This is a genomic window from Methylococcus sp. ANG, assembly GCF_040730495.1.
GTDB lineage: Bacteria > Pseudomonadota > Gammaproteobacteria > Methylococcales > Methylococcaceae > Methylococcus.
The window spans coordinates 3,998,553-4,056,223 of sequence record NZ_CP160399.1 but is presented as its reverse complement, the minus strand read 5'-3'; the positions used below and the strand labels follow the sequence as shown (position 1 = coordinate 4,056,223).

Sequence of the window (57,671 nt, the reverse complement as noted above, 5' to 3'; positions counted from 1 at the left end):
CGTACTTGTGCTCGCGGAGCTTTTCGGAATAGTACGCCACGTCCCAGGCCTGCAGCTCGTCGAGGCCGTGGTTCTCGCGCGCGAATGCCTTCAACTCCTCCAGGTCGCGCCGGGCCACGGCGAGAGCCTTCCCGGCCAGATCGTTCAGGAAACCCAGCACCTGTTCGGGACTCTCCGCCATCTTGGTGGCCAGGGACAGCTCGGCGTAGTTGGCGAATCCCAGGAGCCTGGCCTCTTCGTGGCGCAGGGCCAGGATCTTCTCCATCACTTCGCCGTTGTCCCAGCGCCCGCCGTGCGGCCCGGTTTCCGACGCGCGGGTCGCGTAGGCTCGGTAGAACTCCTCCCGAAGCGCCCGGTCGTCGGCATAGGTCATGATCGCGATATAGGACGGAAAGGCGAGGCCGAACACCCAGCCGGTCTTGCCTTCGGCTTCCGCGGCCTGGCGGGCCACCGCCAGGTCGGTTTCCGGCAATCCCCCCAGCAGCGCCTCGTCGTCGATATGCCGCGTCCAGCCCTTGGTGGCATCGAGCACGTTGTCGGAAAACCGGCTGCCCAGGCGCGACAATTCCTGGGCGATTTCCTTGAAACGCGCCTTCTGTTCCCCTTCCAGGGCCACACCGGACAGGCGGAAGTCGCGCAGGGCGTTGTCGAGAACCTTGCGTTGGGCGGTGTCCAGCCGGGCATATTCCACGCCTTCGGCGATTTCGCGGAAAGCGGCGTACAGCGCCGCATTCTGGCCCATCTCGGTGGCATATTCGCTCAAGAGCGGCAGACTGGCGTTATAGGCCTCCCGCAACGCCTCGCTGTTCATCACGGCGTTCAGATGCCCCACCGGCGACCAGGCCTTGTTCAGACGGTCGTCGAGATCGTCCAAGGGCTCCACCAGGCCGGACCAGGTGAACGGCCCGCCGCGTTGGAGCAAGGCCTCCACCGCGGCCCGGTTTTCGGCCAGGATTTGTTGAACCGCCGGCAACACGTGGCTCGCTTCGATGCGCGAGAACGGCGGCAGCTCGTAGTCTTCCAGCAAAGGGTTGGTCATCGCGTTACCTCGAATCCGGTTTGAATCCCGCAAACCGCACGGAAGGCGGCCTGGCTTGCCGCCGGAAACCGCTGACGGGTTTGTCGAAAGGAGGGAGAATAGAGTTGTTTCCGATGATAACCGCATGATTACAAAGAAATTTTTAGATTCCAAAGGCCAGCGCCAAGCCCGAAAAAGCTATCTATGAATAGACTGAGTCGGTTTCTAATGCGATGCATCAAGCAATGAAAGGTCTTCATTCCTCCAATGGAGTGTTCGACGGAGATGCGAGTTCGCGCTTGCTTTTTGTTCTCGCGCCTTTGTTGATCTGCCAACGCGGGATGAGGATTGTTCTTGGAGGCTCTGGGTTTCTTATGAGGCAGGTGAATTCTGGCTTTATTCCCATAATCGGAAGCGGCCCCCAAGAACCCCAAATCCAACCAGACATCGGCACCGTCAAACCATGATAAGGCAGGATCGAACCATCGCTTCATCAGCGCATAATCATGAACACTGCCGGCCACGATACTTCCAACGAACAAAATTTGCCGTGCCAGGGTCGAAATGACTAGGGTTTTAACCGTATGGCGTTTTTTTTACCGCTATAGTGGGCTTTCTGCTGATCGTCATCCTGCGGCCTGACGCAACTGCATTCCACCCCGTCAATGATGATATCTCCATGTTTTTCAATCAGCTTCATCATCTCTCCCGGGGTCGTCAGCTCCCGCTCGGGCAGCAGATCAAGTTTCGCCAGGCTGCGCCGTAACACGGGCAGAAGTTGCGCCACATGGCGATGCGCGTGTCCCGAGCTGAAGCCAAAATGAAAGCCCAGGACATCGAAGGTACAGTAGGTCTTGAGGTAATGCAAAATGAAGAACAGCTTCTTATCTATCCGATCGAGATAGCCCACATGGCCACCTTTGGGTACCCGTTTTATTTCGCCTTGCTGAACGCGTTCTTGCTGAATCTCCGCATGAGCCTCCTCAAAGATAGGGCAAAGCTTGGCGAATTGCGCCTTACTCATTCCGATCAGGGCTCTGACGGTACGCTCACTGGTTTCTTCCATGAACTTTTCAAAAATCATTGGCTGACATCATTCGATTGTTGTTAATTGTTTTATACCACAACAAATCCATTTATTTCAACGGAAGCAACTCTAATATACAGGAAACTGGAACAGACCCTCACCCCCGGCCCCACTGTTTCCAGGCGGGCCAAGCCCGGCCAAATCCGCTCCCGGCGGATTTGGCCCAGAGGGGGAGACAGGCGGGTTTAGAGCAGGGGCACGATCAGGAGGGCGACGATGTTGATGATCTTGATCATCGGATTCACGGCGGGGCCCGCGGTATCCTTGTAAGGATCGCCGACGGTGTCGCCGGTGACCGCCGCCTTGTGCGCTTCCGATCCCTTGCCGCCGAAGTTGCCGTCCTCGATGTACTTCTTGGCGTTGTCCCAGGCGCCGCCGCCGGTCGTCATCGAGATGGCGACGAACAAGCCGGTGACGATGGTGCCGATCAGCACGCCGCCCAGCGCCTCCTTGCCGAGCAGCAGCCCCACGACGACGGGGATCGCCACCGGCAACAATGAGGGCAGGATCATCTCCCTGATCGCCGCCTGGGTCAGCATGTCGACAGCGCGGGAATAATCGGGCTTAGCGGTGTAATCCATGATGCCCGGGATTTCCCGGAACTGCCGGCGCACTTCGTTGACGATGCCGCCGGCGGCCCGTCCCACGGCCTCCATGGCCAGCGCGCCGAACAGGTAGGGCACCATCCCGCCGATGAACAGGCCGATGATGACCATGTGGTTCGACAGGTCGAAATTGACGTTGCCGCCCAGGTTATGCGTGTAGTCGGCGAACAGCACCAGCGCGGCCAGCCCCGCCGAGCCGATCGCATAGCCCTTGGTCACGGCCTTGGTGGTGTTGCCCACGGCATCCAGCGGGTCGGTGATGGCGCGGACCGAATCCGGCAGTTCCGCCATCTCGGCGATGCCGCCGGCGTTGTCGGTGATCGGACCGTAGGCATCCAGCGCGACGATCATCCCGGTCAGCGACAGCATCGAGGTGGCCGCCACCGCGATGCCGTAAAGCCCCGCCAGCTCATAGGCGCCCCAGATGCTGGCGCACACCGCCAGCACCGGCGCCGCCGTCGATTTCATCGACACCCCGAGGCCGGCGATGATGTTGGTGCCGTGGCCGGTGGTGGAGGCTTCGGCGATGTGGCGCACAGGAGCGAATTCCGTCGCGGTGTAATACTCGGTGATCACCACCATCAGCCCGGTCAGGCCCAGCCCGATCAAGGCGGCGAAGAACAGGCCGAACCAGGACACGTCGGTACCGCCGAGACTGACGCCGCCGCCGAACATGAAGCCGGTGATCGGCAGGAACGCCGCGGCCGCCAGGCCGCCCGACACGATCACGCCCTTGTACAGCCCGCTCATGATCTTCTTGCCCGGCGTGATCCGGACGAAGAAGGTCCCGATGATCGAGGCGACGATGGAAATGCCGCCCAGCACCAGGGGGTACACGATGGCCGCCTCGCTGCCCCCGGTCAGGAGCCCTCCCAGCAGCATGGTGGCGACGATGGTCACCGCATAGGTTTCGAACAGGTCGGCCGCCATGCCCGCGCAGTCGCCGACGTTATCGCCCACGTTGTCGGCGATCACGGCCGGATTGCGCGGATCGTCCTCGGGAATCCCCGCCTCCACCTTACCGACCAGGTCGGCGCCCACGTCGGCGCCCTTGGTGAAGATGCCGCCGCCCAACCGGGCGAAGATCGAGATCAGCGAGCCGCCGAACGCCAGCCCCACCAGGGCATGGAGCGGATCGTCGGCGCCGGCCGATTTGAGGAGGGTATAGTAGCCGGCGACCCCGAGCAGCCCCAGACCCACCACCAGCATTCCCGTGATGGCGCCGCCGCGGAACGCCATGGAAAAAGCCTCATCCATGCCGGTCATGGCCGCCTGCGCGGTCCGGGAATTGGCGCGCACCGAGATGTTCATGCCGATGTAGCCCGCGGCACCGGAAAGGGCGGCGCCGATCACGAAGCCGAAGGCGATCGACCACCCCAGGAAGGCACCGATGACGAAGAACAGCAGCCCGCCGACGATAGCGATGGTGCGGTACTGGCGATTGAGATAAGCCTGGGCGCCCTGCTGGATCGCCGTGGCGATGTCCACCATCCGCTCGTTGCCGGCGGGCTGGGCATTGATCCAGCCGATGGAAAGGATGCCGTAGAGCAGCGCGGACAGCGCAGCGGTAAAAGCAAATGCCGTTCCCCAGTCGACCAGCAGGCCGATCGCGATGAATTCCGCAAGCCCGGCCAAGGCGATGACCTTGGTCCGGGGATTACGCATCAGACAACACAGCCCCTCCCGGGCGCAGGACAGAACCGAGCAAGCCATAGCGATACTCCTCGAACGTTGTTGTTGGTGTAACGGAATTAAGGAGGAACTCAGACGCTGAACGACGCGGCCAGTTTTTTGGGGACGGCGACATTCCGCAATGTCACATAGTCCGGCAATCCTCCGGCATAGGGAGGGTAATCCTCGCCCTCGATCAGCGGCTGCAGGTACCGGCGGCACTCTTCGGTGATGCCGAAGCCGTCCGCGCTGATGAATTCGAGGGGCATTTTCTTTTCGACGTTGGCCACTTCCGCCAGATTGGCGGCGGTGATTTCCCAACGGTAAGGCGAATCCGAGGTGCGCACGATGGCCGGCATCACGGCATTGAGCCCTTTCAGGGCCATTTCGACGCCGGCCTTCCCTAAGGCGTATGCCTGTTCGACATCCGTGCGCGAAGCGATGTGGCGGGCGGCGCGCTGCAGGTAATCGGCGACGGCCCAGTGGTACTTGTAGCCCAGGCGCTCCTTGATCAGGCCGGCGACGACCGGCGCCACCCCGCCGAGCTGGGCATGCCCGAACACGTCCCGGCTGCCGGATTCGGCGACGAACCTGCCGTCGGCGTCCTTGATGCCCTCCGACACCACGATCGAACAATGGCCCCTCGTCCGGACCTTTTCGTCCACCGCCCGGAGAAACCGCTCCGGGTCGAACACCTGTTCGGGAAACAGGATGACCAGCGGCAGCTCATGCCTCTCGTCGCTCGCAAGCCCGCCGGCGGCGGCGATCCAGCCGGCGTGGCGACCCATGACCTCGAGCACGAAGATGCAGGTGGAAGTGGCGGCCATGGAACGCACGTCGAAAGTCGCCTCGCGCACCGATACGGCGATGTACTTGGCGACCGAACCGAACCCCGGACAGCAGTCGGTGATCGGCAGGTCGTTGTCCACCGTTTTCGGGATATGCACGGCCTGCAACGGATAGCCCAGCTTTTCGGAGAGCTGGGAGACCTTCAGGCAGGTATCGGCGGAATCCCCACCGCCGTTGTAGAAGAAATAGCCGATGTCGTGGGCGCGGAAGACCTCGATCAGCCTTTCGTACTGGGCCCGGTTCTCCTCCAGCCCCTTGAGCTTGTAGCGGCAGGAACCGAAAGCCCCGGAGGGTGTGTGGCGCAGTGCGGCTATGGCTTCGGCACTTTCCTGGCCGGTATCGATCAGGTCCTCGGTGAGTGCGCCGACGATGCCGTTGCGCCCGGCGTAGACGGTGCCGATACGGTCGGGAAACAGCCTGGCGGTTTCCAGCACTCCGCAGGCCGATGCGTTGATAACGGCGGTCACACCGCCGGACTGGGCGTAAAAAGCATTCCGCGCCACCATGAACCGCCTCCCCTTCAGTATTGTTGGCTGGCGCCTAACTTAGAACAAACGCCCCCTCCGTTACAACAAGTTTCGGCCCGCCAGCTTCGCCCGCATGCGATCAAAAACAGTTGAATCGAACCCACGACCCCGCTACGCTAACGACCGGGGCATACCAGCCTCTTGCCGATAATCATGCTCGAATCCTCAACCTATCCCAACCGTCGGTTTTACCGGACGGCTGACTGACGGACTGCCTCGTGTCCGACGAATATCCCAGTTCATGCCCATGGCATGAACTTTTTCCGACTCCCGAGCCTCCCAGCCACTTCGCACTTCTCCCACCGGTCTTCCGGGGATCGCGAACATCCGTGCTCCACCCAGGCGCCCCGTCCCGCCTTGCTCTGAAGTCTCTGCCGTTTTTCCACTACCCGCTCCCGATAAAGTGATCCAGATCGGATTGGTCCTATTCCTCATCTTCGTCAACGGCCTGTTCGCCATGTCCGAATTGGCCATCGTCTCCGCCCGGCGGTCCCGGCTGCAGCAACGGGCCGGCAAAGGCGGTGCCGGCGAACTGCGCGCCCTCGAACTGGCGGCGCAGCCCTCGCGGTTCCTTTCCACGGTGCAGGTCGGCATCACCACGATCGGGGTGCTGAACGGCGCGCTGGGCGAGGCTTCGGTGTCCAGCCAGATCGAGCCGCTCTTGCTGACGATGCCGGAACTGGCGCCCTACGCCCATGAGATCAGCCTGACCATCACCGTTTTCGCGATCACCTATCTGTCTCTGATCATCGGCGAACTGGTGCCCAAGCGCCTGGCTCTGCTCCACGCCGAATCCATCGCGGCCGCCGTGGCGCGGCCCATGCATTACCTGTCCCTGATCGCCCTCCCCCTGGTCAAGTTCCTGAGCATTTCCACCGACATCGTGCTGCGGATCGTGGGCGCCCGCCCGGTTCGCCAGCCTTCGGTCACCGAGGAAGAGATCAAGCTGCTGCTGCAGCAAGGCATCCTGGAAGGCGTGTTCGAGGAGGTCGAGCAGGAGCTGGTGGAAAACATCCTGCGGCTGGACAGCCGCAAAGTGGGCGCGATCATGACGCCGCGCAAGGACGTGGTCTACCTGGACGTCACCAAGTCCTACGAGGCGAACCGCGGCATCCTCACCGACCACCCGCACTGGATCATCCCGCTGTGCCGGGGCGGCGTGGACAACGTCCTCGGCTTCGTGAAAACCAAGGACGTGCTGAACCGCCTGCTAGCCGGCGAAAAGCCCGAGCTGGCGGAACTGGTGACCCGCGCGCTGTTCGTCCCCAACTCGCTCTCGCTCATGCAGCTGCTGGAGCATTTCAAGCGGTCGCATTTGCAGACGGCGCTGGTGGTGGACGAGTACGGCGAACTGACCGGCCTGGTGACGCTGACCGACGTCCTGGAAGCGATCGTCGGCGCCATCGCCTCCGAAACCGCCGAGGAAGAACCCCAGGTCTCGCAGCGCGAAGACGGCTCCTGGCTGGTCGACGGCATGCTCGACATCGACCGCTTCAAACAGCTTTTCGACCTCGACGCCCTGCCGGAGGAGGAGAGCGGCAATTTCCACACCATGGCCGGTTTCGTCATGCTGAGGCTGGGTAACGTGCCGAAGGTGACCGACAGCTTCGAATTCCAGGATCTGCGGTTCGAGGTCGTCGACATGGACCGCAACCGGGTCGACAAGATCCTGGTCACACGGCTTACGCCGGCGGCCGGATGATCCGGTCCGGGCCGCGCTTCAGGCGGCCGGCGTACCGCCGTGGAACACAAGCTGGGACAGGAACTCGTCGCCCTGTTCGATGCACTCGATGCGGGTGATACCCGCGTTGGCCACCTTGATGTGGAACAGATTGGCGAGCGGCACGTCGAGCACGTGCGCGATCACCATACGGATGGTGCCGGCATGACAGACGACCAGGATGTGCTTGCCGAGGTGCCGCTCCAGCATCTCCTTCCAGGCCGAGATGACGCGGCTGCGGAAATCCCCCAGACCTTCGGCGTTTTCCGGACGGTGGTTCAGAGGATCGCGATAAAAGCGTTGGAGCACACCGGGGTCGTATTCGGTGGTGATTTCTTCCCGGGTCTTGCCCTGCCACGCGCCGAAACCGAGTTCCTTGAAGCGCGGCTCGATTTCCAGCGGACGGTCATGGCGTTCGCTGAAAGCCTCCGCAAAAGCCTGGCAGCGCAGCAGCGGTGAGGTGACGATCACGTCCCACGGGCAATGCCGGCCGACCGCCCGCCACATCTGCTCCCAGCCCACGGCGCTCAAGGGGTCGTCGATCTGCCCGCGGTAGCGGCTGCCGCCGGCGGGCTCGCCGTGGCGCATCAGATCGACCAGGGTATTGCAGCTTTCGCCGGCCATCAGCTCTCCTGCAGGGCGGCCAGGCGAACCCGCGCATCGGCCACGGCCCGTCTCACGCGGTCCGGCGCGGTGCCGCCCAGGTGCGAACGCGCCGCCACCGAACCCTCCAGCGTCAGCACCTCGTAAACGTCCGGTCCGATGGCGGCGGACAGGGATTGAAGCTCCTCCAGCGAGATATCCGCCAGGTCGCGGCCGGTGTCCAGACCCAGGCGGACCGCCTTGCCCACGATCTCATGGGCGTCGCGGAAAGGCGTCCCGCGCCGGACCAGGTAGTCGGCCAGGTCGGTGGCGGTCGCATAGCCCTTTCGGGCCGAGGCATACATGGCGGGCCGGTTCGGCCGCACGTGCGGCATCATGTCGGCGAAGGCACGGAGACAGCCGGACAGGGTGTCGACCGTATCGAATAGCGGCTCCTTGTCCTCCTGGTTGTCCTTGTTGTAGGCGAGCGGCTGACTCTTCATCAGGGTCAGCAGCGCGAACAAGTGGCCGAATACCCGCGCGCTCTTGCCGCGGATGAGTTCGGGCACGTCGGGGTTCTTCTTCTGCGGCATGATCGAGGAGCCGGTGCAGAAAGCATCGGGCAGTTCGACGAACCCGAACTGGGCCGAGGTCCACAGGATCAGCTCCTCCGAAAACCGTGAGAGATGCATCAGCACCAGACTGGCGCAGGCGGCGAACTCGATGGCGAAATCGCGATCGCTGACGGCGTCCAGCGAATTCGCCGCCGGCCCGGAGAAGTCGAGCAGCGCCGCCGTGTAATCGCGGTCCAGCGGGAAACTGGAGCCGGCCAGGGCCGCGGCGCCCAGCGGCATGACGTTGACCCGTTTGCGGCAATCGCGCAGCCGGTCGTAATCGCGCGACAGCATTTCGTACCATGCCATCATGTGATGGCCGAAAGTGACCGGCTGCGCCACCTGGAGATGAGTGAAACCCGGCATGATGGTGCCGGCCTCGCGCTCGGCCAGATCCACCAGCGCGGTCTGCAGCCGCAGGATCAGTCCGCAGATGCGGTCGATCTCGGCGCGCAGGTACAGGCGCACGTCGGTGGCGACCTGGTCGTTGCGGGAACGCCCGGTATGCAGCTTCTTTCCGGCCTCGCCGATCCGCTGGGTCAGGCGGGCCTCGATGTTCATGTGCACGTCCTCGAGGCGCACCGACCAGGGGAATTCCCCGGCCTCGATTTCCGCGCCGATGGCTTCGAGGCCGCCGACGATCGCCCGAAGTTCCTCGCCGGTCAGAAGCCCCAGCCGCTCCAGCATCGTGGCATGCGCGATCGAGCCCCGGATGTCGTGGGACGCCAGTCGCTTGTCGAAATCCACCGAGCCGGTGAAGGCCTCGACGAAGGCGTCCGTCGCCTCCTCGAACCGCCCTCCCCAGGGTTTTTGCTGGATACTCATTACGTCTTTCCGCTGCGAGGATCAAAGCGGCTCATTATAAACCCAACGCTGCCGGAGCTTCGCCCATCCCCGCTGCTTGTAGTAGCATTTATATTATGAGCGGCAGTCACGAGCCCGCGCGACACCATAATAAGGAAACCATGCCACAATCGACCGACCTTCCCGCCTGGCGGACTCTTTCCGAACACTTCAAGACCATCGCCCCCCGCCACATGCGCGACATGTTCGCCGACGATCCAAGGCGTTTCGACGCTTTTTCCGTCCGGCTGGGCGATCTGCTGTTCGATTACTCGAAGAACCGGATCACCCGGGAAACCGTCGATGCGCTGGTTCGGCTCGCCGAGGAGGCCGGCCTGCGTGAAAAGATCGAGGCCATGTTCGGAGGCGAACGGATCAACGTCACGGAGAACCGCGCGGTGCTTCATGTCGCCCTGCGTAACCGCTCCAGCCGTCCGATTCTCGTCGACGGCAAGGACGTCATGCCCGCGGTCAACCGCGTTCTCGAGCGCATGCGCCGCTTCTCGCAGGCCGTGCGCACGGGAGAATGGCGCGGCGCGACCGGCAAGGCCATCACCGATGTGGTCAACATCGGCATCGGGGGGTCCGACCTCGGCCCCAAGACGGTGGTCAAAGCCTTGCTGCCTTACGCGGACCCACGACTGCGCGCGCACTTCGTCTCCAACATCGACGAAGCCGACCTGATCGAGATCCTGCGGCCGCTGAACCCGGAGACCACGCTGTTCGTCGTCGCCTCCAAGACTTTCACGACCCAGGAGACCATGACCAATGGCCGCTCGGCCCGCGCCTGGTTCCTGGAGCGCATTCCGGAGGAAACCGCCATCGCCCGCCACTTCGTCGCCATTTCGACCAACCGGAACAAGGTCGCCGAGTTCGGCATCGATCCCCGCAACATGTTCGAATTCTGGGACTGGGTGGGCGGACGCTATTCGCTGTGGTCGGCCATCGGCCTGCCGATCGCGCTGAGCATCGGCATGGACCGCTTCGAGGAAATGCTCGAAGGCGCCCATTTCGTCGACGAGCATTTCCGCACCGCCCCCTTCGAACGCAACATCCCGGTGCTGATGGGCCTCCTGGGCATCTGGTACATCAATTTCTTCGGCGCCCAGAGCCACGCCGTGCTGCCGTACGACCAATACCTCGAAGACTTGCCGGCCTATTTGCAACAGGCCGACATGGAAAGCAACGGCAAGACCGTCGACGTGGAAGGCCGGCCGGTGGCCTACCCCACCGGTCCCGTCATCTTCGGCCAGCCCGGCACCAACGGCCAGCACGCTTTCTACCAGTTGCTCCATCAGGGCAGCATGCTGGTTCCCTGCGACTTCCTCGCGGCCGCGGAAAGCCATCACCCCCTGGCCGAGCACCACGATATCCTGATCTCCAATTTCCTGGCCCAGACCGAAGCGCTGATGCGCGGACGCACCACGGACCAGGCGCGGCAAGAGATCGCCTCGGAAAATCTGACCGCCGAGCGCATCGAAGCGCTGGCGGCCGCCAAGACTTTCCCCGGCAACAAACCGACCAATAGCTTCCTGTATCGGCGCCTCGACCCCCATACCCTCGGCATGCTGATCGCCTTGTACGAACACAAGATATTCACCCAGGGCGTGATCTGGTACATCAACTCCTTCGACCAGATGGGCGTGGAACTCGGCAAGCAGCTGGCGAAGACCATTCTGGCCGAGCTTCCCGGCGATGCCCCGGTCGCTTCGCATGACGCTTCCACCAACGGCCTGATCCGGTACTTCAAGTCGCTGCGTTGAAGAATTTTTCCGGATGGTCGAGGACGCCGGCAGCATGGACAGTGAAAAGTCCGACGAAGGCCCCGCCGCCGTTCGCCTGATCGTCGTTTCGTGGGATGAGCCGGATTCGGCAAAAGCGTTTCTCAAGGCGCTTCCCCCAAACTGCGGCGCCGCGTGCTTCCTCCCCGCTCTGCCGGAAGAGGCCCTGGCCAAACTGGCGCAGACGCCTGTGCCCCTGGCGGTCAAGATCGCCGAAACCGGCGCCCCCGTTCTGCCGTCACACGCGTACCTCCCGCCTTCCGGGAAATATCTGTCCATCGACAACGGACGGATGAGGCTGGACAGTCCGGCTGCGTCCGGCCATCCGGTCGACCATTTCCTGCGATCTCTCCCACCCGGTCGCCACGGCCAGACGGCCGTCGTATTCCGCGCCGGCGCCTCAGGCCAGGAACGCGCGCTCGCAGGCGTCGTCGAACGCGCCGGCGGCCTGGTATTCGCGGTGCCACCGTTCGAACCCGGCACGGAAAACGCGGATTTCGCGCCGGAGGCCATCGCGTGGACCATCGGAAACTGGGTGCGCGGCGAGGCGAGGACCGGCTCCGGGACCCTGGAGGCGATCCTCGACCTGGTTCGCAGCCATGCCGGGGCCGATCTCCGCGCCTATAAGAACCTGTCTTGAAAAACAAAACGTAGTAAAGTCAATGGTCCCTGGACCTGACGAGCGAAGCCATTGAGTTATCCGAGTGATTTGAAAGAGCACGAATGGGCGCGGATAGAGCGCTACTTTCAGCCCAATGATCGGCGAGGCAGCGGGTGTAAGCATTCGCGAAAACGCATCGTCGATGCCATTCTGTACTTGGTGAAAACGGGTGCCCAGTGGCGGCAGTTGCCCAACGACTTTCCTCCGTGGAAAACGGTGTACGACCATTTCAGCCGCTGGAACAAAAACGGCGTTTGGGAACGCGCGCTGGACGACTTGAATCGGCAACGGCGAAAAAAAACGGCAGAGCGCCCTGTCCCCGCTACGGCATCATTGATTCGCAAAGCGTCAAAACCCAGTACGACAGCGAAGAGCGTGGCATCGACGGCGGCAAAAAAGTGAAAGGCCGCAAACGCCATATCGTGGTCGATGTCTTGGGCAATCTGTTGCACGTCCAGGTTCATGCCGCCAACCTTCACGATACGGTGGGGGCTTGCGAGGTGCTGCGTCGAGCCGCGGAAAAGCATCCCGGTCTACAGGCCTTTTCCGGCGACGCCGGGTATCGCGGCACCGCCGTTCGGTTTGTCGACGAGACCTTGGGGTTGACGCTGCATATTTCCGAGAAGATCAAAGATGGCTTCGCAGTCCTGCCCAAGCGCTGGGTGGTCGAGCGCACCTTCGCTTGGCTCGGGTCGTTCCGCCGACTCGCCAAGGATGTCGAAATCCTCACCGCCACTGCCGAAAACATGATTCGCATCGCCATGCTCAAGCTGACTCTTGCTAAATGTGCTTAAACTTTTACCAGACAGGTTCTAAGCCCCCGCCGCTGCTGCGCCGCATCGAACGCCGCATGGGCATCGCCCGCATCGAGGAGATGGGCGACTACCTGAAACTGCTCGAGACCGACGTGAACGAACTCGACCGCCTGGCCGAAGATCTGCTGATCGGGGTCACCGCCTTCTTTCGCGACGCCGAGGCCTTCGCTTTGGTGGAAACCGCCGTTGTCCCGGCAATTTGCGACGGAGCCGACCGGCCGGTCCGCTGCTGGATCGCCGGCTGCTCCACCGGCGAGGAAGCCTATTCGATCGCCATCCTTCTGACGGAAGGATTCGAGCGTATCGAGCGGCCAACGCGCCTGCAGATCTTCGCGACCGACGTCGACGCCGAGGCACTGGAAATCGCCCGTCACGGCCTCTATTCCGAAGCGGCGCTGGCGGGCGTTTCCGAAACGCGGCTCAAGCGTTACTTCGTCCGGGAGGGGACGGGATACCGCATCGCCAAACAGATAAGGGAATCCATCGTCTTCGCGCCCCACAACCTGATCAGCGACCCGCCGTTTTCCAAGCTCGACCTGGTGGTATGCCGTAACGTCCTGATCTACCTGAACCCGAAGACCCAGGAAAAGCTGCTCGAAATCTTCCACTTCATTCTCAATCCCGGCGGCCACCTGTTCCTGGGCAGTTCGGAAAGCCTCGGCGACGCCGCCCACCTGTTCGACGAGATTTCGAAACCCTGGCGGATATTCCGGCGCAACGACGCGGCCGTGGCCGTACGGCCGAGCCTGCCGCTGTTTGCTCCGGCCACCACGGCCCGGATCGCGGAAGGAAGGATTCTGACCGCGGACCCGGACGGCCATGAAATCCAGGAAAGGCTGTACCGCGGACTGCTCGATCGCCACGCCCCCACCCTGATCGTGGCGAACGAAAGGCATGAAGTCGTCTACATCAGCGGAAACACTCAATCCTACCTGGAGCTGCCGCCCGGCGAACCCACCCTCGACCTGTTCAAGCTCGTCAAGCCCCCATTGCGCGCCATGCTGCGCTCTTCGCTGGACCTTTGCCTGCGGGAGGGCAGAAAGGTCGCCACCGTGGCGGCGGGGGGCGGCCCCGCTTCCCCGATGCCGGAAGCGGTCCGTCTCACCGTCACGCCGATCGCCGATGGCCAGGTCTCCGACCTGTTTCTGATCGGGCTGGAAGCGGAAGCGCTGGCCGGTCCGGTCTCGACGGCGGCAGCCAAGAGCGGAGACGACGACTGGCTGCTGCAGCAGCTCGAGCGGGAACTCGCGGCGACCCGGGAGGACCTCCGGCGCACCATCGAGAAAACCCGCCATACCAACGATGAACTGCGGGCTTCGAACGAAGAAATCATGGCCATGAACGAGGAGCTCCAGTCGGCCAACGAAGAGCTGGAAAGCTCGCGGGAAGAACTGCAATCGCTCAATGCCGAACTCACCGCCACCAACGCCATGCTTGACGCCAAGGTCGGCGAACTGGAAGCCACCAGCAACGACCTCAACAATCTCCTGATCGGTACCGACCTGGCGACCCTGTTCCTCGACCGCAACCTCAACATCCGCCGCTATACTCCCGCCTGCAACCGGCTGATGCACCTCATCCCCAGCGACATCGGCCGGCCTTTCGCCGACATCGTCCACCACTTCCAAGACGGCGAACTGTTCGGCGACGCGGCCGGCGTGCTCAGGGGCGACGGCCCCAAGAGCCGGGAGATTCTCGACCACCAGGGCGCCTGGTATCTTCGCAAGATCCTGCCCTACCGGTCGCGGGACAACTGCTGCGTGGAAGGACTGGTGATCACCTTCGGCGAAGTGACGTCGCTGAAACAGGCGGAGCAGGAACTGATCGCGCAAGCGGCGGAACTTCGCCAGCAGGCCGAGCTGCTGAAACACGCCCATGTCCTGGCGCGCGATCTGGACGACCGCATCGTCTTCTGGAATGCCTACGCCGAAAAGTTCTACGGCTGGAGCAAGGATGAAGCGCTCGGCCGTACCTCCCACGAATTGCTGAACAGCCGCTTCCCCCTGCCCTTGGCCACGATACGCCAGCAGATACTCGCGGACGGTCATTGGAAAGGCGAACTCACCCATGTCGACCGGCAAGGCAGGGAAAGAGCCGTGGCCACCCACTGGGAGCTTTACCGGGATGCCGAAGGCACGCCTCGCGCCATCGTCGAAGTCAACAACGACATCACCGAACGCAACAGCTTCGAGGCCCAATTGCTGCAAAGCCGCCACTACCTCGATTATCTGGCATATTACGATCCCCTGACCCAGTTGCCGAACCGGCTCCGCTTCCAGCAGCGGCTGGAACAGGCCGTCGCCCAGGCGCTGTCGGGCGGCAAGCGGCTGGGGCTCCTGTTCCTCGACGTCGACCGCTTCAAACTCATCAACGACAGCCTGGGCCACGACGTGGGCGACAGCCTCCTGTTGGAGGTCAGCCGGCGCCTTGAAGAGCGGCTGGGGCCCCTGGACACCCTGGCGCGCATCGGCGGCGACGAATTCGCCGTCCTGATGGAAGACCTCGACGACATCGGCTATGCCTCGCGCTTCGCCCTGGCGGCCATCGAGACCGTCAAGACACCGGTAGTACTGGACCGCCACGAGCTGTTCGTCAGTCTCAGCGGTGGGATCAGCCTGTTTCCCGAAGACTCCCGCGACGCCGACGGGCTGCTCCGCAGCGCCGACGCCGCCATGTTCCTGGCCAAGGAGAAAGGCCGTGGCAACTACGAATTCTTTACCCCGGATCTCAACCGCAGGGCAAACCGGCTACTGTCGATCGAAACCCGTTTGCGGAAAGCCTTGGAGAATGGCGAGCTGGAGCTCGCCTTCCAGCCCCAGATGAACCTGCAAAGCGGCGCCATCACCGGCGCCGAAGCGCTGGCGCGCTGGAACAGCCAGGAACTCGGCCGGGTGCCCGCGGACGAATTCATCCAGGTGGCCGAGGACAGCGGCCTGATCGTCCCGCTGGGCGAATGGGCCATCCGAACGGCCTGCCGCAAGATCGCCGAATGGCAGCGGTCCGGCCTGACACCGGTCCGCATCGCGGTGAACATCTCCGCCCGCCAGTTCGGCGAACCGAATTTCGTCCGGCTGATCGCGGATTCTCTCGCTGAAACCGGCGTGGATCCGGCCCTCCTGGAACTCGAATTGACCGAGCGGCTGCTCCTGCAGGACGTGGATACGGTCGTCAGGACACTGCTGGAACTCAAGCGCACCGGCGTCCATTTCTCCATGGACGATTTCGGCACCGGCTACTCTTCGTTGAGCTACCTGCGCCGGCTGCCCCTGAGCCATCTCAAGGTGGCGCGGGAATTCGTCCCCTGGGGCGCCGACGACTGCAACAACCTGTCGATTTCCCGAGCCATCGTCTCCCTGGCCAAGAGCCTGGAACTGACCTGCACCGTCGAAGGCATAGAAACCCAGGCGCAATTGGATTGCTTCAAGACCCTGGGCTGCGACCAGGCGCAGGGCTATCTGATCAGCCCGCCGTTGCCGCCCGGAGAGTTCGAAGATTTTCTGCGCCGCCCCCTGCCGTTCGAACTTTAACCGGCGACAGACCGGCGCGGCGGCTTTGCTATACTTCCTTTCCCTCGCCCCCATCCCGGATATTCCCTCACCCACCCATGGCGGAACACATCCTGTTCCTCACCGGCAAGCTGGCTGAAAAGCAGTTGCACCGGATTCTCGAGGAAATGGCGCCGGAGTTCGAGTACACGGTGCACCAGCTCGGCCTCAGCGTGGCCGCGCTGATGACTGCGGACATGATCCGCCGGCGGCTGAAGGATACCTATGGCGCCGACCGCATCCTGGTGCCGGGCCGCTGCCGCGGCGACCTGGAGACCCTGTCCCAGGACCTGGGACTGCCGGTGGAACGGGGGCCGGAGGAATTGCGCGACCTGCCGGAATTTTTCGGCCGGGCGGCGAGGAAGCCGGACCTCAGCCACTACGATCTTAGAATCTTCGCCGAAATCGTCGACGCCCCCAACCTGGACGTCGACGGCATCCTCCGCCAAGCCGCCGACTACCGCAACCACGGCGCGGACGTGATCGACATCGGCTGCCTGCCCGCCACGCCGTTTCCCCATCTCGAAGCAGCGATCGCCGCTCTCAAGGAGGGGGGATTCCAGGTCAGCGTGGATTCGCTGGAAACCGCCGATCTGGTGCGGGGCGGCGGAGCCGGCGCCGATTATCTGCTCAGCCTCCACGAAGACTCGCTGTGGGTCGCCGACCAGGTGGCCTCCACCCCCGTCCTGATCCCCGCCCGGCATGGCGATCTGGATTCGCTCGACCGCGCCGTCGCCGGCATGCGGACGCGCGGCAAACCGTTCCTGGTCGATCCCATCCTCGACCCCATCCATTTCGGCTTCGCCGATTCCCTGGTGCGCTACCACGAAACCCGCCGCCGCCACCCGGATGTCGAGATCATGATGGGCGTCGGCAACCTCACCGAACTGACCCACGCCGACACCGCCGGCATCAACGCCATGCTGCTCGGCGTGTGCTCGGAGCTGGGCATACGCGCCATCCTGGCGACCCAGGTCAGCAAACATGCGCGGCGGGCCGTGGCCGAAGCCGATCTGGCGCGGCGGATCATGCACGCCGCCCGGGAACTCGACGCGCTGCCCAAGCACATGGGGGACGGCCTGATGGCCCTGCACGAACGCGCCCCCTTCCCATACTCGGAAGCGGAGATCCGGGAGCTGGCCCAAGCCATCCGCGACCCCAGCTACCGGATACAGATCAGCGCCGAGGGCGTCCACATCTTCAACCGGGACGGCTTCCACAGCGCCACCGATCCGTTCCAGCTCTATCCCTCGCTGGGCGTGGAACACGACGGCGGACACGCCTTCTATCTCGGGGTGGAACTGGCCCGCGCCCAGATCGCCTGGCAGCTCGGCAAACGCTATGCCCAGGACGAAGCTCTGGATTGGGGCTGCGCCGTCGATCCGCAGGACTCGAAGAGCAGCGAAGCTGACTCCGCGGCCGACCCGCACACCTACAAACCGGCCGGCACCACGCTGGCCAAACCTACCGGTGATTGAACCATGATCCGCGAAACCCTGGTGACCACGGCCGCCGCCGGAGAGGCCGCGCACATCGCCCCCATGGGCATCCACGTGCTGGACACCGACTCGAAGAGCAGCGAAGCTGACTCGAAGAGCAGCGAAGCTGACTCGAAGAGCAGCGGAGCTGACTACCTCATCATGCCGTTCCGGCCCTCCCGGACCCTGGACAACGTCCTGGCTTCCGGCTGCGCCGTGGTCAATTACAGCGACGACGTCCGCATCTTCGCCGGCTGCCTGACCGGCCGCCTCGACTGGCCGCTGGTTCCGGCCGAGCGCGTTGCCGGCTGGCGTCTGGACGGTGTCCTGGCGCATGCCGAGCTCGAACTGAGCCGGGTGGAGGACGATCCGGAACGGCCGCGCCTTTACTTCCGCGTGGTGCACGAGGCCAACCACGCGCCGTTCCGCGGCTTCAACCGCGCCCAGTTCGCCGTGCTGGAAGCCGCCATCCTCGTCAGCCGCCTGCACTTCCTGCCCTGGAGCAAGATCGAGCGGGAGCTGGATTATCTGCGCATCGGACTGGACAAGGCCGCCGGCCCGCGTGAACTGGAAGCCTGGAGCTGGCTGATGGAGGCCATCGAAGCACATCAGACCGGCCGGGAGGAAATCGAATGACCGGCATGCTCGCCAGCGTCCGCAACCTGGCCGAGGCGCGCATCGCCCTGGAGGCTGGCGTCGACATCGTCGATCTCAAGGCCCCCGAGCACGGCAGCCTGGGTGCCCTGCCGGCGGAAGAAGTGGGCCGGATCGTCGCGGCGGCGGGCGGCGCGGTGCCGGTCAGCGCCACCATCGGGGACCTGCCGCTGGACCCGGACCCGATTTGCCGCGCGGTGCTGGAAATGGCCGACACCGGTGTGGATTACGTCAAGATCGGCCTGTTCCGCGGCGGCGACTGGGGCTCCACCCTGGTGACCCTCACGCACCTGGCCAACCGCAACATCCGGCTGGTCGCCGTACTGTTCGCGGACGACCTGCCGGACTTCGACTGGATCGCCCGGCTGAAGAAGGCCGGCTTCGCCGGCGCCATGCTGGACACCCAGGACAAGGCCCGAGGATCGCTGACCGGGCTGCTCGATCGTCCAACCCTGGAACGCTTCGTGGACGAAACACGGGAGCAGGGTCTGCTGTGCGGCTTGGCCGGCTCGCTCCGGAAAGAGGACATACCGGCGCTGCTGAGCCTTGAGCCCGATTACCTCGGTTTCCGCGGCACGCTCTGCCACAGCGCCCGGCGCACCGCCGAACTCGACCCCGAAGCCCTGGCGACCGTGCGCCGCCTGATCCCGCCCCCTCATCCCCGGCCCTTCTCATGCCAGGCGTCGTGCCCTGGCACCCTTCGGGTAAATGCGAATCTGCTCCCGGCAGATTTGTCCCAGAGGGAGAAGGGAGCGAGGCCCCCCTCTCTCTGGGAGAGGGATTCAGGGTGAGGGCCTGCAGCCTACAATCCTCAACCCTCCTCATGTACGAAAACCTGCTCCGTTCCCTGCTGTTCCGCCTGGACCCTGAAACCGCCCACGACCTGAGCCTGTCGGCTTTGCAACTGGCGTCGAAGCTGGGCCCAGCCAATCCGTTGAGACAAACGCTGCCCGCCAGCCCGCGCACCGTCATGGGGCTGGACTTCCCCAACCCGGTCGGCCTCGCCGCCGGCCTGGACAAGAACGGCGACTGTATCGACGGGCTGGCCGCGCTCGGCTTCGGCTTCCTCGAAATCGGCACGGTCACGCCGCGCCCCCAGCCCGGCAACCCCAGGCCCCGATTGTTCCGGCTGCCCGAGGCCGGCGCCATCGTCAACCGCATGGGCTTCAACAACGCCGGCGTCGAACACCTCATCGCCCGGGTCCGGCAAACCCGCTACCGCGGCATCCTGGGAATCAACATCGGCAAGAACCTGACGACTCCGGTGGAGCGGGCGCTGGAGGATTACCGCGCAGGGCTCAGGGCGGTCTATCCGTACGCCCACTACGTCACCCTCAACGTCTCCTCCCCCAACACGCCGGGCCTGCGCAGCCTGCAATTCGGCGCCCAGCTCGACGAATTGCTGGCCGGGCTGATGCAGGAACGCGAGAAACTGAACGGAGAACACGGCAAGCGGGTGCCGCTGGCGCTGAAGGTCGCCCCCGACATGGATCCGGAAGAGATTCAGGCGCTGGCCGGCGCCCTGGTCCGCCACGGGGTGGACGCGATCATCGCCACCAACACCACGGCGTCGCGGGACGGCGTGGAGGGACTGAAACACGCCGACGAGGCCGGTGGCCTGAGCGGCAAGCCGCTGTTCACGCGTTCGACCGACGTCGTCGCCCGGCTCGCCGATGCCTTGCAAAACCGGGTGCCCATCATCGCTTGCGGCGGCATCTTTTCCGGCGCGGATGCCGTGACGAAGCTCGAGGCCGGCGCCAGCCTGGTGCAGGTCTATACCGGCTTCATCTACCGCGGCCCGGCCCTGCTCGCCGAGATAGGCCGCGCCGTCGCGGGGCGGCCGTGAGCTATGTCGCCCTGGCGACCCGGCGGTTCGAGGCCATGGCGGCGTTCTATGGCGACCGGCTGGGATTTCCGGTGCTGCAGCAATGGGACAGGCCGAATGGCCGCGGCCGGATGTTCGACCTGAATGGATTGAAACTGGAAATCCTGGATGCGGCCCGCGAAAAGGCGGCCTTGGAACTCGGTCCGGTCGGCGACCGAATCCATCTGGTGATCGAAGTCGCCGACGTGGACGTCGCCTACAGGAATCTCGCGCCCGGCACCGCGCCGCCGATCACGACGAGTTGGGGCGCCCGAATGTTCAGTCTGCGCGATCCGGACGGCACCGCGGTGTGCTACCTGCAATGGGTCGAAGGCTGAGCCGGCTCAGGCCGTTGTAGAACCCGTATCGATATCCTCCCCCCAGCGCTTGGCCCGGCCCACGTCGATGTCGAACAGGTCCAGCACCCGGCATACGGTGTCGGTGACCATGTCGTCGATGGTCTGCGGCCGGGTGTAGAAGGCCGGCACCGGCGGCATGACGATGGCGCCGCATTCGGTCACGGTGAGCATGTTGCGCAGGTGGATGGCGTGCAGCGGCGTCTCCCGCACCAGCAATACCAGCCGCCGCCGCTCCTTCAGCACCACGTCGGCGGCGCGGGTCAGCAAGGTACTGGTAACGCCGGTGGCGATCTCGGCCAGCGTCCGCATGGAACACGGCAGGATCACCATGCCGGCGGTCCGGAACGAGCCGCTGGAGAGCGCCGCGCCGACGTCGTTGGCGCCGTAGCTCACGCTGGCGAGCCCCCGCAGCGCCGCGGCGCTCAGCGCCAGCTCGTGCGCCCGGGTCAGGTCGGCGGCCCGAGACACTACCAGGTGCGTCTCGATCCCGGTCTCCTTCAGCAGCTCCAGCAGCCGCGCGCCATAGATGATTCCGGTGGCACCGCTGATGCCGACGATGAGACGCTTGGATGGGGTCATGGCAGTCTCCTTGGATCTCAGTTCGGCGCGATCAGCTGTAAATCCGGGAAATAGGTTCGATAACGCGCCGCGTCCCGGGTCAGCAGCCTGAGCCCGGCGACCTGAGCGTGGGCGCCGATATAGAAATCGGGCAAGGGCGCGGTACGGGTTCCACCGCGACGGCGGTAGGCGACGAATGCCCGGCCGGTGAGGAACGCGGCCTGCCAGGGCAATTGCGCCTTTTCCAACAGGAAATCCTCGATCAGCGCGGCCAGCGCGGATTCGTCGTTCACATACCCCGCCAGTTCCGCGTAAATGATCGGATTGACGCATCCGCCGAAGTCGTCGACCACCCGGCAGAGTTGCCGGGCGGACCATTCGTGCCATTCGGTTCCAGGGCTCGCGGCATCGATGATGACATTGGTGTCGATGAGGACGGCAGTCATCACTCCTCGCCGCGGGTCTGGCGCATGATTTCGTCGGTGCTCAAGCCGCAGTCGCTGAACATGCCGGCAAGACGCGAGACCAGTTCCTCGCCGCGGGTTTTGCCACCCGCCCGCCGCAGGATGACCACGCCGTCGCGGTACTCGAACTCCACTTCGGATTCGGGCAGCAAGCCGGCTTGCCTCCGAATCTCGGCGGGAATGGTGACTTGGCCTTTGCTGGTGATGCGCATGGGACCCCCCGAAGTATTACCGTCGGGGTAATACTACGCCCATCATTACCTCCCCGCCATGCTAGACTGCTGCGACGCCAGCTCTCCATCGCCTTCCTCCATGATCGAATCCCTCATCCGCGCGGCCCTGCGGCAGCGTCTCGTCGTCGTGATCCTCACCTTGTGTCTGCTGGGCTTCGGCGTCGCCGCGATGCGGGAACTGTCGGTGGACGCCTTCCCGGACGTGACCAACGTGCAGGTCCAGGTCGCGGCGGAGGCGCCGGGGCGCTCGCCGGAGGAAGTCGAGCGCTTCGTGACGGTGCCGCTGGAAATCGCGATGACCGGCCTGCCGGGCCTGGCCGAGATGCGTTCGGTCAACCGCAACGCCCTGTCCCAGATCAATCTGGTGTTCAGCGACGACACCGACGTCTACTTCGCCCGCCAACTGGTGCTGGAGCGGCTGATCGAAGCGGCTGCCCAGCTGCCGGAAGGCATCACGCCGGTGCTGGGGCCGGTGTCGACCGGCCTGGGGGAAGTCTACCAGTTCACCCTGGAGCGCCCGGACGACGGCGACCGCGCCCTGACCGAGCAGGAGCTGACCGAGCGCCGCACCATCCAGGACTGGGTCGTCCGCCCTCTGCTGCGGGGTGTACCGGGCGTCGCCGAGATCAACTCGATCGGCGGCTTCGAGCGGCAGTACCAAGTGCTCGCCAACCCGGACCGGCTGCGCCACTACGGCATCTCGCTCAAGGACATCTACACCGCCCTCGCACTCAACAACGCCAACAGCGGCGGCGGCAAGCTGCCCCGCTATGCGGAACAGTACTTGATCCGCGGGCTGGGGCTGATCGAGAACGTCGAGGACATTCGCAACATCGTGCTCAAGGAAAGCGGCGGCACACCCGTGTTCATCCGCGACGTGGCCGAGGTGAAGATCGGCCACGCGGTGCGCTACGGGGCCGTCATCAAGAACGGGCAGACCGAAGCCGTGGGCGGCATCGTGATGATGATCCGCGGCGGCAACGCCAAGCGCATCGTCACGGAACTGAAGGAACGGATCCGCGAAATCAACGACAAGGGCATGCTGCCCGGCGGGCTCAAAATCGTACCCTACTACGACCGCACCACTCTGGTGGACGCGGCGATCCACACCGTGACCAAGGTGCTGGTCGAAGGCATCGCGCTGGTCGTCGTCATTCTGCTTCTTTACCTGGGCGACGTCCGCTCCAGCCTGATCGTGGTGGCGACCCTGGTGGTCACGCCGCTGGCGACCTTCGTGGTCATGAACCGGTATGGCATCTCGGCCAACCTGATGTCGCTGGGCGGGCTGGCGATTGCCATTGGCATCATGGTCGATGGCTCGGTGGTGGTCGTGGAAAACACCTTCCGCCACTTGGGCGAAATGAAGGACACCGGCGAAACCAAGCTGCAGGTGGTGCTGCGCGCCGCCGCCGAGGTCGGCACGCCGGTGCTGTTCGGGGTCGGCATCATCTGCCTGGTGTTCCTGCCGCTGATGACCATGACGGGACTGGAGGGCAAGCTGTTCTCCCCGCTGGCCTACACCATCGCCATCGCGCTGTTCATTTCGCTCATCGTATCTCTGACGCTGTCTCCGGTGCTCTGCGCCTATCTGCTCAAAGGCGGGGCCGAGCACGACACCCGTATCATCGCGGCGATGAAGCGCCCCTACCTCGCCCTGCTGTCTGTCGCGCTCGGCCGGCCACGGACGGTGGTCGCCACGGCACTGGTCTTGCTAGCCTCGAGCCTCGCGCTGTTCCCCCTGCTCGGCACCTCGTTCATTCCCGAGATGAAGGAGGGTTCGATCGTCACCGGCATCAACCGTGCCCCCAGCATGTCGCTGGACGAATCGATCGAGATGGAGACCGAGGCGATGGGACTGGTCATGCAGGTGCCGGGCATCGAACGCGCCGTATCCCAGCTCGGCCGCAGCCAGAATCCGACCGACACCCAGCCGGAGAACGAATCCACCCCCATCCTCACCCTCAAGCCGAAGAACGAGCTGCCGCCCGGCTGGGACCAGGACGACGTGATGGATGCCCTGGCCGAGAAGCTCAAGGTGCTGCCCGGCGTTCAGGTCGTGATGGCCCAGCCGATCTCGGACCGGGTCGACGAGATGGTCACCGGCGTACGCTCGGACGTCGCCATCAAGATCTTCGGCGATGAACTCGAGACGTTGAAGCGCAAGGGCGATGAAATCATCCGGGTGCTCAATTCGGTCCGGGGTTCGGCGGACATCCGGATGGAGCGGGTCAGCGGCCAGCAATACCTCACCATCGACATCGACCGCTGGGCCATCGCCCGCCACGGCATCAATGTGCAGGACATCAACGACATCATCGAAACCGCGATCGGCGGGCGCGACTCGACCCAGATCTACGAGGGCGAGCGGCGCTTCCAGGCGGTGGTGCGGTTCCCCGAATCCTTCCGCAGCAGCCCCGAAGCCATCGGCAAGATCATGCTGCGTTCCCATCACGGCGCGCTGGTGCCGCTGGAGCACCTGGCCGAGATCCGGCTGACCGACGGCCCGGCCCAGATCAGCCGGGAAATGGCCAAGCGCCGCCTGGTGATCGGCGCCAATGTGCGCGGCCGCGACCTGGGCGGTTTCGTGGCCGAACTGCAGAAAGCCGTCGGCGAAAAGGTCAAGCTGCCCGAGGGCTATTACCTCAAGTGGGGCGGCCAGTTCGAGAACCTGGAGCGCGCCATGGATCGCCTCCTCGTCATCATTCCGATCACCATCGCGGCGATCTTTTTCCTGCTGTTCCTGCTGTTCAATTCGCTGCGATTCGCCGGCCTCATCATTCTGGTCCTGCCGTTCGCCTCCATGGGCGGGATTTTTTCCCTGTTCGCCTCCGGCGAATACCTGTCGGTGCCGGCCTCGGTCGGCTTCATCACTCTTTGGGGTATTGCGGTGCTGAACGGCGTCGTCCTGGTTTCCTACATACGGAGCCTGCGCGAAACCGGCATCGACCGCGAAACCGCCATCGTCGAAGGCTGCAAGCAGCGTTTCCGTCCGGTCATGATGACGGCGACGGTCGCCATGCTGGGCCTCGTGCCGTTCCTGTTCGCCACCGGCCCCGGCTCGGAAGTCCAGCGGCCGCTGGCCATCGTCGTCATCGGCGGTCTCATCACCTCGACTCTGCTGACCCTGGTGGTTCTGCCGACCTTGTACCAGTGGTTCGAAGACCGCGCCTCACCATAGCCCGCGGCGATAACCCTGCCGGAGAAACCTCGACCTTCTCCGGCAATTCTTTTGTAACTCCCTTTATTCTCCATAACTTCCCTTCCCATACGGGGACTATCGGCTCCTTTGCCGTATATCCCTTGAATTCCTCCGCATTCTTGTTACGTTGAACTTCGAGGCAGCTCTTCTCGCTGCATTCACGTCTCGACGTTCGACCGTAAGGCGGCGTCATGTCAATTGCCCAATCCTGGGCAGTTCTTTTTTTCAGGAGGAAATACCCAATGCGTACCCAAACCGCTCAACCGATCGCCGTTATCGGCATGGCCTGCCGCTACCCCGGTGCCGGAAACCTGTTGCAACTGTGGGAAAACATACTCAGCCGCCGCCAGCAGTTCCGCGAAATTCCCGATGTCCGGCTGCCGCTGGGCGACTATTACGACCCGGACCCCGCGGTCCCCGACAAAACCTATGGACGCAAAGCCGCTGTCCTCGACGGCTTCGAGTTCGATCCGGGCACCTACCGCATCCCCAAGTCGACGTTCGACACCACGGACATCGTCCATTGGCTTTCGCTGGCCACGTCCCTGGAGGCGCTGAGCCATGCTCGCATCAGCCCCGACTCCCTCCCGAAGGATACCGCCGGCGCGATCATCGGCAACACCTTGACGGGCGAGGAAACCCGCGCCGGCACGATGCGGCTGCGCTGGCCCTTCGTACGCAAGGTGCTGCGGAAGACGGCGGAAGCGCGCGGACTCCCCGAAGACCTGATGCAGGAATTCGAAACCGCGATGGAGGAGGTCTACAAGTCGGTGTTCCCGGCAGTGAACGAAGACACGTTGGCCGGCGGCCTGGCCAACACCATCGCCGGCCGCATCTGCAACTACCTCGACTGGCACGGCGGCGGCTACATCGTTGACGGGGCCTGCTCCTCCTCGCTGCTGGCGGTGGCCACCGCCGCCGATTACCTGCAGCAGGGCAAGATGGATCTGGCGATCGCCGGCGGCGTCGACGTGAGCCTCGATACGCTCGAACTGATCGGCTTCGCCAAGGCCACCGCCCTCACCCGCGACGAAATGCGGGTCTACGACCGGCGCGGCAAGGGATTCATTCCCGGCGAGGGCTGCGGCATGGTGGTGCTGAAACGGCTGGAGGATGCCCGCCGGGACGGCGACACGGTATATGCGGTATTGCGCGGCTGGGGCGTGTCGTCCGACGGCCGCGGCGGCATCACGGCGCCCAGCGCGAAGGGCCAGACCCAGGCGCTGCTGCGCGCCTACAGGGCAGCGGGCTACGCCCCCCAGACGCTGGCGTTCGTAGAGGGCCACGGCACCGGGACCGCCGTGGGCGACCGCACCGAACTCGAGGGCGTGGCCGGCGCGCTGGCCGCTCACGGTCCGGTCGAGGATCACTCGGTCGGCATGACCTCCTTCAAGTCCATCGTCGGCCATACCAAGGCGGCGGCCGGAATCGGCGGATTCATCAAGGCGGTGTTGGCGGTCAACCGGCGCGTGGTGCCGCCCACTGCGGGCTGTGCCGAACCGCACGCCAGCTTCGCCGATTCGGCGCGGGGGCTTTACCCGGTACTGGACGGGCAGATCAAGGCGCCGGGCGAGTCCCTGCGCGCCGGCGTTTCGGCCATGGGGTTCGGCGGCATCAACTGCCACGTGACTCTGGAAAGCGGCGACCCGCCGGCGCCGGAACTCGCCCCGTCCCTGCCGGAGCGGATCCTGCTGGCCAGCCGCCAGCATACGGAAATTTTTCCATTCTCGGCCTCCGACCCACACTCGCTGCTCCGAGCCGTGCGCGTATTCCGTCAGCAGGTTAGGGGGATGGCGGCCGGAGAGCTGGTGGACGCGGCGGCCCATGCGGCGGCCCAGGCCGATGAGCGGCCCTGGCGGGCGGCGGCGGTCGCCGGTTCGGTCGAGGAACTCGAAGCGCGGCTCGAACTGCTGGAGCAGCGGCTGGAGCAAGAGCTCCCGGCAACGGGCACCTTGTGGCAAGGGGACCAAGTCTGGATCGGCCACGCCGTCGCGCCGCAGCGTGTCGGTTTCCTGTTTCCGGGCCAAGGCTCCCAGCAGATCGGGATGGGCCGCTGCCTGGTGGAGCGTTTCGAATGGGCGCGCGACACCGTCGAACGCTCGGACTCCGAATCGGCGGCATTGCGCCCCAACGGCCAGGACGGCCCCCTGAGCCGTTTGTACCTGCGCCCCAGCGAGCGCGATCCGGCGAAAAAGCTCGAACCGGCCTGGATGGCGGAGCTGACCGCCACCGAAAACGCCCAGCCTGCGATCTGCACCGCCTCCCTGCTGTGGCAACAACGGCTGGAATCGCTCGGCATCCTTCCCGCCGTGGTCGGAGGACACAGCCTGGGCGAACTCACCGCGCTGGCCGCGGCCGGTGCTTATGACACGTCCACCCTCATCCGTCTGGCAACCTTGCGGGGGCTCGCCATGGCGGCGCCGGAAGGCGAGGCGGGTGCCATGGGTGTGCTGGCCTGCGACGCCGCGGCCGCGGAGGCGATCATCGCCCGCGCGGCCAGCGGCTATTGCGCGATCGCCAACATCAACTCGCCATCGCAGACCGTGATTTCGGGCGAGCGGGCGGCCGTATCCCGCGCCGTCGAGCTGGCGAACGCCGACGGCATCCGCGCCAGCCTGTTGCCGGTATCCAATGCCTTCCATTCGAAGCTGGTCGAAAGCGCGGCGGAAAACTTCCGGAGCGGCGCGGACCTGCCCGGCTGCGCCGGTGACTTGGCCGTCCGGGTGTTCTCCAGCATCGACGGCAGCGAAATCGCGTCCGGCGCGGACCTGCGCGCGCACCTGTCCCGCCAGATCGTATCGCCGGTGAATTTCACCCGCCTGCTGGAAGCGATGTCGGAACATTGCGACTGGCTGGTGGAAGTCGGTCCAGGCCGGGTGCTTTCAGGACTGGCGCAAAGCCACGCCGCCGCCCGCGTGCGTCCCTGCCTGCCGGTCGAAGGTCGGCCGGGACGCGACGCCGATTTCAATGCGGTGGTGGCCGAAGCCCATGTTCGCGGACTCGCCCTGCGCTGGGAACGCCTGTACGAAAACCGGCTGGTGCGGCCCTTCGTGCCGGCGTCGGCGCGCAACTTCTACGTTGCGCCGTGCGAACGCGAACTCGCCGCCGTCCCCGCCGCCGCAGGGTCCCGGCCCCTCCGGACGGCCGGCCCGCTCCGCCGGATCGAGGGACAGGCAAGCTCCGATCTCGCCCAGTTGTCGGAAACGCTGACGGCAGCCTTCCGCGATGCCGTTCACGCCGAGCACGCCACCGTGCTGCTGTTCGAACAGGCCGAGGATGCCTTGCGGGTCGTCCTGCCTTTCGACGCCTTCGCCAATCGGCTGAGCGCCGCCGACGGCATCTTCGCCGACGTACTCCGCTCCGGGGCGCCGGAGGCCATTGAAGTGCTCGGGGAAGATCCCCGTTTCCGGGCCGAAGTCGAAGCCCTCGGCGTCCCGCTGGAATGGACCGCGCTTTACGTGCCTTTCCCCAGCGGAGCCGGCCACCCGCTCGGCCTGGTCCGCGTAGCCCGACGGCCAGGCGAGCCTTTTACGCCCATGGACGCGGAAATCCTGGCCGAGCTGGCGGCGATTGCCGCACCCGGCCTGATCCAGGCCTACCTGGCCGAACGCGCCCGCGAACTGCACGGAATCGAGACGCTGCTGCACGGCGCGGTGGCGAGGGGAACCGCGGACCGGCACCCTGAGGCGATCATCGGCAACCTGGTGGAATCGGCCAAGGACAGCCTGGGAGCCGAATACGGCACGCTCCTCCTGCACGACCGCGACACCGCCACGCTGTCTCCCGCCTTCGGCGCTACGGCCGAAAACCTGGGCCTGAGCGCGGAGCACGGCATTCCGGGCGAAGTCTTCGCAACCCGGCGCTCCCTGCATCTGGCCAATGCCCACGCCGACCCGCGTTTCGAGCCGGAGCTCGACCGTCTGGCCGGCACCCGCACCCGCGCGGTGGATTGCGTACCTGTCCTGACGATGCAGCATCTGCCCCTGGGCGTGCTGCTGCTGGTGAACCGCCGGTTTCCGGGCAACCGCGACTACCTGACAGAGCTGGGCTTGAGAATCGGGGCACTGCTCGCCAACCGTCCGTTGCTCGACCGTATGCGGGCCGTCTCGCAGAGCCTCAAGGGCGAATTCGCCGCCGATGTTCCGCCTGCCATCGTGGAACACCGGTCTGAACCGGCGGCCGCCGCTCCGGAACCCGCGGACGCCGCCGCCGCTTCGGCGCGCGACGTCGTGCTGGCACTGCTGGCCGAACGGACCGGCTTCGCGATCGACACGTTGAAAGACGATGCCCGCCTGATCGACGACCTGAACCTGGACTCGATCAAGATCGGCACCTTGCTCGGCGATGCCGCGATCCGTCTGGGGGTGCAGGGAAAGATCGATACGATGCGCATGAACGTCGACACCGTCGGCAACGTCATCGCGGCCTTCGACGCCATTGCTCCCACGCCCGCCGTGGCCGCTCCCGCGCCGGCTCCGGTCCAGGCGATGGACCTGGTGCTCGACCTGGTCGCCGAGCGCACCGGCTTCAGCCGCGACTGTCTGGAACCGGACCAGCGCCTGCTGGACGACCTCAACATCGATTCGATCAAAGCCGGCGCTCTATTAGGCGACCTGATCCTGAGCACCGGCGCCCAGGACCGGATCGAAGCCGCGCCGCTGGCCAACGCGACCCTGGGAGAAATCGCCGCCGCGCTCCAGGCCGCGATCGGCGGAGAGGCCGCACGTTCCGAACCGGCTGCGACTGCCGCCCCGGAATCCGCCAGACGCCTGCATTGGGTGAGGGCATTCACACAGTCGAGAGTGCCCACTCCGCTCTTTTCGGCTCCTCGGGCGACGGAACCGCCGAGCGGCGAATGTCTCGTCCTGCTTTCCCAAGCCGGTGTTCCATTCGGGGAAAATCTGGGACGGCGCCTTGCAGCCCGCGTGCTGAACTCGAGGGACCTGGACGAGATCCATCTCCCGGACGGCACCCAACGGCTGGTGATCGTGCTGTCGGATGCCCATGCGCCGCGCACCGGTTCGGTCGCCGCCGCGGGTATCGACGAGCTCGCCGTGATTCATGGCCTGGCCCGACGGGCTCCCGCCGCCTGGCGAAACTTGAGCAGCGTCCTCTTCCTCCAGCGCAGCGCCGGTAGAGCACTCCCTGCCGGCGGGGCACCCAGCGCCTGGTCGTTCGCAGCCAGCCTTTCGCTGGAGCGGCCGGAACTCGAAGTCGGCGTGATTGATTTCGATCCCGCCCTGGCGGCGGATTTCGTCGCGGACCGGGTGGCGACGGAGCTGTCCGGCCAGCCCGGCTACAAGGCGGTGGAATACGACGCCGAGGGCATACGCTGGAGCCGCTGCATCCAGCCGGTCGAACCCGAGGCCTGCACGCCTCGCTCGATCGACTGGTCGGCCCAGGACGTGGTGCTGGTCACCGGCGGCGGCAAAGGCATCACCGCGGAATGCGCGCTCGCCTTCGCCCTTGAAACCGGCGTCAGGCTCGCCCTGGTCGGACGCTCGCCGGCACCGCAGCCCGGCGAAACCGGCGAACTGGCGGCGACCCTGCGGCGGTTCGCGGAAGCGGGCATCGACTGCCGCTACTACGCCGCCGACGTCGCCGACTTCCAGGCGATGGAACGGGCAGTCGCAATCATCTTCAGCGAAATGGGGCCGGTGACCGGCGTGATTCATGGCGCCGGCACCAATACGCCGCGGCCCGTGGCCGAGGTCTCCGCCGAACAGGCCCGGCGTGAAATCGCGCCCAAGCTGCAAGGCGCCGAGAACCTGCTGGCCCTGTTCGAGAGCCAGCCGCCCAAGCTGTTCGCGGCGCTGACGTCGATCATCGGCGTCACCGGCATGAAGAACAATGCCTGGTATGCCTATTCGAACGAAGCGGTGGCGCGGCTGCTCGACGGATTCGCGGAAGCCCACCCGGAAACGGCGGTGGTCTGCCACGCCTTCAGCGTTTGGGACGAGGTCGGCATGGGCGTGAAGCTCGGCAGCGTCCGCCATCTGGGCCAGTTGGGCATCGACGCCATTCCGGTCTCCGAGGGCGTGCGCCAGTTCCTGCGCTGGATGCGCACCGCGCCAACGACGCGGGAGGTGATCGTGGCCGCCAGCGCCGACGGCCTTGCCACCTGGGTTCGTCCACCGATGGCCGAGGCGACCACCCCGGCCGGCCGGTTCCGCGGCGAGGTGCAACGCTTCGAGGCGGGGATAGAACTCATCACCCAGGTCAGTCTAGACACCCGGGACGATCTCTATCTGGCCGACCACGACTACCGCGGTTCCCTGCTCCTGCCCACCGTCATGGGGCTCGAAGCCATGGCCCAGGCGGCACTGCGGGTCGCCGGCAATGCCGAGGCGGAGGTCGTACGGATCGAGGACATCCGGCTGGAACGGCCGATCGTGGTGAGCCGGGAACGGCCGCAGCGCATCGAGATCCGGGCGCTGGCGCTGGAACGCACGGAGATCTCAGATCCCGTCGTGGTGGAAGCATCGATCCACGCCGAACAGACCGGCATGGAACCGGCGCATTTCGCCGCCCGCTTCGTGCTGGGCCGGCGTCGAGGCGCCGAGGCGGGAGAAACCGCTCTGCCGCCGCGCCAGTTGCTGGGCATCGTGCCGAAGATCGATCTCTACGGCGGCGTGCTGTTCCAGGGGCCGCTGTTCCAACGTATCAGCGGCGTGGAATCACTGGACGACAGCCATGTCGTTTTCGTGACCGAAGCGAGAGCTGAGACGATTCGCGACCCCGAGGGGTTCTCGGATACGGTGCGCGCTCCACTGGTGCTGGGCGATCCGTTCTACCGCGACACCCTGCTGCAAGCCGCCCAGATCTCGCTCACACCGGAAGTCTGCCTGCCGGTCCGTATCGGACGGATCGACCTCTATGGCAGCGATGCGGCCGGTGCCAGCTATCGGGCCGAAGCCAAGGTCGTCGGACGCAACGGCAACCGGATACTGGGAGAAGTCACGGTGTTCGACGGCCAGAACCGGGTCATCGAGCGCATCACTGGCTACGAAGTGCAGATGCTGGATCGGCGCGCCGATCTGCCGACCCCCGCCCAGCTGCTGGCGCGGGCAAATCTGTCGGACGATCCGGCGCTGCAAAGCGAAGTGGACCAAAGGGCCCGTGAATTCGGTCTGTCGGCCCCTTCCGTGATCGTCCGCAACATTCCCGATCTCCATGCCAGCAAGCGCGACAGACGACGCGTCATATGCCGTCCGGTCTTTCACGCTGCGGTTCGCGAGGCCGGGCTCCGCTTCGCCGTCGATACCTCGCACCTCGAGGTACGCTGGCTGGAAACCGGCAAACCGGTACTTTTCCGCTCGCACAGCCGGTCGGGAACGGACGCGGCGGCCGGACTCATGGAGCCGGAAGCGGCTTTCGCACCGCTGGAAGTATCGCTGAGCCATGACGACGAGGTACTGCTTTGCGTTGCCGGCATGGGGCTCCAGGGCTGCGATCTGGTGGGTCCGATCCAGCGCAGCCGGGACCAATGGCGTGCGATGCTGAACGCCGGGCTGTTCGCACTCGTCAGCCGCCTGGAACGCGAAGGAGACGCACTGGATGAGGCCGGAACGAGGGTTTGGTCTGCGCTGGAGGCAGCAATGAAGGCTCTCGATACCCGCGACATCACGCTGGACATCGAGGCCCGGCATGCCGATACCGTCCTGTTCCGCGCCACCTGGGAAGATGTCCGGGTGCGGGTCGTGAGCTTCCCGGCAACGGTCGCCGGACGGAAACGCCGCATGGTAGCCATGGTCGTAAACGGCGCGTCGAATCCGGGCGGAAAGGATACGCTCGATCGGGAGCTGCGTGACGAGAGCTCACCGGAAACGGCGGAGGGCGGACCGGCCCGGGACGTTGTGGCAGCGACTCAACCCGAGACCGTGGCTGGACGCGACGGATCTTGGACCCGATGGCTGGCGGCGGGCGGAAATCCCTCGGATTTTCTCCGGGTCGAAACCCATATCGCCGACCCGGATTGCGACCACCATATCGCGTTCCGTTTCCCTCTGGCCTTCAAAGATGGCGCCAACGCCGACGGTACGCTTTATTTCTCCCGCTTCTTCGAATGGATGGGACGGCTCAGGGAAATGGCGCTAAGGCCTGTTTTGGCGCGGCTCACCGACGAATTCACGTCGGGCGAGCATGCCTGGGTGACCAACCGTTCCTGGGCATCCATCGAAAGGCCGGTGCACGCGGGGGAGATCATGGAAGTGTCATGCCGTTTCCTTGGCCGCAATGGTCCCGGGAATGCGACGGTCGCCGTCGGATTCGAATGGCACCGGGTACTGCCTGATGGGACGTCGGAGCGCGTGGCAACCAGCCAGATCCAGATGACCTGGGCCAGGGTCGTATCTCATGGCATAGTCACGCCCGAACCGTACCCGCCGTATCTCGACGGCTTCTTCCGGGAGCTCGGATCTGCGGCCGAAGGGTTCGGACAAAATGACCAGCCCAGCCATATCCCCGCGTTGGACCGCATCGGCGCCGCCTTGTGGCGCGAAAAACCGGGGCCCGTCGCCGGCATGGTTCTTTCCGAGCAGAATGTCGCCACCTCGCCGAACGACGCGAATCTGGTGGGCAATATCTACTATTCGAAGTACTATGAGCTGCAAGGGGTACTCCGGGATGGCTATTTTTACGGCATCGTTCCGGACGCCTATCGGATCGGAGAAGCGCAAGGAGGCTTTCGGTGCATCTTCACCGAAGTCCGGCACCTCCGGGACGCGATGCCGTTCGATACCATCAAAGCCCGTATGTATTTGGCAGGGATCTACCAAAAAGGCGTCGTACTGGCATTCGACTTTTTCCGGCTCATGCCCGGCGGTCGATTGGAAAAACTTGCCACCGGCACGCATGTCGCGGCCTGGAGAGCGACGGCGGAGGCCGGCAGCATCGCTGACCTGCCAGCAGCGCTGCGTGACCATTTGCTCGGCAGGGTCAGGAAAGACATACTGGAGATGAAGAGCAGATCGGCTGCTTGACGGAAACGTCGCTTGAAATACCTCGCCCGCCCTCTCCCTCCGGGAGAGGGCGGAAACGAGGGCTATGGCGAATGGGTACAATGGTTGGCATCCGGAGCGTCCATTCCCCATGGCTACGATACGCAGAGCCGCCTCAAAATCCAGGAAATTCGTCCCGCAACCCAACACGGACCGAACGGTGGCGGACTGCCCCGGCGAAGGCGCTACAATATCTCTGCCACGTCATGGAGGACGGGGCCACGAGAACAAGAACGAATCAACTCCGGATCCCCGCAGTTTCCTTACACCGGAAGCCAGGGGACAAAGCGAGAACAGGAATAAGCGGGTGACACTCATCATCATCTTGGGGAAGTACCTGTGGATAGCCGGCATTCTGGCGTCCGTAGTGATGTCCGAAGTCGTTACCGCAGCGATGGGTTTGCTCCTCAAAGGAGAAGTCACCTACGACTATCTGGCCACGGGGATGGTGGCCGCCCTCCTGGTTTCCGGGATTGTCGTTGCAGGCACCATGAAAATGGAGGAGCTGGAACGGCGCCGCCAGGAGGAAGTGGCCAAGAATCGCGCGCTCCGCGCCAGCGAGCGGCGCTACCGCACCTTGATCGAAGTCGCCAACGACGCCATCCTCGTCACCGATTCCGAGACCGGAACCCTGGTCGACTGCAACCGGCAGGCCGAAACCCTGCTGGGAATGTCCCGCAACGAAATCATCGGCCAGCACCTGAGCAATCTCCATGAAACCGGCAAAGATGCCGATGAGGCGGAAGCCGATTTTCTCGGCCGCATGCTGCGCGGCAAAACCGGAACCATCGAGCTGTCGCTGATCAGGGCCGACGGCACCACCATTCCGGTGGAAGTCAGCGGCAGCACCTTCGAAATGGATGGACGGCGCTACGTCCACGGCGCGTTCCGCGACATTACCCAACGAAGGGAAGCGGAGGACCGGATCAAGCATCTCGCCCATCACGACCCGCTCACCAACCTGCCCAATCGTATCTTCCTGCACGGACGCCTCGAACAAGCGATCGAATTCGCCCGGCGGGAGCAGAAGCAGGTCGCGGTGATGTTCATCGACCTGGACAATTTCAAGAGAATCAACGACACCCTGGGCCACCGGATCGGCGATGCGCTGCTGGAACAGGTTGCGGGGCGGCTGACCGAAAACGTGCACGGCAGCCAAGTGGTCGGACGGCTGGGCGGCGACGAGTTCATCGTCGTGATCACCGGCAACAATGTCTCGACGACCGCAACGTCCATGGCGGAGCGAATCCTGGAAAGCGTCTGCCGCCCCTATACGGTCGAGGACTATCAGTTGCACTCCGGCGCAAGCATAGGCATCGCCATTTACCCCGCCGACGGAAACAGCGCGGAGACCCTGATGAAGCACGCGGACGCCGCGATGTACCATGCCAAATCCCGGGGACGCAACACCTTCGAATTCTTCAGCCAGGCCATAAATCGCGGCGTCAGGGAACGGCTCGAAATCGAAAACGGCCTGCGCGACGCGCTGAAGCATGGAGGCTTCAAACTCCATTACCAACCCCAGATCGATCTGGCCACCGGCTCCATCTGCAGCGTCGAAGCGCTGCTGCGGTGGCGCCATCCGGTGCTCGGCGTCATCACCCCCGACCGGTTCATACCCATCGCCGAAGAGACCAAACTCATCCTGCCCTTGGGACTGTGGGTCATCGACCGGGCATGCCATCAGTTGCGAAGCTGGCGGAACGACGGCATCGCGGGAATACGCATGGCCATCAACGTTTCGGTGAAACAGTTGCAGGATGAATCGTTTTTCGAAGCCCTGGGCTCGATCGTCGAACGCCATGGCCTATCCGGCTCCGATATCGAACTCGAAATCACCGAATCCGCCATCATGGAGAATCTCGGCCGCGTTCAGGCAATATTGAAATCGCTTCAGGATTACGGAATCACGCTCTCCATCGACGATTTCGGCACCGGCTATTCCTCCTTGGGGCGACTCAAACTACTGCCCATCCAAAGCCTCAAAATCGACCGCTCCTTCGTTCAGGACATCGAAACCGATCACGGCAACGCCAAGATTTGCGACGGCATCATCGCGCTCGGCCACAGCCTTGGACTGAAAATCATCGCCGAAGGCGTGGAAACGGAAGCCCAAAAAGGCCTGCTGCAAAACTCGGGCTGCGATGCGATTCAAGGTTTCCTGATCGCCAAGCCGCTGCCCGCGGACGATGTCGCGAAACTCATTGCACAAGTAAACGGAATCAATTGAATCGACATGTTTTTGAGAGTCAGTGGCGCCGCATCCTGAAAGGAGTGCACACTCGCCATTTCGGCTGTCATGAAGTCGATCATGACGCGGTTTTCACCCCAAATTCGATGATGTGAAGTTCTTCGGCCCACCAGTTCCCACTGGCCGCGCAGGACCTTCGCGACATGCTCAGGATGCAGTGCCGCGAAGGCTCGATGACGAATCACCTCGTCCTGTCTCCGCGATTTCGCCCAGACCTCCGGACCAGCACGGCGGGAAGGCCGACCGTGCTCTTCGTCATTTCGAGGATCGCCGCTTGGATGGCTCGAAATAGCCGTATTGTGTCTCCTGGTCAAATCGATCCCAGACATACGTGGGATCGCTCAGCGGAGCCGTGGGGATGAGAAAAGTCACCAGATCGAAGGCACCGGACAACGTCCGGCCGAGGGTGTGGCCAAGACCTTTCACGAATCCAAAGGGAATGAATGCCGGACCATCATGGCTTGCCGCAATACCTACTCCTTTTACCATTTCGACCCATCCGAGGGAGGCATTGGCCAGACCTCGTCCGAATTTGTCTCCGACATCGCCGGCATAACCGGCCCATTCGTCGCCATAAGACTCGATCGACGTCGATCCGAGAGCCAGAACGAGTATTGCGGCACGCACAGCGTCATAGAGTTTCATGATTTCGATCCTCATGTTGGCTTGGTTAGGCGCCCCATTGTGGAGCGAAGCCCGATGACTGCTCAAGCACTTTCCCGCGCCGCGCTGCTTTCGTACGACGATGGGGGATGGGCAGGGTATTTCACGAGGAGGACTGCCGGGATCGCAACGACAGCCGACCATGATGCCGGCCGATCAGCAGATTTTGGAGTCTTGAAGAGGTGTTGTCGCGGCTACTCCGTTTGCGGGCCGGGCACGCCCCTTGCGGAACGACCGGGTTCGAGGTGGCTTCCCCGTAGTCCGGCTGAAGCAAGCTCACAGGGCTTTTTCATTTCCGTTATCCCGCCGACATCATTTTGTAAACGAGGCGCGGTAAACTGTGCGATCGCCACGCCTAGGTCATCGGCAACCGAAAACGGTGGCCCTTCCTCATTTCGTCCACCGCTGGCGTGGCGCCTCGAGGATACGTGAAGTGAAAACGCCTCCTTCGCAGGAAGGGAATCCGGAGAGAGGCGTAAGATTTCGACTCAATATCACTTGGCTACGCCGACGAGCTATCGAATAGCTGTCGCGCCGGAGGAACTTCCCCCTGCCCCCTTTTGGCAGAGCCGTGGCGTCCTGCCTCGACAAGGGTCTTAGCGCACCACACGGTGTCACGCCAGCACCGTTCAAGCCGGTCCACGAGCAAATAAGTTGGCGGATGAAGAGAGGGAGACGGGAGGGGATGCACACCAAAAATCATGCCGCAGGCGTGATTTCCGTACCATCGCTGCCGCGAATCGCAAGCCATTGATTTCATGGCGTCCCCAGGGGGATTCGAACCCCCGTCGCCGCCGTGAAAGGGCGGTGTCCTGGGCCTCTAGACGATGGGGACAGGACTGACTTCTAACTTTGAGTTGGTGGAGCCAGGGAGGATCGAACTCCCGACCTCAACAATGCCATTGTTGCGCTCTCCCAGCTGAGCTATGGCCCCAACCGAAGTTGAGCGACCATTATACGGTTGTTCCAAACACCTGTCTAGTCTTTTTTCGCTTCGATATATTGCAAAGCCCGGTCGATCCGGGCCAGGGTACGCAACTGGCCCAGCAAATGAAGGGTCACGTCCATGGGCGGCGATACCGCAGTGCCGGCCACGGCGACCCGCAGGGGCTGGGCAACGGCCCCGAGCTTCAGCCCCAGATCCTCCGCCGTGGACACAAGCACTGCGTGCAGGGGCTCCTTCTCCCATGCAGGGACACCGGCCAGCCGGCGCCGCAGTTCTTCCAGCGCCGGTACGCTGGCTGCGGTCAGGTTCTTCTGGGCGGATTTGGGGTCGTAATCGTCGAAGTCCCGGTAAAGGAACCGGCTGGCCTGAGCCATCTCCACCAGGGTCTTGCAGCGTTCGCGCTGGGCCAGCACCACATCGACGGGATCCGGCCCCTCGGTCGGATCGATATCCAGCCGCCCCAGATGCCATCGCAGATGGTGGGCGACGTGGGCGGGATCGGAATGCATCAGGTAATGGTGGTTCAGCCAGAGCAGCTTGTCCGGGTTGAAGGTGGATGCCGAGTGGTTGATGTCGGTTGCCTCGAAGTACTCGATCATCTCGTCGATCGAGAAAATTTCCTGGTCGCCGTAGGACCAGCCCAGACGGACCAGGTAATTGAGCAAGGCTTCCGGCAGATAGCCTTCGTCGCGGTATTGCATCACGCTGACCGCACCGTGGCGCTTCGACAACCGCGCACCGTCGGCGCCGAGGATCATCGGCACATGGCCGTAGTGAGGCAGTTCGGCACCCAGAGCCTTGAGGATGTTGATCTGGCGTGGGGTGTTGTTGACATGATCGTCCCCGCGGATGACGTGGGACACCTTCATGTCGAGGTCATCCACCACCACGGTGAAATTGTAGGTCGGGGTGCCGTCCGAGCGGGCGATGATCAGGTCGTCGAGTTCGCCGTTCTGGAAGGCGATGCGCCCCCGCACCAGATCGTCCCAGGCCACCTCCCCTTCGGTCGGATTTCTGAAGCGGATCACCGGAGACACGCCCGGCCTGGGCTCGGTACGATGGCGGCAGCGGCCGTCGTAACGCGGCTTTTCCTTGCGCTCCATCTGCCCTGCCCTCAGTTCGTCCAGCTCCTCCTTGGTGCAGTAGCAGCGGTAGGCATGCCCCTCCTCCAGCAACTGTTCCATCACCTCCCGATAGCGGTCGAAGCGATGGGTCTGGTAAAACGGCCCCTCGTCGTATTCCAACCCCAGCCAGGTCATGCCTTCGAGGATGGCGTTCACCGATTCGACCGTGGAACGCTCCAGGTCGGTGTCCTCGATGCGCAGGATGAAGGTGCCGCCGTGCTTGCGGGCGTACAGCCAGGAAAATAGCGCGGTGCGGACGCCGCCGATATGCAGGTGGCCGGTCGGACTGGGTGCGAAACGTGTGCGGTGGGTCATCCCTAGAACCTGATGGGTGAGCGGTAAATCGACAAAAGCGCCAATGATACCAGGGCGGGCGGCCTCAAGGGCGATAACGGGTCGGATCGGCAAGGCCGGCCTGCTCGAACCCTTGGCGACGCAGACGGCAGGAGTCGCAGACGCCACAGGCGCGGCCGTCGGCATCGGCCGCATAACAGGAGACGGTCTGGGCGTAATCGACGCCGAGCGCGGTGCCGGTGCGGATGATGTCGGCCTTGGATAGATCGATCAGCGGCGTGTGAATCCGGAACCGCCCGCCGTCGACACCGGCCTTGGTCGCCAGATTGGCGAGTCGCTCGAAGGCCCGGATGAATTCCGGCCGGCAATCCGGGTAGCCGGAATAGTCCACGGCATTGACGCCGATGAAGATGTCCAGCGCGCCCAGCACCTCGGCCCAGCCCAGCGCGAAGGAAAGGAACACGGTATTGCGGGCGGGAACGTAAGTGACCGGGATCCCGTTCTGCGGATGATCGGGTACGGCGATGCTCAAGTCCGTCAGCGCCGATCCGCCGATGGCGTCGAGGCCGATGTGTACGGTCTTGTGCTCGACGGCCCCCAGGGCTTGGGCGACGCGCCGTGCGGCCTGCAGTTCGGCGCCGTGCCGCTGGCCGTAATCGAAGCTCATGGCATGGCAGGCGAAACCCTCGCGCCGGGCGATCGCCAGCGTGGTGGCGGAATCGAGTCCGCCCGACAACAAGACTACGGCGGGTTTCATCATCGCCCCGGACCGTCGCCCCAAAGCAGCTTGTGCAACTGGAGCTGGAATCGAACCGGCAGCCGGTCCCGCAGGATCCATTCGGCGAGCCGCGCCGGATCGAGCGCGCCGGCCACCGGGGAAAAAAGAATTTCGCAACGCTCCGCGAGCCGGTATTCGTCAAGCTTGGCCAAGGCCCAATCGTAATCGGACCGGTCGGTGATCACGAACTTGATCTGGTCGCCTTTGCGGAGCGCGTCGACGTTTGCATAAAGGTTGCGGGAAACTTCGCCCGAGCCCGGCGTCTTCAGGTCGACCACCCGCACCACGCGCGGGTCCACCGCCGAGACGTCATGCGCGCCGCCGGTCTCCAGCGACACCTCGTAGCCTTCGTCGCACAGGGCGGCAAGCAGCGGCAGACAGGCCTTCTGGGCCAGCGGCTCGCCGCCCGTCACCGTCACATGGCGTGCGCCGTAGCCGCCGACCCGTTCGACGATTTCGGCGATACTCATGCGCTCACCGCCGCTGAAGGCATAAGCCGTGTCGCAGTAGGAGCAGCGGAGGGGACAGCCGGTGAGGCGGACGAACACGGTCGGCAGGCCGACCGTGCGGGTTTCGCCCTGGAGCGAAAAGAAGATTTCGGTGATGCGGACGAGGGTTTCTGTCACGAGGTTCAGCGCTTCTCCTGCTGCATCTTCTGAAGCCGTTTCTCGGCCTGCTTCGCCGCGCTAGACCCTGGATAGCGCTTGATGACGTCGTTCAGCATCTGCTTGGCGCTGGCCGCCTGGCCGGTATCGGATTCGATGTAGGCCAGCTTCAGCGCCGCGTCCGAAACCTTGGCGCTTTGCGGAAAATTCCTGATCAGCTTCTGAAAGGCGTCCTTCGCGCTGTTGAAGTCGCGGTTGACGTAATATGCCTCGCCCAGCCAGTACTGGCCGTTGTCGGCGTAGTCGCCGCTGGGATAGCGGGCGGTGAAGCTCTTGAACTCCTTGATCGCTTCGGCGTATCTGCCGTCCTTGAGCGTCCCGAAGGCCTTCTGATACGCGGCTTCCCGGGCCGCGCCATCGGCCGCGGGGGGAGGCGCGACTGGCCTGCTCGGCGGCGCGGGGGCCGGTGTCGCGACCGCGGTTCGGGTTTCGCCGCCACTCCCGGCATCCTCGGCTCCGGCACCCTGGGCATCCGCCGCGGCGCCGTCAGGCGACGCGGCCGGCGGGACGCCGCCGCTTTGCCGAAGCCGCTGGTCCAGATCCGTGTACATGGCCTGCTGCTGGTTCTTCAGCGTCTCCAGCTTGTGGTTGACCTCTTCGAGTTGGCCGCGGGTCTTGGCCAACTCCCGCTGCAGGCGCTCGATCTGTGCGTTAAGGTCCATCAACACTTGGCCGGAGAGCTTCTTTTCCAGCTTCGCGACGCGCTCGTCCAAGGTCTCCGCGCCGTAACCGCCGGCATCATAGCCGCCGTAGCCCTGCTCCGCCCGAACCGGAACGGCCAGCGACAGTCCGCAAAGAATGAACAGAACGGGTATGGGCTTCATCGGATCAGTTTCCCGGGTAGACGATTTCGACACGGCGATTCTTGGCCCAGGCCGACTCTCCGTAGCCGAGGTCCGCGGGCTTCTCCTCGCCGAAACTCACGATCTGCATCTGGCCGTCGCTCGCACCCTGGAAGCGCATGGTGTTGGCAATGGAGCGCGCCCGCTGTTCGCCCAGGGCGATGTTGTACTCGGGCGATCCGCGTTCGTCGCAATGCCCCTCCAGCGTCACCGTGGCGTTGGGATGCGAGGCCAGATAAGCGGCATGGGCGTTGACGACCGGCACGTACTCGGGCAGAACCTCGCTGCTGTCGTAGCCGAAATAAATCACCCGCTTATATAGCGGGCTGGAAGGATCGTTCAACGCGGGATCGGCCGCGCCGCCGCTGCCGTATGCACCGCTGCCTCCATAGGCGCCGCCGGTTCCGCCGTACGCCTTGCCGGTCCCGCCGCCCGCGCCGTACTTGCCGATCTGGGGTCCGCCCGGACCGCCGCCCTCCAGGCCCACGCCGGCCGTATCGTCCGGCTTGACCTCTTCCGTCTTGGAGCATCCCACCATCAGCAGCGATGCCGCAACCATAGTCACCAAACCCGTTCTAATGCACTTCATATTGCCTACCTTTCCAAATCTCGAGATTTAAGGCCGCATCCGCCGCGATCAAGGCGACCACGCCGGCTCCCGCACGGCGCCGCCCTCGATCCGGAGGCTCTGGCGGACCTTGCCGTCGATCGAAACCGCCGCCAGTTGGCCCCGACGCGCCGCATACAGAATCATGCTGCCATTGGGAGCGAAGCCGGGGGATTCGTCCAGAGGACCGCTGGTCAAAACCCGGACCGCACGGCTGGCCAGGTCCATGACCGCGATCCGGTAATCGCCGCCTTTGCCGTGCACCATGGCGAGGCTGCGCCCGTCCGGCGAGAACACGCCGCGGGCGTTGTAATCCCCGTCGTAGGTCAGCCGCTCGGCCGCTCCGCCGCTTGCCGACACCAGATACAGTTGGGGCTTGCCGCCGCGGTCGGAGGTGAACACGATGGAGCGGCCGTCCCGGGACCAGTTCGGCTCGGTGTCGATCCCGCTGTAGTCGGTGATCTTGTTGAGCCCGCCCGATCCCAGGTTCATGACGTAGATATCGGGATTGCCGCCCTTCGACAGGGTCAGCGCCAGCCGCGATCCGTCCGGAGAGAACGCCGGGGCGCCGTTGATGCCCGGAGCGTCCGACACCTTGCGGCGCTCGCCGGTCGCCAGCGTCTGGACGTAGATCGCAGAAGTCCGGCTTTCGAACGAAACGTAAGCGATCTTCGTGCCGTCGGGCGACCATGCCGGCGACATGATCGGCTCGTTGGAGGCGATGACGCTCTGCGGGTTGTAGCCGTCCGTGTCGGCCACCTGCAAGTTGTAGCGCCGGTTGGCGCCTTCTCCCGACACCGTGACGTAAGCGACGCGAGTGGCGAACGCGCCGGGCTCGCCGGTGATCGCCTTGTAGATCACGTCGGCAATCCGATGGGCCGCCTGGCGGGTTTCGGTCCGGCCGAAGGGCAGCCTGTAGCTGATTACCAGCGTGCCGCGGATGACGTCGACGACATGGAAATCGGCTTCGTAGCCACCGCCGGCCGGCTGGACCTGCCCCACCACGACGAAATCCTGGCCCAAAGCCTGCCATGCCGCCTGTTGAATCTGGTCCGGCGCAGTCGGCCGCTCCCGCATGGCGCTTTCCGCCAGCGTCCTGAATCGCCCGCTGCGCTGCAGGTCGGCGGAGACGATCTGGCTGAGGGAGTCACTCAAGCTTCCCTGGTTGGCGAACGGAACGATGGCTACCGGAATCGCCCCCTCCACGCCTTGGCTGATCTGAACCTGGAGTTCCGCCAGGACCGGCCCCGCGGCGAAAAGCAACAGGAACGAAATCCAACGGGCGATCGCACGCGCCTTGTTCATGCTTTGTACCTTGACTCGACTAGCCGGAAGGATCGAATTTGAACGTGAAAGACCGGAGTTCCGCGGCGACCTTGGGATCGGACGGCATGGGCAGGGGGGACGCCTTTTTCACCGCGCTTTCCGCGGAACGGTCGAAAGCGGCTTCGCCGCTGCTCTTGACCACTCGGGCCTCGACGACCGTTCCATCCCCAAGCGTTCGTACCTGGATTATACAGGACAGGCCGGCTCTGGCGGCAGGCGGCTTGAGCCACAAGCCCTCCACGCGGGGCTTGATGTAACGGTTCGCCCATTTGTTCGCTTCCCGCTCGGCCATTTCCTTGCGTTCGTTGTTCATCCGCTCGTCGAGTTCGGCCTTGCGCCGGGCATCTTCCGCCGCCTTTTTCCGCGCCTCGACCGCCGCCATGGCTTTGGCTTCTTCTTCCATTTCCCTTCTGGCTTCTGCCACGGCTCTGGCCTTGGCCTCTTCCGCCGCCTTGCGCCTTGCTTCCGCCTCGGCCTGTTTGCGCGCTTCATCAGCCGCCTTTTTCTTGGCTTCCGCCGCGGCCTTGGCTTTCGCCTCCTCCACCGCTTTGCGCCGGGCCTCGGCTTGCGCCCTTGCCTCCTCCTCCGCCTTTTTCTTGGCTGCGGCCTGCGCGGCCGCCCTGGCTTCCTCGGCAGCCTTCTCTTTCGCTTGGGCTTCGGCCTTCTCCCGCGCGGCTTCGGCGGCTTTCCGCTTCGCCTCGGCTTCCGCCGCGGCCTTGGCTTTCGCCTCCTCCGCCGCTTTGCGCCGGGCCTCGGCCTCGGCTTGCGCCCTCGCCTCCTCCTCCGCCTTCTTCTTGGCTGCGGCCTGCGCGGCCGCCCTGGCCCTGGCTTCCTCGGCAGCCTTCTCTTTCACTTGGGCTTCGGCCTTCTCCCGCGCGGCTTCGGCGGCTTTCCGCTTCGCCTCGGCTTCCGCCGCGGCCTTGGCTTTCGCTTCCTCCGCCGCTTTGCGCCGGGCCTCGGCCTCGGCTTGCGCTCTCGCCTCCTCCTCCGCCTTCTTCTTGGCTGCGGCCTGCGCGGCCGCCCTGGCCCTGGCTTCCTCGGCAGCCTTCTCTTTCGCTTGGGCTTCGGCCTTCTCCCGCGCGGCTTCGGCGGCTTTCCGCTTCGCCTCGGCTTCCGCCGCGGCCTTGGCTTTCGCTTCCTCCGCCGCTTTGCGCCGGGCCTCGGCCTCGGCTTGCGCCCTCGCCTCCTCCTCCGCCTTCTTCTTGGCTGCGGCCTGCGCGGCCGCCCTGGCCCTGGCTTCCTCGGCAGCCTTCTCTTTCGCTTGGGCTTCGGCCTTCTCCCGCGCGGCTTCGGCGGCTTTCCGCTTCGCCTCGGCTTCCGCCGCGGCCTTGGCTTTCGCTTCCTCCGCCGCTTTGCGCCGGGCCTCGGCCTCGGCTTGCGCCCTCGCCTCCTCCTCCGCCTTCTTCTTGGCTGCGGCCTGCGCGGCCGCCCTGGCCCTGGCTTCCTCGGCAGCCTTCTCTTTCGCTTGGGCTTCGGCCTTCTCCCGCGCGGCTTCGGCGGCTTTCCGCTTCGCCTCGGCTTCCGCCGCGGCCTTGGCTTTCGCTTCCTCCGCCGCTTTGCGCCGGGCCTCGGCCTCGGCCGCCGCCTTGGCTCTCGATTCCGCCGCGGCTTTCTCCCGCGCTTCGGTCTCCGCTTTCTCGCGAGCTTCAGCGGCTTTGCGGCGCGTTTCCGCCTCGGCCTTTTCGCGAGCTGCCTCCGCTGCCCTTTCCTTCGCCGCCGCCTCCGCTTTCTTTCTCTGTTCGTCCTTCCGCGTCTGCTCGGCAAGCTTCTTGGCTTCCATCTGCCGCCGGCTCTCTTCGGCGGCTTTCTCGGCCTCGCGCCGTTCCGCGTCGAGCCGCTTCTGTTCGGCAATGCGCTGGCGCTCGGCCTCCCCGCGTTCGGCCTCGATTTGCTGAGCGTGCCGGGACTCTTCCGGATTCGGGGTTGGAACGGGCCCGGGCGGCTCAGGTTCGGGTTCCGGCCCCGTTTCGGCCGGCGGAGCCGTTTCGGCCTTCAGCCGTTCCGCCTCGGCGGCGATACGGGGATCGTCGAGGACCACCGCCTCGATGATTTCGGGCTGGGGCGCCTCGGCCGATCGTTGCGACGATTCGAACTTCAGCGCGAACAGGACCAGCAGAACGATGTGGAGCACCAGCGCCAGCGCGAACGGCCCGCGCAGGCTGCGGAGACGGGGATCGGCCATCAATCTTCGACGGGACTCGTCATCAGTCCGACCTGAGATACGCCGGAATTCTTGAGCGCGGCCATCACGGTGATCACCCGCCCGTAATCCACGGCTTGGTCGCCCCGGATCAGGACGGCGGTGCGGTCCTTATCGCTCTTCTCAGCCAGGGCGCGCGTCACCTTCTCGATCAAGCCGGGCACATCGACCGGAACGTCCTCCTGGTTGGTCGCATCCAGGTAGAGCTGGCCGTCCTTGTCGATGGTGACGATGATCGGCTTGTCCTGATTCGGGTCGATCGCCCTCGCCTCGGCCTTGGGCAGGTCGACGTCGACGCCGGATTGGAGCATCGGTGCGGTCACCATGAAGATGATGAGCAGCACCAGCGAGACGTCGATGTAGGGTACGACGTTGATTTCGGCCATGGGACGGCGGCGGCTGCCGCGTCCGGCTCCGGTCGAGACGTTCATTTGGTGTGTGCCTGCCGGTGCAGCAGGCTCAGGAATTCCTCGGTGAAGGACTCGTAGCGGTTCGCCAGCCGGGAGATGTTGGTGGAATACCGGTTGTATGCGATCACCGCCGGGATCGCCGCGAACAGGCCCATCGCCGTCGCGACGAGCGCCTCGGAGATGCCCGGCGCCACCATCGCCAGGGTCGCCTGCTTGACCGAGCCCAGCGAACGGAAGGAGTTCATGATGCCCCAGACGGTGCCGAACAGGCCGATGTACGGGCTGGTCGATCCCACGGTGGCAAGGAACGGCAGCCTTTCGTCCAGCTTGTCCAGCTCCCGGTTGAGCGCCACGCGCATGGCCCGCTGGGTGCCCTCCATCACCGCCTCCGGCATGATGCCGCTCTGCTGCCGCAGGCGGCCGAACTCCTTGAAACCCGCCAGAAAGATGAGTTCCATGCCGCCGCAGTCGTCGCTTTCCGTGGCCAGCTGGCGGTACAGATCGGCCAGGTCGATGCCGGACCAGAAACGGTCTTCGAAAGCCAGGGAGGTCTGTTCGGCGCGCCGGATCTCGCGGTACTTGCCGAAAATGAACGTCCAGGAGATCACGGATGCCGCGATCAGAATGAACATGACGATCTGGACGACCGCGCTGGCTTCCTTGATCAGGGTAATAATCGACAGCTCAGAATTCATTTTTGCTCTGAGAGTTAAGGTAGATGAACGGCTGAAAATCGAGGGACCGGCATGCGGCTCAAGAAGGTGACCGGCGGATTTTGCATTCCGGATGCCGGGTAGTTTATGAAATACCGGCCAAGCCTATCAAGCCGCGGGAACCACGGCGGGGGAAGCCGGCGAACCGGCCGGATTGGTTCACTAGCCTTAGATGTTAAAATGCGGCAGCCCGATATTCATCAATTCGTCACCCGGCCCGCCCGTCAGCCGCCTGCCACGAGGACCCTCTTTGGAAACCCATGCAATGAAAGAGCCGGACTACAGCCTTTACGTCAAGGCGTTCACCCGCTTGTTCGAAGCTTACGACGCCGCCGCACCTTACCTCGGCCTCACCGACGACTTCAAATACTACGTCAACCGCAAGCGGACCTGGCTGGAACGGCTGAAGTCGCCGGAGTTCCCGGTCGCATTCCTGGGGGCGTTCTCGGCCGGCAAGAGCACGATCATCAACGCCGTGCTCGGCAACGACATCCTGCCGCAGGCCACCAAGTCCTTCACAGCCATCCCCACCCTCATCCGCAAAGGCAAGAGCGCCAAGGCCGTCATCCATTATCTGGACGAGAACGAGCGGGAAGAACTGAAGAACCTGTATGTCGAGGAGATTTCCAAGGAGCTCCGCAAGAGCTGCGACGCCTACCGCAGCCTGAGCCGGGGCGAGCTGCTGAGCCAGCTCGGCCGGGACATCGAGCAGCACAAGGGGCAGTTCGGGTCGTTCAACAAGCAGAAGTTCTTCGACGAGTTGAAAGCCCTCGTCCACGGCTGGAGCAAGCTCAGCGGCGCGGAAAAGGAAATCGCCCTGGAGGAGCTGCCGAGCTACGTCACCGAAGACTACGAGGACGTGCTTTTCGTCAATCAGGCGGAAATCTTCCTCACGGACGTCAGCATCCCTGAAAACGTGGTGCTGGTGGACCTGCCGGGGCTGGGGGTGGTCAATCCGCGCCACCGCAAGGTGACCAAATCCTACGTGGAAAACGACGCCAAGGCTTTCGTCATCGCCATGAAGGTGTTCCACCTGCTGGAGGGCGAGGAAATCGAGCTGCTGGCCGAGATCCACAGCCAGCGCAAGCGCGTGCTGCAGCGGGCGTTCTGGGTGATCAACCAGTGGGACGTGCTGAGCGCTCAGCAAAAGAAGGAAGAGCAGGTCAACTTCGGCCAGAAGATCGACCGCTACGGTTTCCACATCGCCAAGGATCGCGTGTTCCGGGTCTCGGCGCTCAACTACCTGCTGCTGAAACTGATTCAGGACGGCCGCCTGGAGCAGAGCGTCAGCCTCCGCGAACATGCGGACGCCCTCCAGAAAGCGCTCGGCAAGATTCCCGAACGCCACGAAGCCGAGCGCCACCTCAAGTCGCTCGAAGAAGCCAAGAGTTTCGCCGCTTTCCGCAGCAGCCTGTTCGACTACCTCGCACATACGGCCCGCGCCGAATTCCTCGACGAAGCCCGCAGCGAGTACATGGATCTGGCGAAAAGGCTGCGCGAACACCTGGAACCCCTCCACCAGACTTACCTCAACACGAGCGACGACAGCATGAAAAACACCTTCATCGCCAGTGAGTTGTCGCGCCGCCAGGACGAAGTCCTGCGGCGCCTGCGTTCCACGGTCGAAGAGCACGTCAAGGCGTTGCGGACCGAGGTGCTGCCCGAGTTCGTGTTCTGGCGCGACGAGGACCAGGAACAACTGGGCCAGCAGATCACCCATGCGATCGACACCCTGGACCGCAAGGCGCTCAAGAACGAGCTGCTGAAGGGACTGGACCTGCACAGCGTGGTCAGCCGCCTGCCGCACAAAATCGAGGAAAAGCTGCACATCCAGCACACCTTCCGCTGCCAACTGCAACAATTGCTGGAGGAGCAGATGGTGCGCCGCCATCTGGCGCAATTGCTCGAAGACATCGCCGCCACCGACGCCCTGCCGCCCGAAGTGCTGACGGTGCTGCAGGACCGGCTGAACGGCCGCGACATGCTCAACCGGCTGAAGGGGATGTGCGACGTGTTTCTGTTCGAATACGGCGAGGTCATCGACGATCTCGGCCGCGACATCATGGCCCAAGCGGCCGGCGATGCCGGCCGCAGAAGGGACGACATCCTGGAACAGGTGCAGAAAAACGCCGACCGCGCGTTGGAAATCGCCAGAAACCTGCATCTGATCGGCCCCGGCGAGGGAGCGCAGCAAATGCTAGCCCTCGGTCTGGACAAGCTGCGTCGAATTCAGGACAGCCTGGCCGACTCGAAGAGCAGCGAAGCTGCAAGCGCGCCTGTGCAGCTCGCGGCCGCAACGATCCGGGGAGACGAGATCGACCGCGCCCTGGACTGCTACAAGGCCGGCCTGCTCGAATATACCCGCCGGCAGCAGGTACAGATCAACAAGTTCGCGCGGCGGGGCATCAAGAACTATTTCGAAGAGCTGGAAGGCGAACTGCTGGGCTATTTCGACTCCATCAAGGGCGAAATCGCCAAGACCATCATGAAACAGCTCACTCGCGACCTCGACGCCGAACTCAAGGCCGAACTGGACAAGCAGCGGACCGTCCGCGACGCCTACGCGATCGTGACGTCCGCCGTCGGACCGGAGCGGCGCTCGGTCGAGGGCCCCTGAAAAGACATCCCCGCCGCATGAGAAAGTGGGCCTGGGCCGGGGTGCTCGCGGCCGCCTGCGCCGGCTGCGGAACCGAACGGGCCTGGATCTACCGACCCGAGCCGGCTGCGGCACGCAGCCCCCTGCTGGTTCTGACGGTTGCGGTGCCGCCCTTCCGGGATCTCCGCGCCAACGCCAACACGGACGAACTGATGAATTACGCCATGCCCATCTTCCCGTTCGGCTGGCAGAACCTCTCCCACCCGGAGTACGCGCAAAGGCACGCGAGCACGGGCGCATGGCGGTGGAAACCGGACGAGGACCTGGCCCGGGCCGCCGTGGCGGAAATCGACCGGGCCCGGATATTCAAACGGGTGGCTTTCAGCCGGAACGGCGGCGAAGCCGACCTCAGGCTCGAAGGCACGGTGAAATCGACCCAGTACCATTCGAAGACCTTCAGCTACGGGCTGTCGGTCTTCGGTCCGCTGTTCTGGGTCTTGGGCACGCCATCGGACAGCTTCGACAACGAACTCGTCCTCGGCTTCAGGCTCGTCGAAAGCGGCAACGGCAAGGTCCTGTGGGAAAAGGAATACGCCCGGCAGACCGGCGAGACGAGCTGGATCTACGATGTGCGGGACGACTTCAGGTATCCCGAACTCGCCAAGGCCATCCTCCGGCAACTTTCGGACGACCTGGCGGACCTCAGCGGACGCGGGTTGCCGGCGGCTGAAAAATAACTCAACCGAAATTTCAGCCTTCGTCCCGCAACCGTTTCATGACGACATCCGGCACGGCTTGCGGCCGGAAACTGTCGGCGGCCAGACAGACGATCCGCACCCGCCCCTCGCACAGCGTGGCATCCTCCCGCATCACCCGCTGCACGAAACCGAAGCTCGCCGGCCGCGCTTCGACCAGCTCCGCGCTGACCAGCAAGGCATCGTTGAACCGGGCCGGCTTCAGGTATTCGGCCTGCACCGAGCGTACGGCGAAAACCACCCCCAGCTCCTCGCGCAACCTGTCCTGCTCGAAGCCCAAGGCCCGTAGCCATTCGGTACGGGCACGCTCCATGAATTTCAGATAGTTGGCGTAATACACCACGCCGCCGGCGTCGGTGTCCTCGTAGTAGACCCGCACCGGCCAGACGAACGGTTCGACTACGCTCACCGCGAGCGGATCGACTGTGCTCACCGCAAGCGCTTCACTCATCGCCGAACAGCTCTTCGTTGAGGCTCGCCCGCTGCGGCGGCTTCAGTCCGAAATGGAGGTAGGCGTTGCGCGTGGCGATGCGGCCGCGGGGGGTGCGCATGATGAAGCCCTGCTGGATCAGGTAGGGCTCCAGCACGTCCTCGATGGTGCCGCGCTCCTCACCGATCGCCGCGGCCAGGTTGTCCAGGCCGACGGGCCCCCCATCGAATTTTTCCATCATCGTCAGCAGCAGACGGCGGTCCGACTGGTCGAAGCCGTTCGGGTCCACGTCGAGCATTTCCAGCGCCTTCCCCGCCACCTCACCGGTGATCCGCCCGTCCGCCATGACCTGGGCGAAGTCGCGGACCCGCCGCAGCAGGCGGTTGGCGATACGCGGGGTGCCGCGGGAACGGCGCGCCACCTCCACCGCGCCTTCCGGCGTGATCTCGCTGCCCAGGATGCGGGCCGAGCGGGCGACGATCCTGCCCAACTCCTCGACGCTGTAGAACTCCAGCCGGTGCACGATGCCGAAACGGTCGCGCAGGGGCGAGGTCAGGAGCCCGGCGCGGGTGGTGGCGCCGACCAGGGTGAACGGCGGCAGATCGAGCTTGATCGAACGGGCGGCGGGGCCTTCGCCGATCATGATGTCGATCTGGTAGTCCTCCATCGCGGGATACAGCACCTCTTCCACCACCGCGCCGAGACGATGGATTTCGTCGATGAACAGCACGTCGCGCGGTTCGAGATTGGTCAACAGCGCCGCCAGGTCGCCGGCCTTCTCCAACACCGGGCCGGAGGTGTGACGCACGTTGACGCCCAGCTCGTTGGCGATGATGTTGGCCAGGGTGGTCTTGCCCAGCCCCGGCGGGCCGAAGATCAGCACATGATCCAGCGCCTCGCCGCGCCCCAGCGCCGCCTGGATGAAGATGGACATCTGCTCGCGCATGGCGCGCTGGCCGACGTAATCCTCCAGCCGCTTGGGCCGGATGGCGCGGTCGATGGCCTCCTCGTCCCACTGTCCCGCCGCACTCACCAGCCGCTGCGTCATCGATCGGGCTCCTTCAGCGCACCGCCGACTGCAGCGCCAGCCGGATCAAGTCCTCCGCGCTGCGGCCTTCGGTCGACTGTTTGGCCACCAGCGTACTCGCCTCCTGCGGCTTGAAGCCCAGCGCGATCAGGGCGCTGACGGCCTCGTCGGCCGGATCGGCGGACAGCACGGGCGCCGCGCCGCCGGCGAAGGCGGCCGGGACCAGGGACGGCGCACCGAGGTCCAGCCGGTCCCGCAGCTCGATGATGAGGCGCTCGGCGGTCTTCTTGCCGATGCCGGGGAGTCGGACCAGGCGCGCCGAGTCCTGCCGCTCCACACAGGCCCGGAAATCGTCGACCGAGATGCCGGAAAGGATGGTCAGCGCCAGTTTGGCGCCGATGCCGCTGACCCGGATCAGGCTGCGGAACAGGCTGCGCTCGGCCTCGGTACCGAAGCCGAACAGGCTGTGGGCGTCCTCGCGGACCTGAAGATGGGTATAGAGCCGCACCTCGGTGCCGATCTCGGGCAAGTTATAAAAGGTTGACATGGGCGCATCGACCTCGTAGCCCAGGCCCTGCACGTCGATCAGCAAGGAAGGCGCACGCTTGGCGACCAGGATTCCGCGAACGAAGCCGATCATCGTTGCGCCATCCGGTTCATGCGGCTCAAGGTCTGCTGATGATGCAGATGACAGAGGGCCACACCCAGCGCATCGCTGGCATCCATCGCCAAGGGAGTCTTATGACCTAACAGGAAGCAAACCATGTGCTGCACCTGGACCTTGTCCGCACTGCCCTTGCCAACCAGGGCCAGCTTCACCTGGCGCGCGGCGTATTCGTGTACCGCCAGTCCGCGCGACACGCCGGCACAGATTGCCGCGCCCCGGGCATGCCCCAGCTTGAGAGCCGAATCCGCATTCTTGTGCATGAACACCTGCTCCACCGCCATTTCCTCCGGCTTGAATTCCTCCACGATCAGGCTGATCCCCTCGAAGATTCGGCGCAGGCGCTCGGGAAAATCGTTGGTCTCGGTGCGTATGCAGCCCGCCGTCACCAGCACCGGCTTGCCGGCCCAGTCGAGGATGCCGTAGCCGGTGACGCGGGAACCCGGATCGATGCCGAGCACCCGTGTCATCGCGCCGGCTCAGCCCAGTTCGGCAAGAATGTCCTCGCTGATGTCCGCGTTGGAATAGACGTTCTGTACGTCATCCAGGTCCTCCAGGCGTTCGAGCAGGCGGATCATCTTCTCCGCGTCTTCCTTGTCCAGCTTGACGCTGGTGCTGGCGCGCATGGTGACTTCGGCCGATTCCGGCGTGAGTCCCGCGGACTGCAGCGCATCGCGCACCGCTTCGAACCGGTCGGGCGCCGTGAGCACGTCCACCGAGCCGTCCTCGTTGACCACCACGTCCTCGGCACCGGCATCCAGCGCCGGCTCCATCACCCTGTCCTCGCCCAGATCGGCGCCGAAGCTGACGACCCCAGCCTTGCTGAACAGGTATGCGACCGACCCGTCGGTCCCCAGATTGCCGCCGGCCTTGGAGAAGGCATGGCGCACCTCCGCCACGGTACGGTTGCGGTTGTCGGTCAGGCAGTCGACCAGCACGGCGATGCCGCCGGGACCGTAGCCTTCGTAGCGGACTTCCTCGTAGTTGTCGCCGTCCGCGGCCCCCGAGCCTTTCTTGATGGCGCGCTCGATGGTGTCCTTCGACATATTGGCGACGAGCGCCTTGTCCATGGCCGTGCGCAGACGGGGATTGTTGCCGGGATCGGGGCCACCGGCGCGCGAAGCTACGGTGATTTCACGAATGAGCTTGGTGAACAACTTGCCGCGCTTGGCATCCTGGGCCCCCTTGCGGTGCTGAATGTTGGCCCATTTGCTATGACCCGCCATAGTACTTCTCAAGACCTCCGGACTGATGGAATCGGGCAAGTCTAACATTGTGAGCCGGCCCGAATCGACCGGACGGATCCCCCCCGTGCGCTGTCGGCGCAAGGAACGTCCGCAGGCGCCGGGAGACACACGGGGCACCGCTTCCAGACGACGGCGTCGCGGCCACCCCACAAATCCGCCGATGTCACGCCTTACCAGCGAAAAGCTGTCGATTACCCCTACGAATCGCGATTCGGATACAAGTCGCAATAGCAAAAAGCTAAATTACAATACATGTCCGAACGACCCGAATCACCCCGGAAGAAATCCGTGACGAAGCCCGGCATTTCTTCTCTTCAGCGAGTGGCCATCCATCGTAAAAGAATATAAACATTTATATAATTCAATGAATAAGCTCCCTCCCACTCCGGTTACCCACGCACGTCGATGAAGATCGGGAGCGACGGCCATGCTCTTGTGCGGCCAGGCGGGACGCGAGCAAAATTGCCATTACAGATCAGCAGGATGGATCAATTCAATATAAGGCCATGAGGTTTCGATGCCAGGCTCATGAATTCGTTATTGATTAATAATATCGACATGGCCGCCAAATATCAGAAGCACATGATATTCCTTCAGGGACGGACTATGGACTCACATTTTCCTTGTTCCCGACTAAGGAGTTCGCTATCGTTAAATTTGCATCCCGCCCTGCGCCTACCCTCGTCCCGGCAAAACCCCGATGCGGTTTATCTCGTGGTCGGGGTCCCGCATGTCAGGGGGTAACTATGAAGCGCCAAGGGAGGTCGTCATGGAAAACATCATAGCCGTTACCCCGCCCAACCGAGTCGACCCCACCATCGCCATCGCGGCCTGCCGGGCTGAAGGGATCGGAATCCTGGATTTGGGTTATCGCGATCCACCCAGCCGGCTGGCGCCTCTGGTAAAGCGCCTCGCAGCCAGCGTGGACCGCGACAGCCGCTGGGGTCTGCGCTGGGACACTCTCGGCTCTCCGGAGCGGGATCCGCAGCATTTGGCCAGTATTCTGTCCCGCCCGGTCCCTGTTCTCGTTCTCGCCGGACAACGCCCTGCCGAGTTGAAGCGGTACCGGGATGCGAGCCGGAGGATCGCCCGGAAGGTCCTGCTCGAAGTCCACGATCTGGAATCGGCTCAGCAGGCCGCGGCCGCCGGCTACGACGGACTGATCGTCAAGGGCCACGAGGCCGGCGGCTCGGTCAGTTCGCACTCCACCTTCATCCTGCTGCAGGAACTGCACTCCAAGCTCGGCATTCCGTACTGGGCGCAGGGCGGGATCGGCCCGCGCAGCGCCGGAGCCGCCATCGTGGCCGGAGCGCGGGGCGTGGTCCTGTGCGAACAACTCTGGCTGAGCGATGAAAGCCCCTTCGCCGATTCCGAGATGCATCGGGTGTGGGGGATGCTCGACGGAAGCGAAACGGTCGTGCTGGCACCGGAACGGGCCCCCTTTCGGATCTTCTCGCGCAGCGGCCGGAACGGCATTCGCGAACTGGAACAACGGATTCTGCAGGACCAACCCTGGGCCGAACCCCTGCGCCAGTATCTGAAGGATCGGAACGACCCTCTCGTCCCTCTGGGACAGGACATCGCCTTCGCCGCGCCGCTCGCCAGACGCTACGGCACCGTCGGCCGCATCATGACGGCAATCCGCGAGGGCATGGAAACCCTTCCGGCGCTTGCCGGAACGCAGCGGGCCCTTGCCCCGGAGGCGCCACTGGCGTCCTGCCACGGCACACGATACCCGATCGTCCAGGGCCCGATGACGCGGGTCAGCGACACGCCGGAGTTCGCGAAGGCGGTCGCCGAAGGAGGGGCGCTCCCGTTTCTCGCGCTCTCCGTGATGCGCAAGCCGCAGGCTCGGGAATTGCTGGCGGCGACCCGGTCCTTGCTGGGCAGCCAGGGTTGGGGAGTCGGCTTGTTGGGTTTCATGCCGCTCGAACTGCGGCAGGAGCAGATGGAAGTCATCGAAGAAATCAGGCCGCCGTTCGCGATCATCGCCGGCGGCCGCCCCAGCCAGGCACGGGAACTGGAGGCCCTCTCGATCACCACCTATCTGCATGTGCCTTCGCCGGGACTCTTGCACGGATTCCTCAAGGACGGAGCCCGGAAGTTCATCTTCGAAGGGAACGAGTGCGGAGGGCATACCGGTCCCCGCAGCAGCTTCGTCCTGTGGGAATCCGCGATCGAAGTCCTGCTGGCGGCCGGGATAGCCGATCCCGAATCGGTGCACATCCTGTTCGCCGGGGGCATTCACGACGATCTTTCCGTGGCCATGCTGTCCGTGCTCGCCGCGCCGGCCGTCGCCCGCGGCATGAAAATCGGCGTATTGATGGGCACGGCATATCTCTTCACGCAGGAAATCGTCGGTACCGGCGCGATCGTGAAGGAGTTCCAGGCGCAGGCCGTCTCCTGCAAGGACACCAACCTGCTCCAGTCGGGCGTCGGCGTTTACACCCGCTGCGCCAAGACCGACTTCTGCGGCGAATTCAATCGCAAGCGCCGCGAACTGGTCCTGGCCGGAAAGAGCGACGACGAGATCCTGAGATCCCTGGAAATGCTCAACATCGGCCGCCTGAGAATCGCTTCGAAGGGCATCACGCGGAACGACCCGGACAAGGAAAACGATGCCGGGCCCTACGTGAAAGTCAACGTGGAAGCCCAGCGGCGGGAAGGCATGTACATGCTCGGCGAGGTGGCGAGGCTCCACCACGAGACACTGACCGTGGCCGAGCTTCACCGGTCGGTATCGGAGGAAAGCCAGCAAGTCCTCCTCCGCCACGGCGAGCGCACTCCGAAGCGGCGACCGGGCCGGGAGGTGCGGAAATCCGACATCGCCATCATTGGCATGGCATGCCTCTTGCCCAAGGCGCCTGACTTGCGCACCTATTGGCAGAACATCATCAACCGGGTGGACGCCGTCCGGGAAGTGACCGACGACCGCTGGCGGCCCGCGGATTTTTATGACCCCAAGCGCGGCGTCAAGGACAAGATTTATTCCAAGTGGGGCGGATTCCTCGACGACCTCAGGTTCGATCCGACCGAGTGGGGAATCCCGCCCGCCGCCGTCAAATCCATCGAACCGATGCAGCTTCTTGCATTGGTCGTGGCAAGGAAGGCGTTGGAGGACGCCGGGCTGGACCGCAGACCCTTCGCAAGAGAGCGGACGGCAACGATTTTCGGCGCCGGTGGATTGCACGACCTGGGCATCGCCTACGCCTTCCGAGCCTTGCTCCCTCATTACTTGTCCAATGTCCCCGGACTATCTGAATCGGGCCGGCAGCAGATCATCTCGTCGCTTCACGGCCAAGCGCTCCCGCAATGGACCGAGGACTCCTTCCCCGGCTTTCTCGGCAATGTGGTGGCTGGCCGGGTCGCCAACCGGCTCGATCTGGGCGGAACGAATTTCACGGTCGACGCGGCCTGCGCCTCGTCCCTCGCCGCGCTGGACACCGGCATCCGGCAACTCCGGGGCGGTGACGCCGAGGTGGCGCTGGTCGGAGCCATCGACGGCACCAACAACGTCGCGTCCTTCATGGCGTTCGCCCAAACCCATGCGTTGTCGCCGCGAGGCCGTTGCCGGCCGTTCGACGACGGCGCGGACGGCATCGCGATCGGAGAAGGGGTCGTCGCCCTGGTGCTCAAGCGCCTGGCCGACGCCGAACGCGATGGGGACCGCATACGGGCCGTAATCAAGGGCATCGGAAGCTCCAGCGACGGCCGCAACCGCAGCCTCACCGCCCCCCATCCGGAAGGCCAGGCCCGGGCCGTGCGCCGCGCCTACGAGGACGCACGGGTCGAGCCCTCGACGGTGAGCCTGATCGAAGCGCACGGCACCGGCACGGCGCTGGGAGACAAATCCGAGATCGAAACGCTGAACAGCGTTTTCGGCGGTTCCGGAACCGAACCGCAGGCCTGCGGGGTCGGCTCGGTGAAGTCGATGATCGGCCACACCAAGGTAGCGGCCGGCTTGGCGGCGATCGCCAAGGCGACACTCGCCCTCGAGCACCGGGTGC

41 protein-coding genes, 2 tRNA genes and 1 pseudogene (2 of these 44 cut by a window edge) are annotated in these 57,671 nt (G+C 64.4%); 17 read left to right on the top strand and 27 right to left on the bottom strand.

What is annotated here, in order from left to right; translation table 11 throughout:
* The 5 genes from prlC to ABZN20_RS19655 all read right to left on the bottom strand — a co-directional run.
* Positions 1-1,039, bottom strand: partial view of an oligopeptidase A gene (gene prlC, locus ABZN20_RS19675; RefSeq protein ID WP_367026355.1) — the 5' portion only. The gene continues 1,010 nt to the left of window position 1, outside the view; only the first 1,039 of its 2,049 coding nucleotides appear in the window; it begins with the start codon at positions 1,037-1,039; its stop codon lies beyond the left edge, outside the window.
* A 128-nt stretch (positions 1,040-1,167) separates the two neighbouring features.
* A complete protein-coding gene (locus ABZN20_RS19670; protein WP_367025614.1) occupies positions 1,168-1,560 on the bottom strand; it encodes a transposase family protein in 393 nt (130 codons plus the stop codon).
* A 26-nt stretch (positions 1,561-1,586) separates the two neighbouring features.
* Positions 1,587-2,102 (bottom strand): helix-turn-helix domain-containing protein, encoded by a 516-nt coding sequence (locus tag ABZN20_RS19665; RefSeq protein WP_367025613.1) that lies wholly within the window; start codon positions 2,100-2,102, stop codon positions 1,587-1,589.
* Between the two features lie 188 nt (positions 2,103-2,290).
* A complete protein-coding gene (locus tag ABZN20_RS19660) occupies positions 2,291-4,375 on the bottom strand; it encodes a sodium-translocating pyrophosphatase (protein ID WP_367026354.1) in 2,085 nt (694 codons plus the stop codon).
* A gap of 98 nt (positions 4,376-4,473) precedes the next feature.
* Positions 4,474-5,736 carry a 6-phosphofructokinase gene (locus tag ABZN20_RS19655; protein WP_367026353.1) on the bottom strand — a complete coding sequence of 421 codons (1,263 nt, stop codon included), beginning with the start codon at positions 5,734-5,736 and terminating at the stop codon, positions 4,474-4,476.
* A 439-nt stretch (positions 5,737-6,175) separates the two neighbouring features.
* On the opposite strand from ABZN20_RS19655, the gene ABZN20_RS19650 reads away from it, so the two are divergent.
* Entirely contained in the window at positions 6,176-7,459 is a 1,284-nt protein-coding gene (locus ABZN20_RS19650) for a hemolysin family protein (protein WP_367026352.1), read from the top strand.
* An 18-nt stretch (positions 7,460-7,477) separates the two neighbouring features.
* Here ABZN20_RS19650 and ABZN20_RS19645 read toward each other — a convergent pair whose 3' ends face one another.
* Together ABZN20_RS19645 and argH are read right to left on the bottom strand one after the other, a co-directional pair.
* A complete protein-coding gene (locus tag ABZN20_RS19645; RefSeq protein ID WP_218806074.1) occupies positions 7,478-8,101 on the bottom strand; it encodes a histidine phosphatase family protein in 624 nt (207 codons plus the stop codon).
* Entirely contained in the window at positions 8,101-9,498 is a 1,398-nt protein-coding gene (argH, locus tag ABZN20_RS19640; protein ID WP_367026351.1) for an argininosuccinate lyase, read from the bottom strand. The genes ABZN20_RS19645 and argH overlap by 1 nt, the downstream gene beginning before the upstream one ends.
* A 140-nt stretch (positions 9,499-9,638) precedes the next feature.
* Here argH and pgi point away from each other — a divergent pair, with 140 nt between their 5' ends.
* The 10 genes and pseudogenes from pgi to ABZN20_RS19590 all read left to right on the top strand — a co-directional run bounded on the left by pgi (position 9,639) and on the right by ABZN20_RS19590 (position 20,652).
* The gene (gene pgi, locus ABZN20_RS19635; RefSeq protein ID WP_218806072.1) at positions 9,639-11,279 is read left to right on the top strand and encodes a glucose-6-phosphate isomerase; all 1,641 of its coding nucleotides are present in this window, start codon (positions 9,639-9,641) and stop codon (positions 11,277-11,279) included.
* Positions 11,280-11,313: 34 nt separating this feature from the next.
* Positions 11,314-11,937, top strand: a complete 624-nt coding sequence (locus ABZN20_RS19630) for a chemotaxis protein CheB (RefSeq protein WP_367026350.1) — start codon at positions 11,314-11,316, stop codon at positions 11,935-11,937.
* Positions 11,938-11,988: 51 nt separating this feature from the next.
* A pseudogene (locus ABZN20_RS19625) lies at positions 11,989-12,165 on the top strand (transposase); the annotation flags it as partial.
* Complete coding sequence (locus tag ABZN20_RS19620) at positions 12,165-12,752, top strand: IS5 family transposase (protein WP_367025145.1); 588 nt, start codon at positions 12,165-12,167, stop codon at positions 12,750-12,752. The pseudogene ABZN20_RS19625 and the gene ABZN20_RS19620, both read left to right, overlap by 1 nt.
* Entirely contained in the window at positions 12,743-16,300 is a 3,558-nt protein-coding gene (locus ABZN20_RS19615; protein ID WP_367026349.1) for an EAL domain-containing protein, read from the top strand. Before ABZN20_RS19620 ends, ABZN20_RS19615 begins: the two co-directional genes overlap by 10 nt.
* A 77-nt stretch (positions 16,301-16,377) precedes the next feature.
* Positions 16,378-17,796, top strand: a complete 1,419-nt coding sequence (locus tag ABZN20_RS19610; RefSeq protein ID WP_367026348.1) for a DUF6513 domain-containing protein — start codon at positions 16,378-16,380, stop codon at positions 17,794-17,796.
* Between the two features lie 3 nt (positions 17,797-17,799).
* On the top strand, positions 17,800-18,432 hold the full coding sequence (locus tag ABZN20_RS19605) for a DUF447 domain-containing protein (RefSeq protein WP_367026347.1): 633 nt from the start codon (positions 17,800-17,802) through the stop codon (positions 18,430-18,432).
* The gene (locus tag ABZN20_RS19600; protein ID WP_367026346.1) at positions 18,429-19,241 is read left to right on the top strand and encodes a (5-formylfuran-3-yl)methyl phosphate synthase; all 813 of its coding nucleotides are present in this window, start codon (positions 18,429-18,431) and stop codon (positions 19,239-19,241) included. Before ABZN20_RS19605 ends, ABZN20_RS19600 begins: the two co-directional genes overlap by 4 nt.
* A gap of 32 nt (positions 19,242-19,273) precedes the next feature.
* Positions 19,274-20,296 (top strand): quinone-dependent dihydroorotate dehydrogenase, encoded by a 1,023-nt coding sequence (locus tag ABZN20_RS19595; protein WP_367026345.1) that lies wholly within the window; start codon positions 19,274-19,276, stop codon positions 20,294-20,296.
* Positions 20,293-20,652 carry a VOC family protein gene (locus tag ABZN20_RS19590; RefSeq protein ID WP_367026344.1) on the top strand — a complete coding sequence of 120 codons (360 nt, stop codon included), beginning with the start codon at positions 20,293-20,295 and terminating at the stop codon, positions 20,650-20,652. The genes ABZN20_RS19595 and ABZN20_RS19590 overlap by 4 nt, the downstream gene beginning before the upstream one ends.
* Before the next feature lie 6 nt (positions 20,653-20,658).
* Here ABZN20_RS19590 and ABZN20_RS19585 read toward each other — a convergent pair whose 3' ends face one another.
* Genes ABZN20_RS19585 through ABZN20_RS19575 form a run of 3 tightly spaced genes read right to left on the bottom strand, consistent with a single transcriptional unit; the run spans position 20,659 to position 21,907 of the window.
* Positions 20,659-21,252, bottom strand: coding sequence for a UbiX family flavin prenyltransferase (locus ABZN20_RS19585; protein WP_218806066.1), 594 nt, complete (start codon positions 21,250-21,252; stop codon positions 20,659-20,661).
* Between the two features lie 17 nt (positions 21,253-21,269).
* Positions 21,270-21,677, bottom strand: coding sequence for a type II toxin-antitoxin system VapC family toxin (locus ABZN20_RS19580; protein ID WP_367026343.1), 408 nt, complete (start codon positions 21,675-21,677; stop codon positions 21,270-21,272).
* Entirely contained in the window at positions 21,677-21,907 is a 231-nt protein-coding gene (locus ABZN20_RS19575) for an AbrB/MazE/SpoVT family DNA-binding domain-containing protein (RefSeq protein WP_218806064.1), read from the bottom strand. The genes ABZN20_RS19580 and ABZN20_RS19575 overlap by 1 nt, the downstream gene beginning before the upstream one ends.
* 100 nt (positions 21,908-22,007) lie before the next feature.
* Between ABZN20_RS19575 and ABZN20_RS19570 the strand changes: the two genes are divergently transcribed.
* The 3 genes from ABZN20_RS19570 to ABZN20_RS19560 all read left to right on the top strand — a co-directional run bounded on the left by ABZN20_RS19570 (position 22,008) and on the right by ABZN20_RS19560 (position 36,356).
* Positions 22,008-25,106: an efflux RND transporter permease subunit gene (locus ABZN20_RS19570; protein WP_367026342.1), complete on the top strand. Its 3,099-nt coding sequence runs from the start codon at positions 22,008-22,010 to the stop codon at positions 25,104-25,106.
* Positions 25,107-25,369: 263 nt separating this feature from the next.
* Positions 25,370-34,108, top strand: coding sequence for an SDR family NAD(P)-dependent oxidoreductase (locus ABZN20_RS19565; protein WP_367026341.1), 8,739 nt, complete (start codon positions 25,370-25,372; stop codon positions 34,106-34,108).
* Positions 34,109-34,433: 325 nt separating this feature from the next.
* Positions 34,434-36,356 carry a putative bifunctional diguanylate cyclase/phosphodiesterase gene (locus ABZN20_RS19560; protein WP_367026340.1) on the top strand — a complete coding sequence of 641 codons (1,923 nt, stop codon included), beginning with the start codon at positions 34,434-34,436 and terminating at the stop codon, positions 36,354-36,356.
* Positions 36,357-36,632: 276 nt separating this feature from the next.
* On the opposite strand, the gene ABZN20_RS19555 is transcribed toward ABZN20_RS19560, so the two are convergent.
* The 12 genes from ABZN20_RS19555 to tolQ form a co-directional block, all read right to left on the bottom strand.
* Positions 36,633-37,022, bottom strand: coding sequence for an exosortase system-associated protein, TIGR04073 family (locus ABZN20_RS19555; protein WP_218806060.1), 390 nt, complete (start codon positions 37,020-37,022; stop codon positions 36,633-36,635).
* Positions 37,023-37,799: 777 nt separating this feature from the next.
* Positions 37,800-37,875, bottom strand: a tRNA-Glu gene (locus ABZN20_RS19550).
* 23 nt (positions 37,876-37,898) lie between these two features.
* A tRNA-Ala gene (locus ABZN20_RS19545) sits at positions 37,899-37,974 on the bottom strand.
* A 44-nt stretch (positions 37,975-38,018) separates the two neighbouring features.
* Positions 38,019-39,425: a glutamate--tRNA ligase gene (gltX, locus tag ABZN20_RS19540; RefSeq protein WP_218806039.1), complete on the bottom strand. Its 1,407-nt coding sequence runs from the start codon at positions 39,423-39,425 to the stop codon at positions 38,019-38,021.
* Positions 39,426-39,489: 64 nt separating this feature from the next.
* Positions 39,490-40,164 (bottom strand): 7-cyano-7-deazaguanine synthase QueC, encoded by a 675-nt coding sequence (queC, locus tag ABZN20_RS19535; RefSeq protein ID WP_423246419.1) that lies wholly within the window; start codon positions 40,162-40,164, stop codon positions 39,490-39,492.
* Positions 40,161-40,808 carry a 7-carboxy-7-deazaguanine synthase QueE gene (gene queE / locus ABZN20_RS19530; RefSeq protein ID WP_218806037.1) on the bottom strand — a complete coding sequence of 216 codons (648 nt, stop codon included), beginning with the start codon at positions 40,806-40,808 and terminating at the stop codon, positions 40,161-40,163. Before queE ends, queC begins: the two co-directional genes overlap by 4 nt.
* A gap of 5 nt (positions 40,809-40,813) precedes the next feature.
* Entirely contained in the window at positions 40,814-41,671 is an 858-nt protein-coding gene (ybgF, locus tag ABZN20_RS19525; RefSeq protein WP_218806036.1) for a tol-pal system protein YbgF, read from the bottom strand.
* A gap of 4 nt (positions 41,672-41,675) precedes the next feature.
* Complete coding sequence (pal, locus tag ABZN20_RS19520) at positions 41,676-42,248, bottom strand: peptidoglycan-associated lipoprotein Pal (protein WP_367027589.1); 573 nt, start codon at positions 42,246-42,248, stop codon at positions 41,676-41,678.
* A 78-nt stretch (positions 42,249-42,326) separates the two neighbouring features.
* A complete protein-coding gene (tolB, locus tag ABZN20_RS19515; protein ID WP_218806034.1) occupies positions 42,327-43,601 on the bottom strand; it encodes a Tol-Pal system beta propeller repeat protein TolB in 1,275 nt (424 codons plus the stop codon).
* A 19-nt stretch (positions 43,602-43,620) separates the two neighbouring features.
* Entirely contained in the window at positions 43,621-45,804 is a 2,184-nt protein-coding gene (gene tolA, locus ABZN20_RS19510; RefSeq protein ID WP_367026339.1) for a cell envelope integrity protein TolA, read from the bottom strand.
* The gene (tolR, locus tag ABZN20_RS19505) at positions 45,804-46,253 is read right to left on the bottom strand and encodes a protein TolR (protein WP_367026338.1); all 450 of its coding nucleotides are present in this window, start codon (positions 46,251-46,253) and stop codon (positions 45,804-45,806) included. Before tolR ends, tolA begins: the two co-directional genes overlap by 1 nt.
* Positions 46,250-46,915: a protein TolQ gene (gene tolQ / locus ABZN20_RS19500; protein ID WP_218809078.1), complete on the bottom strand. Its 666-nt coding sequence runs from the start codon at positions 46,913-46,915 to the stop codon at positions 46,250-46,252. Before tolQ ends, tolR begins: the two co-directional genes overlap by 4 nt.
* A 295-nt stretch (positions 46,916-47,210) precedes the next feature.
* On the opposite strand from tolQ, the gene ABZN20_RS19495 reads away from it, so the two are divergent.
* Both ABZN20_RS19495 and ABZN20_RS19490 read left to right on the top strand, forming a co-directional pair.
* On the top strand, positions 47,211-49,562 hold the full coding sequence (locus ABZN20_RS19495; protein ID WP_218806031.1) for a dynamin family protein: 2,352 nt from the start codon (positions 47,211-47,213) through the stop codon (positions 49,560-49,562).
* 17 nt (positions 49,563-49,579) lie between these two features.
* Positions 49,580-50,278: a hypothetical protein gene (locus tag ABZN20_RS19490; protein WP_367026337.1), complete on the top strand. Its 699-nt coding sequence runs from the start codon at positions 49,580-49,582 to the stop codon at positions 50,276-50,278.
* Between the two features lie 13 nt (positions 50,279-50,291).
* Here the strand turns inward: ABZN20_RS19490 and ybgC are convergent, their stop codons facing one another.
* Genes ybgC through ABZN20_RS19465 form a run of 5 tightly spaced genes read right to left on the bottom strand, consistent with a single transcriptional unit; the run spans position 50,292 to position 53,643 of the window.
* Positions 50,292-50,747, bottom strand: a complete 456-nt coding sequence (gene ybgC, locus ABZN20_RS19485; RefSeq protein WP_367026336.1) for a tol-pal system-associated acyl-CoA thioesterase — start codon at positions 50,745-50,747, stop codon at positions 50,292-50,294.
* Positions 50,740-51,774, bottom strand: coding sequence for a Holliday junction branch migration DNA helicase RuvB (gene ruvB / locus ABZN20_RS19480; protein ID WP_218806028.1), 1,035 nt, complete (start codon positions 51,772-51,774; stop codon positions 50,740-50,742). The genes ybgC and ruvB overlap by 8 nt, the downstream gene beginning before the upstream one ends.
* 13 nt (positions 51,775-51,787) lie before the next feature.
* Complete coding sequence (gene ruvA, locus ABZN20_RS19475) at positions 51,788-52,393, bottom strand: Holliday junction branch migration protein RuvA (protein WP_367026335.1); 606 nt, start codon at positions 52,391-52,393, stop codon at positions 51,788-51,790.
* On the bottom strand, positions 52,390-52,887 hold the full coding sequence (ruvC, locus tag ABZN20_RS19470; RefSeq protein WP_218806026.1) for a crossover junction endodeoxyribonuclease RuvC: 498 nt from the start codon (positions 52,885-52,887) through the stop codon (positions 52,390-52,392). Before ruvC ends, ruvA begins: the two co-directional genes overlap by 4 nt.
* A 9-nt stretch (positions 52,888-52,896) precedes the next feature.
* The gene (locus ABZN20_RS19465; RefSeq protein WP_367026334.1) at positions 52,897-53,643 is read right to left on the bottom strand and encodes a YebC/PmpR family DNA-binding transcriptional regulator; all 747 of its coding nucleotides are present in this window, start codon (positions 53,641-53,643) and stop codon (positions 52,897-52,899) included.
* Between the two features lie 790 nt (positions 53,644-54,433).
* On the opposite strand from ABZN20_RS19465, the gene ABZN20_RS19460 reads away from it, so the two are divergent.
* Positions 54,434-57,671, top strand: the start of a protein-coding gene (locus ABZN20_RS19460) for an SDR family NAD(P)-dependent oxidoreductase (RefSeq protein ID WP_367026333.1). Its footprint extends 4,211 nt past the window's final position; the window shows 3,238 of its 7,449 coding nt (coding positions 1-3,238); its start codon is at positions 54,434-54,436; its stop codon lies off the right edge, out of view.

Excerpts from the sequence above, each read along its gene's own strand:
- ruvB (WP_218806028.1), bottom strand. The coding sequence starts at position 51,774 with ATGACGCAGCGGCTGGTGAGTGCGGCGGGACAGTGGGACGAGGAGGCC.
- ABZN20_RS19565 (WP_367026341.1), top strand. The coding sequence starts at position 25,370 with ATGCGTACCCAAACCGCTCAACCGATCGCCGTTATCGGCATGGCCTGC.
- tolB (WP_218806034.1), bottom strand. The coding sequence starts at position 43,601 with ATGAACAAGGCGCGTGCGATCGCCCGTTGGATTTCGTTCCTGTTGCTT.
- gltX (WP_218806039.1), bottom strand. The coding sequence starts at position 39,425 with ATGACCCACCGCACACGTTTCGCACCCAGTCCGACCGGCCACCTGCAT.
- ABZN20_RS19585 (WP_218806066.1), bottom strand. The coding sequence starts at position 21,252 with ATGACCCCATCCAAGCGTCTCATCGTCGGCATCAGCGGTGCCACCGGA.
- ABZN20_RS19610 (WP_367026348.1), top strand. The coding sequence starts at position 16,378 with ATGGCGGAACACATCCTGTTCCTCACCGGCAAGCTGGCTGAAAAGCAG.
- ABZN20_RS19645 (WP_218806074.1), bottom strand. The coding sequence starts at position 8,101 with ATGGCCGGCGAAAGCTGCAATACCCTGGTCGATCTGATGCGCCACGGC.
- argH (WP_367026351.1), bottom strand. The coding sequence starts at position 9,498 with ATGAGTATCCAGCAAAAACCCTGGGGAGGGCGGTTCGAGGAGGCGACG.
- ABZN20_RS19655 (WP_367026353.1), bottom strand. The coding sequence starts at position 5,736 with ATGGTGGCGCGGAATGCTTTTTACGCCCAGTCCGGCGGTGTGACCGCC.
- ruvA (WP_367026335.1), bottom strand. The coding sequence starts at position 52,393 with ATGATCGGCTTCGTTCGCGGAATCCTGGTCGCCAAGCGTGCGCCTTCC.
- ABZN20_RS19580 (WP_367026343.1), bottom strand. The coding sequence starts at position 21,677 with ATGACTGCCGTCCTCATCGACACCAATGTCATCATCGATGCCGCGAGC.
- ABZN20_RS19465 (WP_367026334.1), bottom strand. The coding sequence starts at position 53,643 with ATGGCGGGTCATAGCAAATGGGCCAACATTCAGCACCGCAAGGGGGCC.
- ABZN20_RS19595 (WP_367026345.1), top strand. The coding sequence starts at position 19,274 with ATGTACGAAAACCTGCTCCGTTCCCTGCTGTTCCGCCTGGACCCTGAA.
- ABZN20_RS19615 (WP_367026349.1), top strand. The coding sequence starts at position 12,743 with ATGTGCTTAAACTTTTACCAGACAGGTTCTAAGCCCCCGCCGCTGCTG.
- tolA (WP_367026339.1), bottom strand. The coding sequence starts at position 45,804 with ATGGCCGATCCCCGTCTCCGCAGCCTGCGCGGGCCGTTCGCGCTGGCG.
- ABZN20_RS19665 (WP_367025613.1), bottom strand. The coding sequence starts at position 2,102 with ATGATTTTTGAAAAGTTCATGGAAGAAACCAGTGAGCGTACCGTCAGA.
- ybgC (WP_367026336.1), bottom strand. The coding sequence starts at position 50,747 with ATGAGTGAAGCGCTTGCGGTGAGCACAGTCGATCCGCTCGCGGTGAGC.
- ruvC (WP_218806026.1), bottom strand. The coding sequence starts at position 52,887 with ATGACACGGGTGCTCGGCATCGATCCGGGTTCCCGCGTCACCGGCTAC.
- queC (WP_423246419.1), bottom strand. The coding sequence starts at position 40,164 with ATGATGAAACCCGCCGTAGTCTTGTTGTCGGGCGGACTCGATTCCGCC.
- tolR (WP_367026338.1), bottom strand. The coding sequence starts at position 46,253 with ATGAACGTCTCGACCGGAGCCGGACGCGGCAGCCGCCGCCGTCCCATG.
- pal (WP_367027589.1), bottom strand. The coding sequence starts at position 42,248 with ATGGTTGCGGCATCGCTGCTGATGGTGGGATGCTCCAAGACGGAAGAG.
- pgi (WP_218806072.1), top strand. The coding sequence starts at position 9,639 with ATGCCACAATCGACCGACCTTCCCGCCTGGCGGACTCTTTCCGAACAC.
- ABZN20_RS19495 (WP_218806031.1), top strand. The coding sequence starts at position 47,211 with ATGAAAGAGCCGGACTACAGCCTTTACGTCAAGGCGTTCACCCGCTTG.
- ybgF (WP_218806036.1), bottom strand. The coding sequence starts at position 41,671 with ATGAAGCCCATACCCGTTCTGTTCATTCTTTGCGGACTGTCGCTGGCC.
- ABZN20_RS19600 (WP_367026346.1), top strand. The coding sequence starts at position 18,429 with ATGACCGGCATGCTCGCCAGCGTCCGCAACCTGGCCGAGGCGCGCATC.
- ABZN20_RS19630 (WP_367026350.1), top strand. The coding sequence starts at position 11,314 with ATGGACAGTGAAAAGTCCGACGAAGGCCCCGCCGCCGTTCGCCTGATC.
- ABZN20_RS19555 (WP_218806060.1), bottom strand. The coding sequence starts at position 37,022 with ATGAAACTCTATGACGCTGTGCGTGCCGCAATACTCGTTCTGGCTCTC.
- ABZN20_RS19605 (WP_367026347.1), top strand. The coding sequence starts at position 17,800 with ATGATCCGCGAAACCCTGGTGACCACGGCCGCCGCCGGAGAGGCCGCG.
- ABZN20_RS19570 (WP_367026342.1), top strand. The coding sequence starts at position 22,008 with ATGATCGAATCCCTCATCCGCGCGGCCCTGCGGCAGCGTCTCGTCGTC.
- ABZN20_RS19575 (WP_218806064.1), bottom strand. The coding sequence starts at position 21,907 with ATGCGCATCACCAGCAAAGGCCAAGTCACCATTCCCGCCGAGATTCGG.
- ABZN20_RS19660 (WP_367026354.1), bottom strand. The coding sequence starts at position 4,375 with ATGCGTAATCCCCGGACCAAGGTCATCGCCTTGGCCGGGCTTGCGGAA.
- ABZN20_RS19490 (WP_367026337.1), top strand. The coding sequence starts at position 49,580 with ATGAGAAAGTGGGCCTGGGCCGGGGTGCTCGCGGCCGCCTGCGCCGGC.